Annotated in this window: 54 protein-coding genes, 1 tRNA gene, 1 other RNA gene and 1 pseudogene; 17 read left to right on the forward strand and 40 right to left on the reverse strand. The window is 70.9% G+C overall.

What is annotated here, in order from left to right:
• Together ACFHYO_RS07650 and ACFHYO_RS07655 are read left to right on the forward strand one after the other, a co-directional pair.
• Positions 1 to 244, forward strand: a pseudogene (locus ACFHYO_RS07650) (squalene/phytoene synthase family protein); the annotation flags it as partial.
• Positions 245 to 348: 104 nt separating this feature from the next.
• A complete protein-coding gene (locus tag ACFHYO_RS07655; RefSeq protein ID WP_394319512.1) occupies positions 349 to 1416 on the forward strand; it encodes a protein-glutamate methylesterase/protein-glutamine glutaminase in 1068 nt (355 codons plus the stop codon).
• Between the two features lie 73 nt (positions 1417 to 1489).
• Here ACFHYO_RS07655 and pqqE read toward each other — a convergent pair whose 3' ends face one another.
• From pqqE to ACFHYO_RS07700, 9 genes are all read right to left on the reverse strand, one after another.
• On the reverse strand, positions 1490 to 2590 hold the full coding sequence (pqqE, locus tag ACFHYO_RS07660; protein ID WP_394319592.1) for a pyrroloquinoline quinone biosynthesis protein PqqE: 1101 nt from the start codon (positions 2588 to 2590) through the stop codon (positions 1490 to 1492).
• Positions 2591 to 2631: 41 nt separating this feature from the next.
• Positions 2632 to 3000 (reverse strand): pyrroloquinoline quinone biosynthesis peptide chaperone PqqD, encoded by a 369-nt coding sequence (gene pqqD / locus ACFHYO_RS07665; protein WP_394319514.1) that lies wholly within the window; start codon positions 2998 to 3000, stop codon positions 2632 to 2634.
• A gap of 167 nt (positions 3001 to 3167) precedes the next feature.
• On the reverse strand, positions 3168 to 3917 hold the full coding sequence (gene pqqC, locus ACFHYO_RS07670) for a pyrroloquinoline-quinone synthase PqqC (protein ID WP_394319516.1): 750 nt from the start codon (positions 3915 to 3917) through the stop codon (positions 3168 to 3170).
• Positions 3914 to 4795 carry a pyrroloquinoline quinone biosynthesis protein PqqB gene (gene pqqB / locus ACFHYO_RS07675; protein ID WP_394319518.1) on the reverse strand — a complete coding sequence of 294 codons (882 nt, stop codon included), beginning with the start codon at positions 4793 to 4795 and terminating at the stop codon, positions 3914 to 3916. The genes pqqC and pqqB overlap by 4 nt, the downstream gene beginning before the upstream one ends.
• Before the next feature lie 73 nt (positions 4796 to 4868).
• Positions 4869 to 4961: a pyrroloquinoline quinone precursor peptide PqqA gene (gene pqqA, locus ACFHYO_RS07680; protein WP_043131127.1), complete on the reverse strand. Its 93-nt coding sequence runs from the start codon at positions 4959 to 4961 to the stop codon at positions 4869 to 4871.
• 218 nt (positions 4962 to 5179) lie between these two features.
• A complete protein-coding gene (gene rpmG / locus ACFHYO_RS07685; RefSeq protein ID WP_036700690.1) occupies positions 5180 to 5347 on the reverse strand; it encodes a 50S ribosomal protein L33 in 168 nt (55 codons plus the stop codon).
• A 135-nt stretch (positions 5348 to 5482) separates the two neighbouring features.
• Positions 5483 to 5914, reverse strand: coding sequence for a PAS domain-containing protein (locus ACFHYO_RS07690; protein WP_394319520.1), 432 nt, complete (start codon positions 5912 to 5914; stop codon positions 5483 to 5485).
• Positions 5915 to 6056: 142 nt separating this feature from the next.
• Positions 6057 to 6472: RNase P RNA component class A (gene rnpB, locus ACFHYO_RS07695), an RNA gene on the reverse strand.
• A gap of 109 nt (positions 6473 to 6581) precedes the next feature.
• The gene (locus ACFHYO_RS07700) at positions 6582 to 7706 is read right to left on the reverse strand and encodes a DUF1223 domain-containing protein (RefSeq protein ID WP_394319522.1); all 1125 of its coding nucleotides are present in this window, start codon (positions 7704 to 7706) and stop codon (positions 6582 to 6584) included.
• Positions 7707 to 8005: 299 nt separating this feature from the next.
• Here ACFHYO_RS07700 and acnA point away from each other — a divergent pair, with 299 nt between their 5' ends.
• On the forward strand, positions 8006 to 10792 hold the full coding sequence (gene acnA / locus ACFHYO_RS07705) for an aconitate hydratase AcnA (protein ID WP_394319524.1): 2787 nt from the start codon (positions 8006 to 8008) through the stop codon (positions 10790 to 10792).
• A 143-nt stretch (positions 10793 to 10935) separates the two neighbouring features.
• Complete coding sequence (locus ACFHYO_RS07710) at positions 10936 to 11727, forward strand: calcium-binding protein (RefSeq protein ID WP_394319526.1); 792 nt, start codon at positions 10936 to 10938, stop codon at positions 11725 to 11727.
• A gap of 49 nt (positions 11728 to 11776) precedes the next feature.
• Here ACFHYO_RS07710 and ACFHYO_RS07715 read toward each other — a convergent pair whose 3' ends face one another.
• From ACFHYO_RS07715 to ACFHYO_RS07775, 13 genes are all read right to left on the reverse strand, one after another.
• On the reverse strand, positions 11777 to 11941 hold the full coding sequence (locus tag ACFHYO_RS07715; RefSeq protein WP_168781975.1) for a hypothetical protein: 165 nt from the start codon (positions 11939 to 11941) through the stop codon (positions 11777 to 11779).
• Positions 11938 to 13086 carry a YeeE/YedE thiosulfate transporter family protein gene (locus tag ACFHYO_RS07720; protein ID WP_394319528.1) on the reverse strand — a complete coding sequence of 383 codons (1149 nt, stop codon included), beginning with the start codon at positions 13084 to 13086 and terminating at the stop codon, positions 11938 to 11940. The genes ACFHYO_RS07715 and ACFHYO_RS07720 overlap by 4 nt, the downstream gene beginning before the upstream one ends.
• A 4-nt stretch (positions 13087 to 13090) precedes the next feature.
• Positions 13091 to 14083 (reverse strand): sulfurtransferase, encoded by a 993-nt coding sequence (locus ACFHYO_RS07725; RefSeq protein ID WP_394319530.1) that lies wholly within the window; start codon positions 14081 to 14083, stop codon positions 13091 to 13093.
• A gap of 198 nt (positions 14084 to 14281) precedes the next feature.
• Complete coding sequence (locus ACFHYO_RS07730) at positions 14282 to 14827, reverse strand: DsbE family thiol:disulfide interchange protein (RefSeq protein WP_036700695.1); 546 nt, start codon at positions 14825 to 14827, stop codon at positions 14282 to 14284.
• Complete coding sequence (gene ccmD, locus ACFHYO_RS07735; RefSeq protein ID WP_394319532.1) at positions 14820 to 14993, reverse strand: heme exporter protein CcmD; 174 nt, start codon at positions 14991 to 14993, stop codon at positions 14820 to 14822. Before ccmD ends, ACFHYO_RS07730 begins: the two co-directional genes overlap by 8 nt.
• Positions 14990 to 15715: a heme ABC transporter permease gene (locus ACFHYO_RS07740; protein ID WP_036707259.1), complete on the reverse strand. Its 726-nt coding sequence runs from the start codon at positions 15713 to 15715 to the stop codon at positions 14990 to 14992. Before ACFHYO_RS07740 ends, ccmD begins: the two co-directional genes overlap by 4 nt.
• 44 nt (positions 15716 to 15759) lie before the next feature.
• A complete protein-coding gene (gene ccmB / locus ACFHYO_RS07745; RefSeq protein WP_036707261.1) occupies positions 15760 to 16416 on the reverse strand; it encodes a heme exporter protein CcmB in 657 nt (218 codons plus the stop codon).
• A gap of 91 nt (positions 16417 to 16507) precedes the next feature.
• Positions 16508 to 17149, reverse strand: coding sequence for a heme ABC exporter ATP-binding protein CcmA (gene ccmA / locus ACFHYO_RS07750; protein WP_394319535.1), 642 nt, complete (start codon positions 17147 to 17149; stop codon positions 16508 to 16510).
• Positions 17146 to 17499, reverse strand: a complete 354-nt coding sequence (locus tag ACFHYO_RS07755; protein ID WP_168781972.1) for an Mth938-like domain-containing protein — start codon at positions 17497 to 17499, stop codon at positions 17146 to 17148. The genes ccmA and ACFHYO_RS07755 overlap by 4 nt, the downstream gene beginning before the upstream one ends.
• Complete coding sequence (gene secF / locus ACFHYO_RS07760) at positions 17499 to 18494, reverse strand: protein translocase subunit SecF (protein WP_036732958.1); 996 nt, start codon at positions 18492 to 18494, stop codon at positions 17499 to 17501. Before secF ends, ACFHYO_RS07755 begins: the two co-directional genes overlap by 1 nt.
• A 12-nt stretch (positions 18495 to 18506) precedes the next feature.
• Positions 18507 to 20171: a protein translocase subunit SecD gene (gene secD, locus ACFHYO_RS07765; protein ID WP_036700705.1), complete on the reverse strand. Its 1665-nt coding sequence runs from the start codon at positions 20169 to 20171 to the stop codon at positions 18507 to 18509.
• A 12-nt stretch (positions 20172 to 20183) separates the two neighbouring features.
• A complete protein-coding gene (gene yajC, locus ACFHYO_RS07770) occupies positions 20184 to 20516 on the reverse strand; it encodes a preprotein translocase subunit YajC (RefSeq protein WP_036700706.1) in 333 nt (110 codons plus the stop codon).
• Positions 20517 to 20820: 304 nt separating this feature from the next.
• Positions 20821 to 21990, reverse strand: a complete 1170-nt coding sequence (locus tag ACFHYO_RS07775) for a M20 aminoacylase family protein (RefSeq protein ID WP_394319538.1) — start codon at positions 21988 to 21990, stop codon at positions 20821 to 20823.
• A gap of 65 nt (positions 21991 to 22055) precedes the next feature.
• Here ACFHYO_RS07775 and mazG point away from each other — a divergent pair, with 65 nt between their 5' ends.
• Positions 22056 to 22889, forward strand: a complete 834-nt coding sequence (mazG, locus tag ACFHYO_RS07780) for a nucleoside triphosphate pyrophosphohydrolase (protein WP_512700648.1) — start codon at positions 22056 to 22058, stop codon at positions 22887 to 22889.
• Here mazG and ACFHYO_RS07785 read toward each other — a convergent pair.
• Both ACFHYO_RS07785 and dusA read right to left on the reverse strand, forming a co-directional pair.
• The gene (locus ACFHYO_RS07785; protein WP_036732965.1) at positions 22886 to 23692 is read right to left on the reverse strand and encodes a sulfite exporter TauE/SafE family protein; all 807 of its coding nucleotides are present in this window, start codon (positions 23690 to 23692) and stop codon (positions 22886 to 22888) included. The genes mazG and ACFHYO_RS07785 overlap by 4 nt on opposite strands.
• Before the next feature lie 123 nt (positions 23693 to 23815).
• On the reverse strand, positions 23816 to 24841 hold the full coding sequence (gene dusA / locus ACFHYO_RS07790; protein ID WP_394319540.1) for a tRNA dihydrouridine(20/20a) synthase DusA: 1026 nt from the start codon (positions 24839 to 24841) through the stop codon (positions 23816 to 23818).
• Positions 24842 to 24968: 127 nt separating this feature from the next.
• Here dusA and ACFHYO_RS07795 point away from each other — a divergent pair, with 127 nt between their 5' ends.
• Complete coding sequence (locus ACFHYO_RS07795) at positions 24969 to 25343, forward strand: HesB/IscA family protein (protein WP_036700722.1); 375 nt, start codon at positions 24969 to 24971, stop codon at positions 25341 to 25343.
• A gap of 88 nt (positions 25344 to 25431) precedes the next feature.
• Positions 25432 to 26169, forward strand: coding sequence for a triose-phosphate isomerase (gene tpiA / locus ACFHYO_RS07800; protein WP_394319542.1), 738 nt, complete (start codon positions 25432 to 25434; stop codon positions 26167 to 26169).
• Positions 26170 to 26191: 22 nt separating this feature from the next.
• On the opposite strand, the gene ACFHYO_RS07805 is transcribed toward tpiA, so the two are convergent.
• Positions 26192 to 27358 carry an ABC transporter substrate-binding protein gene (locus ACFHYO_RS07805; RefSeq protein WP_394319544.1) on the reverse strand — a complete coding sequence of 389 codons (1167 nt, stop codon included), beginning with the start codon at positions 27356 to 27358 and terminating at the stop codon, positions 26192 to 26194.
• A 240-nt stretch (positions 27359 to 27598) separates the two neighbouring features.
• Here ACFHYO_RS07805 and ACFHYO_RS07810 point away from each other — a divergent pair, with 240 nt between their 5' ends.
• The 3 genes from ACFHYO_RS07810 (at position 27599) to ACFHYO_RS07820 (ending at position 31209) form a co-directional block, all read left to right on the forward strand.
• On the forward strand, positions 27599 to 28552 hold the full coding sequence (locus ACFHYO_RS07810) for a TAXI family TRAP transporter solute-binding subunit (protein ID WP_394319546.1): 954 nt from the start codon (positions 27599 to 27601) through the stop codon (positions 28550 to 28552).
• A 201-nt stretch (positions 28553 to 28753) separates the two neighbouring features.
• Positions 28754 to 30841: a TRAP transporter permease gene (locus ACFHYO_RS07815; protein ID WP_394319596.1), complete on the forward strand. Its 2088-nt coding sequence runs from the start codon at positions 28754 to 28756 to the stop codon at positions 30839 to 30841.
• Positions 30838 to 31209 carry a DUF1850 domain-containing protein gene (locus ACFHYO_RS07820; RefSeq protein WP_394319547.1) on the forward strand — a complete coding sequence of 124 codons (372 nt, stop codon included), beginning with the start codon at positions 30838 to 30840 and terminating at the stop codon, positions 31207 to 31209. Before ACFHYO_RS07815 ends, ACFHYO_RS07820 begins: the two co-directional genes overlap by 4 nt.
• A gap of 150 nt (positions 31210 to 31359) precedes the next feature.
• Here the strand turns inward: ACFHYO_RS07820 and ACFHYO_RS07825 are convergent, their stop codons facing one another.
• From ACFHYO_RS07825 to ACFHYO_RS07835, 3 genes are all read right to left on the reverse strand, one after another.
• Positions 31360 to 32451, reverse strand: coding sequence for an ABC transporter ATP-binding protein (locus ACFHYO_RS07825; RefSeq protein ID WP_036710115.1), 1092 nt, complete (start codon positions 32449 to 32451; stop codon positions 31360 to 31362).
• Positions 32452 to 32537: 86 nt separating this feature from the next.
• Positions 32538 to 33371 carry an ABC transporter permease gene (locus ACFHYO_RS07830; RefSeq protein WP_036710089.1) on the reverse strand — a complete coding sequence of 278 codons (834 nt, stop codon included), beginning with the start codon at positions 33369 to 33371 and terminating at the stop codon, positions 32538 to 32540.
• On the reverse strand, positions 33368 to 34237 hold the full coding sequence (locus ACFHYO_RS07835) for an ABC transporter permease (RefSeq protein WP_036700761.1): 870 nt from the start codon (positions 34235 to 34237) through the stop codon (positions 33368 to 33370). Before ACFHYO_RS07835 ends, ACFHYO_RS07830 begins: the two co-directional genes overlap by 4 nt.
• A gap of 323 nt (positions 34238 to 34560) precedes the next feature.
• Between ACFHYO_RS07835 and ACFHYO_RS07840 the strand changes: the two genes are divergently transcribed.
• Complete coding sequence (locus ACFHYO_RS07840; RefSeq protein WP_394319549.1) at positions 34561 to 35793, forward strand: TRAP transporter substrate-binding protein; 1233 nt, start codon at positions 34561 to 34563, stop codon at positions 35791 to 35793.
• 183 nt (positions 35794 to 35976) lie between these two features.
• On the opposite strand, the gene ACFHYO_RS07845 is transcribed toward ACFHYO_RS07840, so the two are convergent.
• The gene (locus ACFHYO_RS07845; protein ID WP_394319551.1) at positions 35977 to 37947 is read right to left on the reverse strand and encodes a TRAP transporter large permease; all 1971 of its coding nucleotides are present in this window, start codon (positions 37945 to 37947) and stop codon (positions 35977 to 35979) included.
• Positions 37944 to 38615, reverse strand: coding sequence for a TRAP transporter small permease subunit (locus ACFHYO_RS07850; protein WP_081969234.1), 672 nt, complete (start codon positions 38613 to 38615; stop codon positions 37944 to 37946). Before ACFHYO_RS07850 ends, ACFHYO_RS07845 begins: the two co-directional genes overlap by 4 nt.
• A gap of 280 nt (positions 38616 to 38895) precedes the next feature.
• Here ACFHYO_RS07850 and ACFHYO_RS07855 point away from each other — a divergent pair, with 280 nt between their 5' ends.
• The 4 genes from ACFHYO_RS07855 (at position 38896) to ACFHYO_RS07870 (ending at position 43069) form a co-directional block, all read left to right on the forward strand.
• Positions 38896 to 40755: an ABC transporter ATP-binding protein gene (locus tag ACFHYO_RS07855; protein WP_043133526.1), complete on the forward strand. Its 1860-nt coding sequence runs from the start codon at positions 38896 to 38898 to the stop codon at positions 40753 to 40755.
• Positions 40756 to 40952: 197 nt separating this feature from the next.
• Positions 40953 to 41696 (forward strand): phosphatidylserine decarboxylase, encoded by a 744-nt coding sequence (locus ACFHYO_RS07860; protein ID WP_394319553.1) that lies wholly within the window; start codon positions 40953 to 40955, stop codon positions 41694 to 41696.
• A 32-nt stretch (positions 41697 to 41728) separates the two neighbouring features.
• On the forward strand, positions 41729 to 42451 hold the full coding sequence (locus ACFHYO_RS07865; RefSeq protein ID WP_244961109.1) for a CDP-alcohol phosphatidyltransferase family protein: 723 nt from the start codon (positions 41729 to 41731) through the stop codon (positions 42449 to 42451).
• Positions 42452 to 43069: a class I SAM-dependent methyltransferase gene (locus ACFHYO_RS07870; RefSeq protein ID WP_394319555.1), complete on the forward strand. Its 618-nt coding sequence runs from the start codon at positions 42452 to 42454 to the stop codon at positions 43067 to 43069.
• Positions 43070 to 43247: 178 nt separating this feature from the next.
• Here ACFHYO_RS07870 and ACFHYO_RS07875 read toward each other — a convergent pair.
• The 3 genes from ACFHYO_RS07875 to ACFHYO_RS07885 all read right to left on the reverse strand — a co-directional run bounded on the left by ACFHYO_RS07875 (position 43248) and on the right by ACFHYO_RS07885 (position 45135).
• Positions 43248 to 43321, reverse strand: a tRNA-Gly gene (locus ACFHYO_RS07875).
• A 63-nt stretch (positions 43322 to 43384) separates the two neighbouring features.
• Complete coding sequence (locus ACFHYO_RS07880) at positions 43385 to 43807, reverse strand: DUF1489 family protein (protein ID WP_036703290.1); 423 nt, start codon at positions 43805 to 43807, stop codon at positions 43385 to 43387.
• A 47-nt stretch (positions 43808 to 43854) separates the two neighbouring features.
• Positions 43855 to 45135 carry a cation:proton antiporter gene (locus ACFHYO_RS07885; RefSeq protein ID WP_394319557.1) on the reverse strand — a complete coding sequence of 427 codons (1281 nt, stop codon included), beginning with the start codon at positions 45133 to 45135 and terminating at the stop codon, positions 43855 to 43857.
• A gap of 268 nt (positions 45136 to 45403) precedes the next feature.
• Between ACFHYO_RS07885 and ACFHYO_RS07890 the strand changes: the two genes are divergently transcribed.
• The gene (locus ACFHYO_RS07890; RefSeq protein ID WP_036703271.1) at positions 45404 to 46159 is read left to right on the forward strand and encodes a sulfite exporter TauE/SafE family protein; all 756 of its coding nucleotides are present in this window, start codon (positions 45404 to 45406) and stop codon (positions 46157 to 46159) included.
• A gap of 2 nt (positions 46160 to 46161) precedes the next feature.
• A complete protein-coding gene (locus ACFHYO_RS07895) occupies positions 46162 to 46509 on the forward strand; it encodes a RidA family protein (protein WP_394319559.1) in 348 nt (115 codons plus the stop codon).
• Positions 46510 to 46536: 27 nt separating this feature from the next.
• On the opposite strand, the gene lpxB is transcribed toward ACFHYO_RS07895, so the two are convergent.
• From lpxB to bamA, 7 genes are all read right to left on the reverse strand, one after another.
• Complete coding sequence (lpxB, locus tag ACFHYO_RS07900) at positions 46537 to 47694, reverse strand: lipid-A-disaccharide synthase (RefSeq protein WP_394319561.1); 1158 nt, start codon at positions 47692 to 47694, stop codon at positions 46537 to 46539.
• Positions 47695 to 47770: 76 nt separating this feature from the next.
• Entirely contained in the window at positions 47771 to 48565 is a 795-nt protein-coding gene (locus ACFHYO_RS07905; RefSeq protein WP_394319563.1) for an LpxI family protein, read from the reverse strand.
• 13 nt (positions 48566 to 48578) lie between these two features.
• Positions 48579 to 49364 (reverse strand): acyl-ACP--UDP-N-acetylglucosamine O-acyltransferase, encoded by a 786-nt coding sequence (gene lpxA / locus ACFHYO_RS07910; RefSeq protein ID WP_394319565.1) that lies wholly within the window; start codon positions 49362 to 49364, stop codon positions 48579 to 48581.
• Positions 49357 to 49848 carry a 3-hydroxyacyl-ACP dehydratase FabZ gene (gene fabZ / locus ACFHYO_RS07915; RefSeq protein ID WP_036703280.1) on the reverse strand — a complete coding sequence of 164 codons (492 nt, stop codon included), beginning with the start codon at positions 49846 to 49848 and terminating at the stop codon, positions 49357 to 49359. The genes lpxA and fabZ overlap by 8 nt, the downstream gene beginning before the upstream one ends.
• Positions 49849 to 49982: 134 nt before the next feature.
• On the reverse strand, positions 49983 to 50618 hold the full coding sequence (locus tag ACFHYO_RS07920) for a nicotinate-nucleotide adenylyltransferase (protein ID WP_052174999.1): 636 nt from the start codon (positions 50616 to 50618) through the stop codon (positions 49983 to 49985).
• Positions 50619 to 50653: 35 nt separating this feature from the next.
• A complete protein-coding gene (locus ACFHYO_RS07925) occupies positions 50654 to 51562 on the reverse strand; it encodes an OmpH/Skp family outer membrane protein (protein ID WP_394319567.1) in 909 nt (302 codons plus the stop codon).
• A gap of 193 nt (positions 51563 to 51755) precedes the next feature.
• Complete coding sequence (bamA, locus tag ACFHYO_RS07930; RefSeq protein ID WP_081962742.1) at positions 51756 to 54149, reverse strand: outer membrane protein assembly factor BamA; 2394 nt, start codon at positions 54147 to 54149, stop codon at positions 51756 to 51758.
• Between the last annotated feature and the right edge of the window lie 88 nt (positions 54150 to 54237).

Consider the following 54237-nt stretch of genomic DNA (forward strand, 5'->3'; position numbering starts at 1 on the left):
GCTGCCCGGCCCGGACCCGGCGGCGCTGCCGGCGCTGGCGCAGGCCGCGCGAGAGGCCTTCGCATCCGCGCGCGGGCAGCGCGCCAGCGTGCCCCGCGGGGCCCACGCGGTGCTCTTTCCCGGCGCCGCGGTCGGGGCGGCGCTGCGGAGTGCGGCGGCCGGCACCGATCCTGCCGGCCCCAGCGAGTTCGCCCGTCGGGCGGCGCTGGCCCGCCTCGCCCTCACCGGACGCTGGTGGATTTAACTGGTTCTTCAGCAGTTTCTGCGATGGTTCGAGAGACGCCGAATCGCAGGGACCGCCGATGCGCCACGATCTTCCCGTTCCTCTCACCCGCCCGACCTGACCCGATGCGCCCGGTCAAGGTCCTCATCGTGGACGACTCGATGACGATGCGGCGGCTGATCCGGCTGGCGCTGTCGGACGATCCGCGGATTGAGGTGGTGGGCGAGGCCCGCGACACCGCCCAGGCCACCGCGCGGATCGCCGAGCTGCGGCCCGACGTGCTGACGCTGGACGTCGAGATGCCGGGGGAGAGCGGCCTCGCCTTCCTCGAGCGGCTGATGGTCGATCGCCCGATGCCGGTGATCATGGTCTCGACGCTCACCCAATCGGGCAGCGCGGCGGCGGTGCAGGCCCTGTCGCTGGGCGCGGTCGACTGCGTGGGCAAGCCGTCGGCGCCGCAGTCGGGGGATTTCGCGGGGCTGCGCGACCTGATCGTCGCCGCCGCGGGCGCCCGCATCCGCGCCCGGCCGCGCCCGGCGCCTCCTCCGGCGTCGGCTGAGCCCCGTGACGGCGGTTTCGCCTGGAACGGGCGCGTGGTGCTGATCGGGTCCTCCACCGGCGGGGTGGATGCATTGGAGCGCATCCTGGCCGAGTTTCCTTCGAACTGCCCGCCGACCCTTATCACCCAGCACATGCCGCCGGCGTTCCTCGCCAACTTCGCCCAGCGGCTCGACGCGCGGATCGCGCCGCGGGTGCGGCTCGCCGAGACCGGACTGCCGGTGCAGCAGGGATCGATCTACATCGCGCCGGGCGGCGAGACGCATCTGCGCCTCGGACAGCCGCGCACCCCGGTCTGCGAACTGGTCGACGACGACAAGCGCAACGGCCACCGGCCCTCGGTGGACTTCCTGTTTGAGAGCGGGGCAGCGCTCGGCGAGCGGGCGATCGGGGTGATGCTGACCGGCATGGGCCGCGACGGCGCCGAGGCGATGCTCGCCCTGCGCCGGGCCGGCGCGACGTGTCTTGCTCAGGACGAGGCGACCTCGGTGGTCTGGGGGATGCCGCGCGTCGCCCATGAGCTCGGGGCGGTGGATCGGCTCGTGCCGTTGCAGGAAATGACCCAGGCGATCCTCGATCTCTCCGGGCGAAGGGTGCCGGGGGTGAACGGGTCTCTCGACAGTCCTACTTCATGATCCGGCCTACTCGACGCGCAGGTGGCAAACGCTCAAATACCTGCAGAGCGCCTGTGAGGCGTCGGCACTCCCGCTACTTCACCAGTAGCCGGCGATAGGTGACCGCGTCAGGGTCGCCCGCTGCTGCAGCCTCGGCGGCTTCGTGCACGGCGGCGTTGAGCGGAGACAAGCTGCACACCGGATCGGTGGCCGCCGGGTCTCCGGCAAGCCCGAGGGCCTGACAGCGGCAACCGCCAAAATCAACCGTCTTGCGCGCGCAGGACCGGCACGGCTCGGACATCCACGCCGTGCCGCGGAACGCATTGAACGCCGCGCCGTCGTGCCAGATCTCGTCCAGTGTCGCCTCGCGCACGTTCTGAAACCGCAGCCGCGGTATGGTCTGAGCCGCATGGCAGGGCAGCACCATGCCGTCCGGCGTCACGTTGAGCCCGGTTGAGCCCCAACCGCCCATACAGGCCTTGGGAAAGCGCGCGTGGTGATCCGCGGGAACGTAGTCGATGACCATCCGGCCTCGCAGCCGCGTTCGCGAATCCTCGACAACCTGCCGCGCCGTGACGGCTTGGGCGCGGGTCGGCATCAGCGCGCCGCGGTTGAGGTCGGCCCATCCGTGAAACTGGACCGTCGCGATTTCGATCCGTCGCGCACCCATCGCCAGCGCGAGCTCGATCATCCGCGGCACGTCGTCGATGTTCTGCCGATGGACGACGGCGTTCAATGTCAGCGGAAACCCGACGTCGCCGATCCAGCGCGCCACCTGAAGCTTGCGGGCCCAACTGCCGTTCATGCCGCTGATCCTGTCGGCCATCGTCGGGCCGACGCCCTGGAGGGAAAGCTGGAAATGCTCGACGCCGGCGCTCTCGAGTTCGCGCAGACGCGCAGGGGTGAGCCCCAGCCCCGACGTAATCAGGTTGACATAGAGACCGGCGTCCCGCGCACCTGCAACAATGTCGGCGAGGTCTCGGCGCGAGGCGGGCTCGCCGCCCGAAATATGGACCTGAAGCACGCCAAGCGCCGCCGCCTGCGCAAACACCCGGGCCCACTCTGCGGCGTCGATCTCGTCTGCGGCCCGGGTCAACTCGACCGGGTTCGAGCAATAGGGGCAGGCGAGCGGACAGCGGTGCGTGATCTCGGCCAGCATCGCGATCGGCAGGCCAGGCGTGACCGGATGGCCCATGAGGTCGCGCGGGGCCGGTCGTGGCGCGAGCGCGGGGCTGTTCACGCCGACCTCACGAAGACCATGCGGCGAGCGATCAAATCGTCCAGAAAGCTCGCCACATCGCTGAGGATGACCGCCTCGGGTGCGTCGTATCGGGCTGCGAGCTCCGCCACGATCTCGTCCAGGGTGCGCCCATCGAGCGATGTGAGGATCGCCTCTCCCACCGGATCGAGTTGCAGGGCGCGCTCGGGGGCCTGCAACACGCGCAGGCCCCGCACCGGATCATCCGCAAGGCGGACGCCACGCGGCAGATAGGGCACCGTCTTGCCGTTGAGGGGCGGATCGGGAGGCGGAGCGATGAAGTGGCCCTTCAGCCCGTCATCCAAAGAGGTCGCAGCCGGCAGGGGCGACGTTTCGGGGCCGACCACCTTCGTCTCAGGTGGCTCAGCCGGGGACCTAGGCGCGAGCACCCTGGCGGTCAGCCCAGCCCGCCTCACTACGCCGGCGTCCCGCGTGGAGGCCCCCTGCCGCGCCCCGCTTGCAGGATCACCGTCCAAAGCAGGCGTTCCGTTCGAGCCGGTCCTGTACGATGCGGTCATGGTGCCATCCCCTCCCCCGGCCGCCATGCCCCGGGCGGGATATGCCCCTCGACGTAGCCATGCCACAGCGCGTCAAGTTGTGCCCACAGAACGTCGGTCTTGAACTCGAGCGCCGCCGCGGCCGCATCTTGCCGCTCGGCGGTATCGGCATGGTCCAGCACCCAGCGCAGGCCGAAGGCGACATCCTTGGGTGCCTCTGTCAGCCGGGTGCGGAAATAACTCAGCGCCGCGTCATCGGCGAAATCGTAGTGACGGAGCAGCCCCTCGATCCGCGCGGCATGAATCGCCGGCGCGAACATCTCGGTCAGGCTCGCGGCCACCGCGTCGAGCAGCGGCATGTCCCGCACGAAGCGGACATAGGCCTCGACCGCAAAGCGCGTCGCCGGCATCGCGCCCCGGCCGCTCGCGACATAGTCGGGGTCAAGCCCCACCGCCCTGGCGAGCGCCAGCCAGCGCCGGATACCCCCGCCTTCGGCGACGCCGCCGTCGTGGTCTTCGATCCGCGAGCGCCAGATTCGGCGCAGATGCGGGTCCTCGACGCGGCTCAGGAAGGCTGCATCCTTCATCGGGATGCGCGACTGATAGATCCAGCGATTCACCACCCAGGCCCGCACCTCGTCCGGTGTGCATTCACCGCCGTGCAGCCGGCGATGGAACGGATGCTTGTCGTGATACCGCTCGTGGCCGATGTTGCGCAGCCGCGCCTCGAACGCCTCGCGCGAGAGGGCCTGATCATGATGGGTCACGGGACGACCTCCATGCCATCGCGGCCGATCTGCCAGCCAGCCGCGCGAACCTGCCGCGCCTCGTCCGAGCCGGGGTCGCAGAGCGGGTTCGAGTTGTTGATGTGGACGTAGATGCGCGAACCCACGTTGACGTCATCAAGACGCGACAGGCTCTCGCGGACCGGCAGGTGCCCCATACGCCGGCTGGTCTTGACGCCCAGCCCCGCCTCGATCATCTCATCGTCGGTCCACAGCGTGCCGTCGAACATCAGCACGTTTGCCCCCTCGATCCGCGCCGTCAGCCAATCGGGAAGTTCGGCACAGCCCGGGATGTAGCAGACCCGTCGGCCATTTGCCGACAGCTCGACCCCGACCGTGGTGTCCGCCACGAGGTCGGTCTGGACGCGCTCACCCTCGAGGTAAAGCGGCACCTTGCCCGGAACCGCAAAGAGGGTCGCAGTCAGACCAGGGACGAGCTCAAAGGGGGTATCGAGCGCCACCGTTCGGCGCATTACCAGTGCCGGCGAGAGGGCCGCGAGCATCGGGTTCATGGCCAGCGCCTCGTGAATCGCTGTGGTGGCGAACAGGTCGAATGCCTGACCTTCGCGCAGCGTCATCAGCCCGGCGACGTGATCGAGATCGCCGTTGGTCACCAGCACAGCTCGCAGCGGGCTGTCGCGCAGGCCGTTCGGGTGCAACTGGGGCGTGGCCGAGATCTGAGCGCGGATGTCAGGCGATGCATTGATAACGGCCCATGTCTCGCCGTCAGCGCTGACGGCGATCGCACTTTGCGACATCGGCGCAAGCCTGTCCGATCGAGCGGAAACGCAGTTCCGGCAACCGCAATTCCATTGCGGCAATCCTCCGCCCGCTGCGGCCCCGAGGATGATGATCCGCATCGGCGGGTCCTCTCGATAGCTTCAAGCTGGGAGCAAGTGGGGCGGCCCGATCACCTGAGGGCCGCCCGACCGGTCAGAACAGAACGGGCTCGTCCTCGGCCGGCGCGTACATGTTGATCTCCATGCCGCAGGCGATTTCCTTGAGAATGGGTTTGGTCCAGGCCATGTTCGTCGTCTCCTCCTGACAGAGCCGGAAGCCCGGCTGTCCCTCGAGGTTAACCGCCGACCGCGGTTTGGCAACGCGACCTAGGTCGCACAACATGACCGCTTGTTCCCGATCAATGGCAGGACAGATCGGACCCGGCGCCCAGACCGCTCTCCAAAACGGAAAACCGCGCCGCTGCAGGGCCGGGCGCGGTCGGGTCGTCTCGAAAGGGGGCGATCTTACTTGATCTTGCCTTCCTTGTACTCGACGTGCTTGCGGAGGACGGGGTCGTACTTGTTGACCGTCATCTTCTCGGTCATCGTGCGGGCGTTCTTCTTGGTGACGTAGAAGTGCCCGGTTCCCGCCGTCGAGTTCAGACGGATCTTGATCGTCGTCGGCTTCGCCATTGGTCCTGCTCCTGCTGCGGGGCGGGCCTCTGGGCCGCTGTCCGATTACCCCGTCCTAATCTGTGAAGCCCGCCTTTTAAGCGTGCCCACCCGGGTGTCAACCGGATTCGGCAGGAAATGCCGCCGAAAACGCCCTCAGCGCGCCCTGAGCAGGCACATGACCTTGGCGACGCCGCCACCCGCATCCTCGATCGGCACCAGCACCGCGGTCGAGGCGACCGCGCGGCGGCAATCGAGCGTGACGCGCACCGTCTCGCCGCCCGCGGCCTCGGCCAGCGCGCCGCGGAGAGCCAGCCCATCGGCATGGGGCCAGAGCTGCCACCAGAAGCGGCCGCCGGGGCCGAACCGCCCCGGCTCACCCGGCATAAGCAGCGACTGCGCGGCGGGGTTGAGCTGGGTCACGCGGCCATCGGGGTCCATCAGGATCACCGGCTGGACCATGTGGCGCATGAGCGCGAGCGCCAGCCGCGTGCCGCGGTCGGCGCCGGGGGTGGAGGACAGCGCGAGGCCGGCGGCCAGCTCGACCGGGATGGCATCGCGCAGGACGGATTCGGGGTGCGGCAGCATGGAATCCCTCGCGAAACTGAAAATGGGTACGACAATCCCTGCAACTTTAGCATGAGTTGCCGAACCGACAGACACAATTTTCATCAGTCGGTCTGCCGCCGCGACACGGGACGTCGCGTGCGGGGCAGCGCAGGAGTTGGAAACGCGCGGATGGCCTGTAAGCCGGGTTCTGTCCAAGGGGCTTGCGCCCCTCTGGATGACCATTCCTCTCGGCCCGCCATTGCTGACGGGCTCAAGCTGCCAACCCGGATCTGCTGGGGCGCAGGCGGCCCTGCGGGGTTGCCCCCGCGCGCGATCCCTATTCGGCATTGCTCCCGGTGGGGCTTGCCGTGCCGGTCCGGTTGCCCGTCCCGCGGTGGGCTTTTACCCCACCGTTTCACCCTTGCCTGCGGTTGGTCCCCGAGGGGGCGTGGCCGCTGGCGGTCTCTTCTCTGTGGCGCTTTCCCTGGGGTTGCCCCCGCCGGGCGTTACCCGGCACCGTGCCTGCATGGAGCCCGGACTTTCCTCGCGCGGCCCCGCCCCGAAGGTCGGCCCGCCCGCGGTCATCCAGCCATCCGCAGGCGCCGAGATAGGGGGGGCGGCGGCCCCGGTCAAGCGCGGCCTCACCGCCCGGGCGGTCGAAAGATCCATCAGCACGGACGGCGGGGGCGAGCGGCCCCCTGCCCTGTCAGTCGAGCCGCAGCGCCGCGAGGATCGGCCCCGGACGCCCGCCCCGCAGCGGCTGCTGGACGAGGATCGCGTGGCGGGTGTCGGCGGGGTAGCCGCGGCTTGCCATGGTGCCCGGCCGCACGGTCAGGCGCAGCGGGGTGCGGGCCGGCCAGGCGCTGAGCTTTTCGACCCCCACCACGATGTTGCGGTAGAGGATCGAGTGGCCGCGGTTCTCGCCGCCGTCGATCCGCACCTTGCGCTCGGGCAGGTAGCGGACCAGCAGCACGTCGACGCCGCCGGGGATCGCCGCCCGGGGGGTCAGGTCGATCACCGGGTTGCCGCCGTCCTCGGCCGCGGTGACCATGACGGCGGGCGGGCGGCTCGAATGTTCGTCGATGAGGGCGAGCAGTCCCATCCGGCCCACGCCGATCAGCGTGTCCTGCCCGTCCACGATGATCTGCGGCGTATAGACCCCGCGCTCGCCGGCGGCGGCGGCGTAGCCCTCTTGCCGGGTGGTGTGGCGGGGGTCGGCGAAATTGTCGGTCCAGCCGAGATAGTCCCAGTAGTCCACGTGCCAGCTGAGCGGCAGCACGCCCGGCAGGTCGGCGAGCCCGGCCAGCAGCGCATCGGCCGCCGGGCAGGTCGAGCAGCCCTGCGCGGTGAAGAGCTCGACCACCACCGGCGCCGCGATGCTGCGCGCCATCGCCGCGCGGGGCGCCGGGGCGGCCTGCCCGCGCATCGGGTCGGCGCGCTCGGGGACGAGGGCGAAGCCCTCTCCGCCCATCGGCATGTCCTCGACGAACCCCTCGCCCGGGACGGTGTAGCCGTTGTCGTCGGGGGCCTCGATCACCGCGATGTCGCTGGGATCGGCGGCGTCACCCATGTCGCCCGGGTCGAAGCCGGGATCGAAGTCGCCGGTGTCGGGCGCGTCGCCCACCTGCTCCTGCCCCGGCGCGCCATCGAAGGGGTCGGCGGAGAGCGCGTGCGGCGCGGCGGTCAGCGAGACGAGCAGCACGGACAGCGCGAGTGCCAGCGCCTTGAGCGGCGTCCGGCCCGGCCCGGAGGAGGGACCCGATGACAGGGCGCAGGCCAGCCGCGAAGTCGGGACGGGGTGGCGGAATGGGGTCGGCGCGGCGCAGGACATGGCCTGTCTTTAGGGCCAATTCGCCGGAGCGGCCAAATCAACGCTTCGTTAGACCCGCGCGCTGTGGCGTGACCGCCGCACCCGGCCCGGCGCGGCGTTCCGCCCGCGCCCCGCGGCCACGGTTCGCCCCACCGCAATGCCCCGCTTGCAGCGCCCGCGCTAAATGTATACTATGGCATACAAAGACGCGCCCCGGGGGCCGCCGACCCGCCATGCAGCGCTTGCGCTGCGCGGCGGATCGGGGCAATCGGGGCGCAGACCCGCCCTCCCGCCAGCTCTCCACCGTTGAAAGGACAGCCATGCCGATCGTCACCGGAACCGACACCGCCAAGACCCGCCGCGAGCTTTCCGCGGGCGGCGCGACCTACGCCTATTACTCGATCCCGGCCGCGACCGAGGCGGGGCTTGGCGATTTCTCGCGCCTGCCCGCGGCGCTCAAAGTCGTGCTCGAGAACATGCTGCGCTTCGAGGATGACGGCTTCACCGTCAGCGTGGACGACATCAAGGCCTTCGCCCAGTGGGCGCAGGACGGCGGCAAGTCGGACCGCGAGATCGCCTATCGCCCGGCCCGCGTGCTGATGCAGGACTTCACCGGCGTTCCGGCGGTCGTGGACCTCGCCGCGATGCGCGACGGGATCAAGGCGCTTGGCGGCGACGCGCAGAAGATCAACCCGCTGAACCCGGTCGATCTGGTCATCGACCACTCGGTGATGGTGGACGAGTTCGGCACCCCGCGCGCCTTCCAGCGCAACGTCGATCTGGAATACGACCGAAACATGGAACGCTATCAGTTCCTGAAATGGGGCCAGGGCGCGTTCAACAACTTCCGCGTGGTGCCGCCCGGGACCGGCATCTGCCACCAGGTGAACCTCGAGTATCTGGCCCAGACCGTCTGGACCGACACCGACCAGGACGGCAAGACCGTGGCCTATCCCGACACGCTGGTCGGCACCGACAGCCACACGACGATGGTCAACGGCCTCGCCGTGCTCGGCTGGGGCGTCGGCGGGATCGAGGCCGAGGCGGCGATGCTGGGCCAGCCCGTGTCGATGCTGATCCCCGAGGTCGTGGGCTTCAAGATCACCGGCGCGCTCAAGGAAGGCGTGACCGCGACCGACCTCGTGCTCAAGGTCGTCAAGATGCTGCGCGACCACAAGGTGGTCGGCAAGTTCGTCGAGTTCTACGGCGCCGGCCTCGACAACATGCCGCTCGCCGACCGCGCGACCATCGCCAACATGGCCCCCGAATACGGCGCCACCTGCGGCTTCTTCCCCGTCGATGACGAGACGCTGCGCTACCTGCGCCAGACCGGCCGCGACGAGGACCGCATCGCGCTGGTCGAAGCCTATGCCAAGGCCAACGGCCTGTGGCGCGACGCGGCCTATGAGCCGGTCTACACCTCGACCCTCTCGCTCGACCTGGGCGACGTGGTGCCTGCCATCTCGGGCCCCAAGCGGCCGCAGGACCACGTCGCGCTTGACGCCGCGGCGCAGACCTTCAAGGCCTATATCGAGGGGCTGAAGCCCGCCCCGTCGGTCCCGAAAGAGCAGAAGTTCGAGATGACCGAGGAAGGCGGCGCGCCGTCGCCCTCGTCGGACCAGATCCCGGGCGGCAACCGCGGCGGGGCCGAGCTGTTCGGCGCCCCCGTCGAGGGCCGCGACTTCACCCTCAACGACGGCTCGGTGGTGATCGCGGCGATCACGTCGTGCACCAACACCTCGAACCCCTATGTGCTGATGGCCGCGGGGCTCGTCGCGCGCAAGGCGCGGGCGCTGGGGCTGACCCGCAAGCCGTGGGTCAAGACCTCGCTCGCCCCCGGGTCGCAGGTGGTGGCGGAATATCTCGACGCCGCCGGGCTGCAGGACGATCTGGACGCGCTGGGGTTCAACCTCGTGGGCTTCGGCTGCACGACCTGCATCGGCAACTCGGGCCCGCTCGAGCCCGAGATCAGCAAGGCGATCGCCGAGAACGACCTCGTCGCCGTGTCGGTGCTGTCGGGCAACCGCAACTTCGAGGGGCGGATCTCGCCGGACGTGCGCGCCAACTACCTCGCCAGCCCGCCGCTGGTCGTGGCCTATGCCATCGCGGGCGACATGAACATCGACATCACCCGTGAGCCGATCGGCCAGGACAAGGACGGCCGCGACGTGTTCCTCAAGGACATCTGGCCGACCTCGGCCGAGGTCTCGGACCTCGTCCACAAGGTCGTCACCCGCGAGATGTTCCAGTCGAAATATGCCGACGTGTTCAAGGGCGACGAGCGCTGGCAGGCGGTCGAGACCACCGACAGCGAGACCTATGACTGGCCGGCGACCTCGACCTACATCCAGAACCCGCCCTACTTCCAGGGCATGAACCGCGAGCCGGGCGTCATCACCGACATCGAGGGCGCGCGGGTGCTGGCGGTGCTGGGCGACATGATCACCACCGACCACATCTCGCCCGCGGGCTCGTTCAAGCCGACCACCCCGGCGGGGAAATACCTGACCGAGCGCCAGGTGGCGCCCGCCGACTTCAACAGCTACGGCTCGCGCCGCGGCAACCACGAGATCATGATGCGGGGCACCTTCGCCAACATCCGCATCAAGAACGAGATGCTCGAGGGGGTCGAGGGCGGCTACACCAAGGGGCCGGACGGCGACGAGACCTCGATCTACGACGCGGCGATGGCCTATCAGCAGGCCGGCACCCCGCTGGTCGTGGTGGGCGGCGTCGAATACGGAGCAGGCTCCAGCCGCGACTGGGCGGCCAAGGGCACCAACCTTCTGGGCGTCAAGGCGGTCATCGCCGAGAGCTTCGAGCGCATCCACCGCTCGAACCTCGTCGGCATGGGGGTCATCCCGTTCGAGTTCACCGGCGGCGACACCCGCAAGACCCTGGGGCTGACCGGCGCCGAGGTGATCTCGATCCACGGGCTCGCGGACGGGTTCAAGCCGCTCAAGATCGTGCCGGCGACGATCCGCTATGCCGACGGGACCGAGAAGATCGTGGACCTCAAGGCCCGTGTCGATACCGAGGTCGAGATCGAGTATCTGAAGAACGGCGGCGTGCTGCACTACGTGCTGCGGAACCTCGCCAAGAGCTGAGCCCGCGCCGGGCTGAGGATCGAGGGGGCCCCCAAGCGGGGCCCTTTTCACATTCGGTTGGGCAAATGTTGAATTGCGCGGCCCGCGCGCCCCGTGCCAGCGTGACGGTTCTTCCGATGTTCATGCAGCAAGGGATCTGACCGATGGCGACCATCAACGGCACCAACGAGAACAACACCCTCTACGGCACCGCCTGGGCGGACCTGATCCGCGGGTTCGACGGGGACGACCGAATCTACGGCCGGGCCGGCAACGACACGATTTATGGCGGCGACGACCACGACAGCATCTGGGGCGAGAACGGCGACGACATCATCGTGGCCGGCAAGGGCGAGGACCGGGTGTGGGGCGGGGCCGGCAATGACCGGATCACCGACGAAAGCGGCAACGACATGCTGGACGGCGGCGACGGCAACAACCTGATCAACGCCGGGGAAGGCAACGACACCCTCCGCTCGGGGACCGGGTCCGACACCATCAACGCGGGCGAAGGCAACGACATCGTCAGCTCGGGCGCCGGCGGCGACCGAATCTTCGGGCTCGAGGGCGACGACCGCATCGACGCGGGCGCCGGCCACGACATCCTGATCGGCGGCGAGGGCAACGACACGCTGATCGGCGGGCTCGGCAACGACGACCTCGCCGCGGGCGAGGGCAGCGACTACCTGAACGGCGGGGCGGGCAACGACATGCTGCGCGGCGGCGAGGGCGACGACCGCTTCGTCTTCACCGCCGGTCTCGACACGGTGCGCAACTTCGACAGCGACGACGACGTGATCGACCTGCGCAGCTTCGCGGGCCTCGACAGCTATGCGGACGTGCGCGCGCATCTCGTGCAGGCCGGCAACCATGTCGAGTTCCGGCATGGCGCGGACGTGCTGCGGATCGAGTGGACCCGGCTCGGCGAACTCGGCTCCGACGACTTCAACTGGTAAGTCGGCTCGACCAAGCGGCGCGCACCTGCAAGCGGGCGCGCGCCGTTCCTCAGCGCGGCAGCGCGCCGCAGAACCCGCCGCTCGCCACCGCGCCCGAGCCAAGCGCCAGCATCGCCGGCGCGCGGTAGGGGTTGGGGGGCGCGGCCGCGAGGTCCGCGCCGATCAGCGCGGCAAGCCCGGCGAGGCACAGGGCCGCCATCACGCGACGGGTCATTGCCGCCCCTCCATCCCGAGCCAGGGGCGCAGCCGGACACCGACCGCCGACCCGGCGAAGCCCATCACCAGCCATGCCCAGCCGTGCAGGCTGCCGGTCGAGATGCCCGAGAACAGCGCCCCCACGTTGCAGCCGAAGGCGAGCCGCGAGGAATAGCCGAGCAGCAGCCCCGAGACGACGGTGGCGACCCACGCCCGCGCCGGCAGGTCCGGCAGCCGCTGCGCCAGCCCGCCCCGCCAGAAGGCCACGAGCATCGCCCCGAGGATGGTCCCGAAGGCGGTCAGCGAGGTGATGTCGGTCAGCACGCTCTGCGTCACCCGCGCGGCGTTCCCCGGCGCCGACCAGAAGGCCGAGGCGCTCAGGTCCACGCCCAGGCTCGCGGCCGCCTTGGCGCCCCAGAGACCGAGGCCGTAAACCACGCCCCACGGCTGGCCCGAGACGATCAAGTTTGCCAGCGCCAGCGCGGCCAGCAGCCCCGCCGCCGCCACCCAGCGGCCGGGGATGCGCCGATGCCCGGGCGCGGCCACGGCCAGCACCACCGCCGCGACCACCGCCAGAAGCGCCAGCGTCATCCCGAGGCCGCTCGCGCCGCCCAGCACCACCACCGGCAGCGACCCGAGGTTCGTCCACCACACGAGCGAGAACGACCCGAGGAAGCTGCCGAGGGCGAAGAACGGCAGCGCCACGACCGCGACCGGGTTGCCGCTGCCCGCGTTGACGAGGGTGCCCGAGCCGCAGCCCAGCACCACCTGCATCGCCGCACCGAAGACGAAGGCCCCGCCGAGCATCGCCCAGCCGATCGGCGCCGCGGCCCCGGAGAGCTCACCCGGGTTCCCGGCGATCAGCGGCATGGCGACCAGCGCGGTCAGCGCGATGGCAAGGATCTGCGCGAGCACGCCGCCCGCCTCGCGGCGCAGGATCAGCGCCCGCCACGGGCCGGCAAAGCCGAAGCGCAGCCCCTCGAGCGTGATGCCGAACCCCAGGCCGATGGCCAGCAGCAGCGCGAAGCGCGCGCCGACGAACAGCGCCACGGCGGCCAGCACCGCGAGCGCCAGCGCCACCGCCGCGCTGCGGCTGGCGACGCCGGGGACGAGCGGGGTGGCGGGCGCCTCGCGCGCGCCCATCTGGCTGGTGACGGCGACCATGCGCTTACCCCCTGATCTGCCGCAGCAGGTTCTCGACCAGCCCCGGCCGGTTGGCGATCTCGTGGTCGCCCCGGGTATAGCCGACCATCGATTCGGGATACATCTTCACGTCCGGCAACCCGGCGAGTTCCGAGAGCGCGAACCACTCGGTCGCGGCCCAGTGACCGGTGTTGCAGAAGGTGACGATCTCGCGCTCGGGGTTGAGCCCCAGCGCGCGGGCGACGTCCGCGGCCGTGGCGGCCGGGGCGATGGCGGGCGTGCTGCCGGCGAACCACTCGGTATGCGGCACGTTCTCGGCCCCCGGCACGGTGCCCGGCACCGAGGCCGCGGCATGGGCCTGGCGCCCCTCGTAGAAGCCCGGCGGCCGGGCGTCGAGCAGCACCGCATCGCCCTTGCCCGCGGCGATGGCCGCGACCTCGGCCTCGGTCGCGGTCCAGCGGTCGTCCCAGGTGATCTCGATCAACGACGGCTCGGGCGTGACCGGCGTCGTCTCGGTCGGCTGGCCGGCGGCGGCCCAGCCGTTCATGCCGCCGTTCAGGATGGCGATGTCCTGCACCCCGGCGGATTTGAGCGTCCAGTAGACCCGCGCGGCCGCGCCGAAGTCGTCCTGGTCGCTGCCCTGATGGACGACCACCACCGGGCGCTCGAGCTCGACCCCCAGCTGCGAGAGCGTGGCCTGCAGCTGCTCGGGGGCGACGGGGCGGCCGGGGTTGTCGGTCGGCCCGCGGAACAGCTTGTAGGGCGCATCGACCGCGCCGGGGATGTGCCCCTTGGCGTAGTCCGCGCCGCGGATGTCGAGGATCAGCGGCGCGCGGTCGGTCGCGGCCAGTTCGGCGGGGGTGACGAGCGGCCCGAGGTGCTGGGCGCGGGGCGCCTCAGTGGCAGGGGTGGCGGACACGGGCGCGGCGGGCGCGGTGGGGGCCGGCGCGGTCTGGGCCAGCGCCGGGACCGCCAGCGCCACGGCTGCGGCAGTCAGGAACGGGGCGATGATGCGCATGGGACACTCACTGGGTCAGCGGGGTTGAGCGTCGAGATACGCAGCCCCGCCCGCCCCGCCAACCCGCGCCGGGTCGGACGGGGGACAGGCACGCCGACAGATCGTCGCCTCAGGACGGTTTTCCCGGATATGCTTCGCCGATGAGCGGGTTGGGGCGAAAAACGTCTCGCAGATCCGGCCCCGCCGCGAACGCTGTCCTTATTTCTGCGCCGCGAGCGCCTTGTCCAGCTCGGGCCGGAAGCGGTTGGTGTAGTCCTCGCGGATCAGCGGCCCGGCGTGGCGGTAGAGCACCCTGCCCTCGGCGTCGAGGATGAAGGTCTCGGGCGGGGCGGTCACGCCCCAGTCGATCGCCGCGCGCCCCTGGGGGTCGGTGGCGAGCCGGGCGAAGGGGTTGCCGTGCTCGGCCAGGAACCGCTGCGCGGCCGGCTCGGGGTCCTTGAGGTCGATGCCCATGACCGGGATGCCCTCGGCCGCGAGCGCGGTCAGCGTCGGATGCTCGGCCCGGCAGGGCGGGCACCAGCTGGCCCAGAAATTGACCAGCGTCACCTTGCCGCTGCGCAGGTCGGCATCGGTCAGCGGCGTGGCGCCCGGCAGGGTTGTCGCGGGCACCGCCGGCGCCTCTTGCCCGATCAGGGTCGAGGGGATCGCGGTCGGGTCGTCCCGGCCCATCCCCCAATAGAACATCGCGGCGAGGCCGGCGAACAGCACCGGCGGCAGGGCGACGAGGGGTGAGATCCTAGCCACGGCGCGACTCCTGCTGGGGTTTGCGGGGCGGCTCGACCCGCTCGAGATCGCGTCGCGCGCGGGCGCTGGCGGCGAGCGTCTGGACCACCAGCGCCACGATCAGCGCCAGCGAGATGGCCCAGGCCGACAGCACCGGAACGGCGTATTTGCCGAGTTCGACGATCATCCCCGCACCTCGCGCGCCAGCAGCGCCGCGGTCCGGCGGCGGCGGATCTCGGTCCTTGTGCGGACCAGCAGCAGGGCGAGGAACAACAGGAAGAACCCGGCCATGCAGGTATAAAGCGGGTAGCTGTAGACCGAGCTGATCCGGTCCCCCGGCGCGACGCTGATCGTCGCCCCCTGGTGCAGCCCCTGGTTCCAGAAATTGACCGCATAGCGCGAGAGCAGCGCAAAGACCGAGCCGACGAGGCACAGCACGCCCGTCAGGTCTGCCGCGCTGTCGGGGTTCTCGATCGCGGCCCAGAGCGCCATGTAGCCGAGGTAGAAGAGAAACAGGATCAGGAACGAGGTCAGGCGCGGGTCCCACTCCCACCAGGTCCCCCACATCGGCTGGCCCCAGACGGCCCCGGTGACGAGCGCGATCACCGTCATCACCGCGCCCACCGGGGCGGCGGCGCGGGCGGCGAGCGCGCTGACGTGGTGGCGCCGGATCAGCCAGATCAGCGAGGTGACGAGCATCATCACCCAGATGTTGATCGCCATCATCGCCGCAGGCACGTGCAGGAACATGATCTTGACGGTCGCGCCTTGCTTGTAGTCCTCGGGCACCGAAAAGCCCCAGATCAGGCCGCCGACCAGCGTCACGGCGGCGGCGGCAGAGACCCACGGCAGCACCGCGCCCGAAAGGCGCATGAACTTCACCGGGTTGGCGTATTCCCAAAGCGACATGCGGGTTGTCTAGCCGTCCGCGCGGGGGGGTGAAAGCCCCCTCCTCACCGCAGGTTGACCCTGAGGGCGGCGGCAGCGGCAAAGGGGATGGCCGCCAGCACCGCCAGGCTGATGCCGGCAAGCAGCACCAGCGGGGTCATCCCGTCCGCCCCCGCGGCACCACGTCGCACCGCCTCGGCCCCAAAGATCAGCGTGGGGACGTAAAGCGGCAGCACCAGCAGCGACATGAGCAGCCCGCCCCGCCGCAGCCCCACCGTGAGCGCCGCGCCGAACGCGCCCAGCATCGAGAGCGCGGGCGTACCCAACAGCAGCGCCGCCACCAGCCACGGCAGCGCCGCCCCTGACAGGTGCAGCAGGATGCCGAAGAGCGGCGCGGCCGCGACCAGCGGCAGCCCGGTAGTGATCCAGTGGGCGAGCGCCTTGATCCCCACCGCCCCCTCGAGCGGCAACGGCGAGGTGGCGAGCAAGTCGAGGCTCCCGTCCTCCCAATCCAGCGCGAACAGGCGGTCGAGCGACAGCAGGCAGGCGAGCAGCGCGCCAACCCAGAGAATGCCGGGGGCGATGCGGGCGAGCGTGCCGCCCTCGGGGCCGACACCGAAGGGGACGAGGGTGCAGAGGATCAGGAAGAACGCGAGGCCAAGCCCGAAGCCGCCGCCCGCGCGGGTGGCGAGCGCGAGGTCGCGCAGAAGCAGCGCCTTCATGGCCCCGCCTCGCCGGGGCGGCGGTTGAGGTGCTCGGGCCAGACAGAAGGGTCAGGCCGGCGCGCGGGTCGTGCACGGGTGCGGGCGGCGGTCATGCGAAGGCCTCGTCGAAGCTCGCCGGGGCGCGGTCCGCCGGGCGGTCGGGATCGGCGCGGTAGCGGGCGAGGTCGAGGATGCGGGCCTCGGGCAGGCCGAGGTCGATATGGGTCGCCATCAGCGCCGCCCCGCCGGCGGCGAGGTGGCCGCGCACCACCCGGGCGAAGAGCGCCACCGAGTCGGCGTCGAGCGAGACGGTCGGCTCGTCCAGCACCCAGACGGCGCGGCCGGTGACCATCAGCCGCGCCAGCCCCGTGCGGCGCTTCTGCCCGGCCGAGAGCATCGCCGCGGGACGCTCGGCCAGCGCGGCGAGGTTCATGGCTTCGAGCGCCGCGCCGATCGGCGGGCCGCCGAAGACCGCGCGCCAGAAGTCGAGGTTCTCGGCCACGGTCAGCGCGCCCTTCAGTCCGTCGGCGTGGGCGGCATAGGCGATGGCGTCGGGGTCGGCCTCGATGCGGCCCGCGGCGGGGGGCTGAAGCCCGGCCACGGTGCGCAGCAGCGTCGTCTTGCCGATCCCGTTCGGGCCGCGGAGGATCAGCGCCTCGCCCGGCGCGAGGGTGAAGGCGACCCGTTCGACCGCCCGCCGCCCGCCGCGCGACACGGCGAGGTCATGGGCGGTGACCAGCGGCGCCGTCACACCGGCAGAAGCGCGCAGGCGACGCGCCGCCCCTCGGACAGGGTGACGTTGTAGCTGCGCGCAGCGGTGGGCGTGGCGGTCGGCTCGACCGCGAGGCCCGCCGCGGCGAGCGCTTGGGACAGCGCCGCGGGCGGCCGCGCGGGGTCGGCGCCCATGCCGAGGAACAGCACGTCCACCGTGCCCCCGAGCGCCTCGAGCGCCGCGAGGTCGTCGAGCCCGCCCCAGGGCCGCGGCCCCGCGGCGGTCACGATCACCGGACCGTGGTGCAGCCGGCCGCCGACGCGAAAGAAACCGGGGCCGTAGCCGTCCACGGGGACCGCGCCGGCGAAGTCGGTTTCCTTCATCGCCATCAGGGGCGGTCCTGGAACGGCGTTCCGGCCAGGTCGCTGACCTCGCCCGCCGGGGTCTTTTCGGGCTTCGACCAGTCCCGCTTCACCCCCAGCCACAGCACGATGTTCTTGGCGACGTAGATCGTCGAGTAGCAGCCGACGAACACGCCCCAGAGCATCGCGAAGACGAAGCCCCGGATCACGTCGCCCCCCAGCGCGAGCAGCGCGGCGAGCGCGAGCGCGGTCGCCACCGCCGTCATGATGGTGCGCGACAGCGTTTCGTTCACCGTCAGGTTCATCACGTCGATCAGCGGCATCGTCTTGAACTTGATCAGGTTTTCGCGCAGCCGGTCGAACACCACGACGGTGTCGTTGATCGAATAGCCGAGGATGGTCAGCAGCGCCGCGATGGTCGAGAGGTCGAACTTGATCTGGAACAGCGAGAAGATGCCGGCCGTCAGCAGGATGTCGTGAACGAGCGCGAACACGCCGCCCACCGCAAACTGCCACTCGAACCGCAGCCAGACGTAGAACAGGATCCCCAGCGTCGCCGCGCCTACGGCGTAGAGCGCGGTCTTGATCAACTCGCCCGACACCTTGGGACCGACCGACTCGACCGCGGCGAAGCGGACCTGCGGATCGACGGTCTTCAGCGCCGCCTCGACCTGGTTCAGCTCTTCGGGGGTGACCGAGCCGGTCTCGCCCGAGGTGCCGATGCGGATCATGGCGACGTGCCGGTCGGCGCCGAAGGACGGATCGAAGACCTCGGTGATCGACACATCCCCGAGGTTCAACCCGCCGAGCGCCTGCCGGTAGTCCGAGACCTCGAAGGCCGTCGGGCTTTCGGCGCGGATGGTCGTGCCGCCCTTGAAGTCGATGCCGAAGTTGAAGCCGTTCAGGAAGATGATGATCACCGAGGCGATCATCGCCACCGCCGAGATGCCGAAGGTCAGCTTCTGCCAACGGAAGAAGTCGTAGTGGGTGACGTCGGGAACGAGTTTCAGACGAAAGGCCATCTCACGCCCCCCTTACAGAACGAGTGTCTTGGGCTTGCGCCAGTCGAGCCACAGCACGATCATCAACCGGGTGAGGAAGATCGCGGTGAAGACCGAGGTCACGAGGCCGATGGTCAGCGTCACGGCGAAGCCCTTGACCGGGCCCGAGCCCAGGAAGAACATCACCAGTGCCGCGATGAAGGTCGTCACGTTGGCGTCGATGATCGCGCTCATCGCCTCGTTGAAGCCGTTGTTGATGGCGGTGGCGACGCGCTTGCCGGCGCGCAGCTCCTCGCGGATGCGCTCGTAGATGATCACGTTGGCGTCGACCGCGGTGCCCACGGTCAGCACGATCCCGGCGATGCCGGGCAGCGTCAGCGTCGCCCCCATCGCCGACATGATGGCGAGGATCATCACCACGTTCACGATCACCGCGATCGAGGCAAAGACGCCGAAGAGCCCGTAGCTGGCGACGATATAGGCCACGACGAGGATGGTGCCGACGACCGCCGCGATCTTGCCCGCGTCGATCGAATCCTGCCCCAGTTCCGGGCCGATGGTCCGTTCCTCGAGGAAGGTCATCTCGGCCGGCAGCGCGCCCGCGCGCAGCAGCACGGCGAGGCGGTTCGATTCGTCCACGCCCATCGACCCCGAAATCTGCCCCGAGCCGGTGGTGATCGCGTCGCGGATCACCGGCGCCGAGATCACCTGGTTGTCGAGCACGATGGCGAAGGGCTGGCCGACGTTGGCCGAGGTATAGGCGCCGAAGCGGCGCGCGCCCTGCGGGTTGAAGCGGAAATCGACCGAGGGCTGGCCGTTCTGGTCGAACGAGGGCCGCGCGTCGGTTAGCTCTTCGCCTGTGACCACGGGGGCCTCGGCGATGGTGTAGTAGACGCCCTGCTCGTCGAGCGAGGGGACCACGATGTTGCCGACGCCGGCCGGCGCGTTCGGGTCGGTGCCGCGGCCGACGACCGGGTTGAAGGTCAGCTTGGCGGTGGTGCCGATCAGCTTCTTCAGCTCTTCGGCCGAGCCGATGCCGGGCACCTGGATGAGGATGCGGTCCTTGCCCTGGCGCTGGATGGTCGGTTCGCGCGTGCCGACCTCGTCCACTCGGCGGCGCACGATCTCGAGCGACTGCTGGATGGTGCGGTCGTCGGTGGCGGCCTTCTCGGCGTCCGACAGCTTGATCATCATCGTCGGCCCGTTGGCCGTGATGTCGAGGCTCGACGACCCCGCGCCGGTCAGCGACACGACCGGCGCGGCGAGGGTCCGGGCGATCTCGACCGCGCGGGCCATCTGGTCGGGGTTGCCGATCTCGACCCGCAGCTCGTCCTCGGGGCCCGGCACGCGGCGCACGGCGCCCAGCGTGTCGCGCTCGGCCGCGAGCGCGTCGCGCAGCTCGGGCCAGAGGGCGGTCATGCGGGACTTGTAGACGTCGGCCGTGTGGACCTCGCCCAAAAGATGCGCCCCGCCGCGCAGGTCGAGCCCGAGGTTGACGAGGCTCGACGGCAGCCACGACGGCCAGAGGCCGCGCGCGGCGGCCTGCTCGGGCGTCTCGAACCCGGCGCGCTCGGCCGCGACAAGGGCGTCGTTATGGGCCTCGACGCGGGAATAGAACAGGTTGGGCATCGCATAGACGAAGGCCAGCGCCACGACGGCGAGGATCGCAATGCGTTTCCACAGCGGGATCTGCAGCATGATGGGGGCGGCTCAGCTGTTGGCGGCGACGGGCGCGGTACGGTTCACGACCTGCGCGATGCTCGACCGGACGACGCGGACGCGCACGCCCTGCGCCAGCTCGACGTCCAGTTCGTCGTCGCGCACGCCCACGACCTTGCCGATCAGCCCGCCCTGGGTGATCACCTGGTCGCCCTTCTTCAGCGCCGCGACCATCGCCCGGTGCTGGGACATCTTCTTCTGCTGCGGGCGCAGGATCAGGAAATACATGATCACGAAGACCAGCAGCAGCGGGACGAACTGCGCGAAGGCGGCGGCGCCGCCGGGCGCGCCGGCAGCCTGGGCATAGGCAGGAGAGACGAACATGGGCGATCCTCAGCTGGGGCCGGTCATGAGGCCGGTCAGGGCATGATCCGCGGGCACGCGGCGGCAGGGCCGCGGCCGGGGCGCAAAGCGCGAATTGGCGCGGGTTCTAGTCGGGCAGGCGGCGCTTGTCCAGAAACGCCGTGGCCCCGCCGCCTCACCCCTTCGTGGGCGCGGCGCAGCCGTAGTGGGCGCCGCGTCGGGGGCTCTTTCCGGAGCAAAGGCCCCGAGAGGCGCGCCGGACCGGCGCGGAGGGCAGCGCCCCCCGGCGTCGGATGCCGTCGGCCAGCCTGCGACTCGCGGCCGCTCAGCCCACCGCGGCGGGCTGGGCACGCTCGACGAGGCGGGCGAAGAAACTCGCCCCGATCGGCGCGATCTCGTCGTTGAAGTCATAGGCGGGGTGATGCAGCCCTGCCCCCGGCCCCTGGCCGATGAAGACATAGGCCCCAGGACGCGCCTCGAGCATGTAGCTGAAATCCTCGGCCCCCATCTCGCGCGGGCAGTCGCCGTCGACCATGTCGAGCCCCGCGACCTCGGCCGCAACCCCGGCGGCAAAGCTCGCGCAGGCCGGGTCGTTGACCGTCGCCGGGTCGCCGGTCTGGTAGTCGAGCACCGCCTCGACCCCATAGCTCGCAGCCTGTCCGGCGACGATTTCCTGCATCCGGCGCATCACCATGGCCTGCACGGCGGGGTCGAAGGTCCGCACCGTGCCGTTGATCCAGGCGTCGTCGGGGATGACGTTGTGGGCCGAGCCGGTGTGGATCTGCGTGACCGAGACCACGAGGTCGTCGATGGCCTTGTGGTTGCGGCTGACGATGGACTGCAGCGCCTGCACGATGCCGACCGCGGCGATCACCGGGTCGGCGGTCTCGTGCGGCATCGCCCCGTGCCCGCCGCGGCCCTTGATGCGGATGTCGAAGGCATCGACCGCCGCCATCAGCGCCCCGCCGTTGGTCTGGAACGACCCCAGCGCCACATTGGGCGAGTTGTGCAAAGCGAACACCTGACCGATGTCGAAGCGCTCCATGATGCCTTCGTCCACCATGACCTTGGCGCCGCGTCCGCCCTCTTCCGCGGGCTGGAAGATCAGCGCCACGCGGCCCGAGAAGTTGCGCGTCTCGGCCAGATACTTCGCCGCGCCGAGCAGCATCGTGGTGTGCCCGTCATGGCCGCAGGCGTGCATCTTGCCCGGCACGGTCGAGGCATACGCCGCCCCCGTCGCCTCGACGATCGGCAGCGCGTCCATGTCGGCCCTGAGCCCGATGGTCGGGCCCTCGCCACGCCCGTTGATGATCGCCACCATGCCCGTCTGCGCGATCCCCTCGTGCAGTTCGTCCACCCCGAACTCGCGCAGGCGGGCGGCGACGAAGGCGGCGGTCTCGCTTAGGTCGAACTGCAGCTCGGGGTGCTGGTGCAGATGCCGCCGCCAGGCGGTCATCTCGTCGGCGTATCCGGCGATGCGGTTCAGGACGGGCATGGTGGACTCTTTCCGGGTGCTTGTGTCTCTTGGCCGCACTCGAACCGAACGGGGCGCGAAAGTCCATGACCGACCGATCCGCAGACACCGCCGACGCCACGGCCGCCACCCTGTCAGCCACCGACGAGACCGCGCGGCTGATCGGGATCATGGCCGCGCTGCGCGACCCTGAGACGGGCTGCCCCTGGGACATCGAGCAAGATTTCGCCTCGATCGCCCCCTACACCATCGAGGAAGCCCACGAGGTCGCAGACGCCATAGCGCGCGAGGCTTGGGACGAGCTGCCGGGCGAGCTGGGCGACCTGCTGCTGCAGGTCGTCTTCCACGCCCAGATGGCCGACGAGGCGGGGATGTTCGGCTTTGCCGACGTGGCCCGCGCCATCTCGGACAAGCTGGTGGCGCGGCACCCGCACGTCTTCGGCACCGAATCGCGCGACAAGTCCGCCGCCCAGCAGGTGAAGGACTGGGAGGCGATCAAGGCCACCGAGCGCGCCGCCAAGGCCGAGAAGGGCGTGCTCGACGGCGTGGCGCTTGGCCTGCCGGCGCTGACGCGGGCGATCAAGCTGCAGAACCGGGCGGCGCGGGTGGGGTTCGATTGGCCCTCGGCCGACGAGGTGCTCGACAAGCTCGCCGAGGAGACCGCCGAGCTTCGCGCCGCCACCGACCCCGCCCACCGGGCCGAGGAGTTCGGCGACTTGCTTTTCGTGATGGCCAATCTCGCCCGCCACCTCGACATCGACCCCGAGGCCGCGCTGCGTGACGCGAACGCCAAGTTCACCCGCCGCTTTGCCGCCATCGAGGCGGCACTGGCCGCGGACGGGCGGCGCCCCGAGGATTCGACGCTGGCCGAGATGGACGCGCTCTGGGATGCCGCCAAGGCGGCGGAGCGCGCGGGCTAGAGCAGCGCTTTCCTGAGCATGTTCAGGCCCACGGCGAGCAGGAACACCGCAAAGATCCGCCGCAACCGCCGCGCGTCGGTGCCATGCGCGAGGTTCGCCCCGATGGGCGCGGTCAGCAGCGTCATGGCGATGGTCAGCGCGAAGATCGGCAGGTTGACCGAGCCCACCGTGCCGGGCGGCGCCCCCGCGGCGGGGACGAAGAGGAACGCCAGCACCGAGGGCAGCGCGATCACCGCGCCGAACCCGGCCGAGGTCGCCACCGCGCGGTGCATCGGCCGCCCGTGCAGCGTCAGCATCGGCACCCCGAGCGAGCCGCCGCCGATCCCCAGGAGCACGCCCACCAGCCCCACGGTGCCACCGAGGGCGGCGCGGCGGGCGCCCTCTGGCGGGGTGTCGGCCAGCCGCCAGTCGGCGCGGCTGATCAGCATGAAGCTCGCCACGCAGAGCACCAGCACCCCGAAGATTGCCTTGAGCTGCTGGGTCGAGAGCCGCGAGACGAGCCACACGCCGACGATCGCCCCGAGCATGATCCACGGCGCCCAGGCCCGCAGGATGTCCCAGTCCACCGCCCCCTTGCGGTTGTGGGCCAGCACCGAGCGGATCGAGGTGACGAAGATCGTCGACAGCGAGGTGGCAAGGCAAACCTGCATCAGGTCGCCCGCCCCATAGCCCGCCGCCGTCAGGATCGCCGCGAAGGCGGGGACGAGGACGATGCCGCCGCCGACGCCCAGAAGCCCGGCGAGGATGCCGGCAAAGGCGCCCGCCGCCAGAAGGGCTGCGACATAAGGCAGAAGCTCGGTCATGACGGTCGTCCGTTGTTGCGTCGCGCCCGCTTAGCGCCGCCGCGCGGGCGGCGCCAGCGGGCGCGGCGGGCGTTGCCGCAGGGTCCGGTGGCGGGATGGCGCGTCGCGCCCCGCCGCCGGCGCTCAGGCTGCGTCCACGCTCACCGCCGCGAGCGCCGCGTCATAGTCGGCGAGCGTGCCCTGCGACGCGCGCTCGGACAGGATGCGCTTCCACTGCCGCGCGCCGGGGCGGCCGTGGAACAGGCCGAGCATGTGCCGGGTGATCTGATGCATCCGCCCCCCCGCGGCGAGGTGGCGGGCCAGCACCTCGCGCATCGCCTCGGCCGCGGCGACGGGCGAGGCGAGCGGCGGCGTCTCGCCCCACAGCCGGTCCGCCGCGCCGAGGATGGCCCAGGGCTCGTGATAGGCGGCGCGGCCGATCATCGCCCCGTCCATCACCGCCAGCTGCGCCTCGGCCTCGGCCAGCGAGGCGATGCCGCCGTTGATCGACAGGTGCAGGCCGGGGAAGGCCGCCTTCATCGCATGGACCAGCGGATAGTCGAGCGGCGGGATCTCGCGGTTCTCGCGCGGGCTCAGCCCCTCGAGCCAGGCCTTGCGGGCGTGGACGATGACCCGGCGGACGCCGGCCGCCTCAAGCGTGGCGAGGAAGGCGGGCAGGACCTCGGCGGGCTCCTGTTCGTCCACGCCGATGCGGCATTTCACCGTGACCTCGACCGGCGAGGCCGCCTGCATCGCCGCGACGCAGGCCGCGACGAGGTCGGGCGACTTCATCAGCACCGCGCCGAAGCATCCGGACTGCACCCGGTCGCTCGGGCAGCCGACGTTGAGGTTGACCTCGTCGTAGCCGTAATCCGCGCCGATGCGCGCGGCTTCGGCCAGCTTCGCCGGGTCCGAGCCGCCGATCTGCAGCGCCACCGGCCCGTCGCCGTCATGGCCGAGCAGCCGGTCGCGGTCGCCATGCAGGATCGCCGGGGCGGTGATCATCTCGGTATAGAGCAGCGCCCGGCGCGAAAGCAGCCGGTGGAAGCCGCGGCATTGACGGTCGGTCCAGTCGATCATCGGCGCCACGCTCAGGCGGGCGGCCTGCCGCGCGGGGCTGGCGTCGAAGCGCCCCGGCGCAGCGGGGTGAATAGCGAGGGGACGGGTCATGGCGCGGTCCAGACGGGATCAGGCGGCGGTCCCTAGCACGGCGGGGGCCCGCAAGGCCAGCGCGCGCCGCGGGTTGAGCCGGGCAGCCCTCGCCCCTATCTTCTGGGGCAAGCGCGAAAGGCATCCCATGTTCTCGATCCCCGGCAAGCCCCCCGTCACCATCACCCCCGCCGCTGAGGCGCGGATCGCCCGGCTGATGGCTGGCAAGGACGGGGCGGGCCTGCGCATCGGCCTGAAGAAGGGAGGCTGCGCGGGGATGGAATACACGATGGAACTGGCCGACGCCGCCAACCCCGGCGACGAGGTGGTCGAACAGGGCGCGGCGCGGGTCCTGATCGCGCCCACCGCGCAGATGTTCCTCTTCGGCACCCAGATCGACTATCAGGACGGGCTGCTCGACAGCGGGTTCCGCTTCATCAATCCCAATGTCACCGACAGCTGCGGCTGCGGCGAGTCGGTGCGGTTCGAGCCGCTGGAGGGGTCGGCCGCGCGACAGGGCTGACCGCGGGCGGACGCCCGCCCTCCGGCCTCTCTTGCACGGGCGCCCGCCGCCGGGCTAGGCGGGGGCGACCCTGATCGAGGAGGATGAGATGGCCCCCCGCAAGCTTGCCGCCGGCAACTGGAAGATGAACGGCACCCGCGCCGCGCTGGCCGAGATCGCCGCGCTCGCCCCGCAGGCCGGAGGCGTCGATGTCCTGATCTGCCCGCCCGCCACGCTGGTCGCGCCGATGGCCGAAGCCGCGCCCAAGGGGATCGCGGTCGGCGGGCAGGACTGCCACGCCGAGGCCTCGGGCGCCCACACCGGCGACATCGCCGCCGAGCAGTTGCGCGACGCGGGCGCGAGCCACGTCATCGTCGGCCACTCGGAGCGCCGCACCGACCACGCCGAGACCGACGCGCAGGTTGCCGCCAAGGCGACGGCCGCGCATCGCGCGGGCCTCGTCGCGGTCATCTGCGTGGGCGAAACCGAGGCGCAGCGCGACGCGGACGAGACGCTTGCCGTGATCGCCGCGCAGCTCGCAGGCTCGGTCCCCGAGGGGGCGACGGCTGCCAACACGGTCATCGCTTATGAGCCGGTCTGGGCCATCGGCACCGGCCGCACCCCCACGGTCGAGCAGATCGCCGAGGTCCACGCCGCCATGCGCCAGGCCCTCACCGACCGCCTCGCGGACGGGGCCGAGATGACGCTGCTCTACGGCGGCAGCGTCAAGCCGGGCAACGCGGCCGAGATCTTCGCCATCGCCAACGTGGATGGCGCGCTGGTCGGCGGGGCGAGCCTCAAGGCCGCCGACTTCGGCCCCATCGTCGCGGCGCTCGCGGCGGCCTGAGCCGCCGCGCCGCCCTCACCCACTACGCCTTGGCGGGGTCGCGCACCGCCGGATAGCTGTGGAACGGCACGTTCCACAGCTGCCCGTCCACCGCCTCGACCCGCATCATGTAGATCGTCTGGACGATGTCGCGGGTGGCGGCGTCGATCTCGATCGGGCCGCGCGGCGACTCGAGGCGCGCACCCTTCATCGCCTCGACCAGCGCCGCGCCGGTGGCGTCGCCCCCGGTGCGCCCCAGCGCCTCGGCCAGCAGGCGGGCGCCGTCATAGGCGGACACGGCCATGAAGTTGGGGCGGGTGCGGTTCCGCTCCATGAAACTGGCGACGAAGGCGCGGTTCGCCTCGGTCGGCAGGGCGGCGCTGTAGTGCAGCCCCGTGACCAGCCCCAGCGCGGCATCCCCCATCTGCGGCAGCACGATGTCGTCGGTCACCGAGCCATCCGCGACCAGCCTTATGCCCGACCGGTCGAGCCCGCGCTCGACCCATTGCTTGAGGAACGGCGCGCCGATCCCCGAGGGCAGGAACACGAACAGCGCCTGGGGCTTCGCGTCCGCCACACGCTGCAGGAAGGCGGCGAAGTCCGGGTCGCGCAGCGGCACCCGCAGGCTGCCTGCGACGGTGCCGCCGGCCTCGGCGAAGACCTTGGCGAAACTCGCCTCGGCGTCGTGGCCGGGGCCGTAGTCGGCCACCAGCGTCATCGCCTGGCCGATCCCGTCGCCGGCCATCCAGCGGGCGATGACGCTCGTCACTTGCGGGGTGGTGTAGCTGGTGCGCACGATCATCGGCGAGGCCTCGGTCACGGCCGAGGTCGCCGCCACCATCACGATCTGCGCCACGCCCGCGCGGGCCGAGACCGGCGCCGCGGCCAGCGCGAGCGGGGTCAGGCCGAAGCCGCCCAGCACCTCGATCCCGCCCGAGGTCACCATCTCCTGCGCGATGCGGCGGGTGGTGTCGGCGATGCCGCCGTCATCGGCGATCACCGGCTCGATCCGCCGGCCCGCCGCGGTGGCGCCCTGGGTGTCGAGATACTGCTGGAACCCGGCCTGCATCTGCTGGCCGTAGGCCGCGAACGGGCCGGTGAGCGGCAGGATCAGCCCGACCTTGAGCGCGCGGTCCTGCGCCAGGGCGGGGGCGGCAAGCCCGCCGGCGAGGGCCGCGGCGGCGCCGGTCAGAAGGGTGCGTCGGTGCATCGAAAAGCCTCGTTCAGCTGGCGGACGGCGGCGACTAGGCCATGACGGCGCGGCGCCGCGCAAGCGGTCTCTCGCGGCCCCTCGGCCCCGGACGCGGGGGCCGCCGCGCGCCCGGCCGGCCGGAGACCGCGCCATGCCGCCGTTCGAACGGGTTGATCGATCCCCCCGCGTGCCGCATGGTGCGCGCGTCACGACGCGGCGTCACGACCGCGACCGTCCAACACCCGGAGGAGACTACCCATGCGCATCACCCGCCTTGCCGCCGCTGCGGCCACCGCGGCGGCCCTCGTCGGCGCCCCGCTCACCGCCTCGGCGGCCGAGTTCATCAACGTCCTGACCGGCGGCACCTCGGGGGTCTATTACCCGATGGGCGTCGCCATGTCCGAGATCTGGGCCAAGGGCATCCCCGACGCGCGGACCCAGGTGCAGGCCACGAAGGCCTCGGTCGAGAACCTCAACCTGCTGCAGCAGGGCAAGGGCGAGGCGGGCTTCGCGCTTGGCGACAGCGTCCAGATGGCGTGGGAGGGCGACGAGGAGGCCGGCTTCAAGGGCAAGCTCGACAAGCTGCGCGCGATCGGCGCGATCTATCCGAACTACATCCAGATCGTCGCCTCGAAGGATTCGGGCATCACCTCGCTGGCCGATCTCAAGGGCAAGAGCCTGTCGGTCGGCGCCGCCAAGTCGGGGACCGAGCTCAATGCCCGCGCCATCCTCGAGGCGGCGGGGATGAGCTATGCCGATCTGGGCAAGGTCGAGTACCTGCCCTTCGCCGAATCGGTCGAGCTGATGAAGAACCGCCAGCTCGACGCCACGCTGCAGTCGGCGGGTCTGGGCGTCGCGTCGCTCAAGGACCTGGCGACCTCGACCCCGATCACCGTGATCCCGGTGCCCGCCGACCTCGTGGCCAAGCTCGGCGGCGCCTATCACGCCGCGACGATCCCGGCCGACACCTATGACGGGCAGGCCGCCGACGTGCCGACCGCCTCGGTCACGAACATCCTCGTGACCCACGACGGGGTGCCCGAGGAAACCGTCTACCAGATGACCAAGCAGCTGTTCGAGAACCTCGACACCGTCAAGGCGGCGCACGCGGCGGGCAAGGCCATCGACGTGGCGAAGGCGGCCGAGAACCTGCCGATCCCGCTGCACCCGGGCGCCGAGCGCTACTACCGCGAAGCCGGCGTCCTGAAGTAAGGCGCCCCGCGCAGATCGGCTCGCGGTCCCGGTGCAGCGCTGCGCCGGGGCCGTTCTCGTCCCGCGACCACCCTGCCGCGCCACGTCGCGCGGACGGCCGTCGCCCTCCCTTCTCCCTGACAATCCAGGTGCATGATGCAGCCCCCCTCCCCCTCCCGCGCGCCGCACGCCCCCCCGGCCACGCCGGACCACCCGCACCAGATGCCGCCCGGCGCGCAGGAGCTGGCGATCCACGACCCCCTTGCCGACAGCTTCCCGCCGGGCCTTCAAGGCCGGCTGCTCTGGGGCATCGCCGTCGCCTTTTCGGTGTTCCAGATCGCCACCGCGGCGCATTTCATCGACCTGCCGAGCCAGGTCGTGCGGGCGATGCACGTGGGCTTCCTGATGCTGCTGGTATTCCCGCTGATCGCGCTGGCCCGCGGCAGGGGCCCGGCGGTGCAGGCCGCGGCCTGGGCGCTGGCCCTGACCGGCGGCGCGGTCGCGATCTACCAGTGGGTCGAGTACGAGCCGCTGCTGCTCCGCGCCGGTGACCCGAGCCAGATGGACCTCGTGATCGGGGTGCTGGCGCTGATCACCGTGTTCCTCGCCGCCTGGGCCGAGATGGGGATCGCGCTGCCGATCATCGCCGGGGTGTTCCTGCTCTACTGCTTCTTCGGGCAGTATGCGCCGGGGCTCTTGCAGACCCGCGGCTATGACGCGGCGCAGGTGATCGAGCACATGGCCTATGGGACAGAAGGGATCTACGGCATCCCGACCTACGTCAGCTCGTCCTACATCTTCCTCTTCATCCTGTTCGGGGCGTTCCTCGAAAAGGCGGGGATGATCAAGCTCTTCACTGACGTGTCGCTGGGGCTGGTCGGGCATCTGCTCGGCGGGCCGGCCAAGGTGGCGGTGTTCTCGTCGGCGCTGATGGGCACGATCTCGGGCTCGGGCGTCGCCAACGTCGTGACCACGGGGCAGTTCACCATCCCGCTGATGAAGCGCTTCGGCTATCGCCCGGCCTTCGCCGGCGGGGTCGAGGCGACCGCCTCGATGGGTGGGCAGATCATGCCGCCGGTGATGGGCGCCGTCGCCTTCATCATGGCCGAGACGCTGGGCGTGCACTACGTCGAGATCGTCAAGGCGGCGCTGATCCCGGCGATCCTCTATTTCGGCGCGGCGTTCTGGATGGTCCACCTCGAGGCCGGACGGCGCGGGCTGGTGGGGATGCCCAAGTCGCAGCTTCCCTCGCCGATGGCGGCGCTGAAGGAGGGCTGGTACCTGATCCTGCCGCTCGCCGTGCTGGTGTGGCTGCTCTTTTCCGGCACCACGCCGCTTTACGCGGGCACCATCGGCCTTGCGCTGACGATCGTGCTGATCCTCGGCGGCTCGGTGGCGCTGGGGCTGCCCTCGGTGGTGCTGCGCGCCATCGTCTGGGTGGGGCTCGGGCTCATCTGCGCGTGGATCTTTTCGCAGGACCTGCGGCTGTCGATGCCGCTGGTCGGGGCGCTCGTCTCGGCGCTGATCCTGCTCAACGTGCTGACCCGCGGCGGGCGGGCGACGGTCGCCATGGTCGTCGACAGCCTCGCCGACGGGGCCAAGACGGCGCTGCCGGTGGGCGTGGCCTGTGCGCTGGTCGGCATCGTGATCGGCACGATGACCCTGACCGGGGCGGCCACCACCTTCGGCGGCTTCATCGTCTCGGTGGGCGAGAGCAACCTGTTCCTCTCGCTGGTCCTGACGATGGTGACCTGCCTCATCCTCGGGATGGGGATTCCGACGATCCCGAACTACATCATCACCTCGACCATCGCTGGGGGCGCCCTTCTGCAACTCGGCGTGCCGCTGATCGTCAGCCACATGTTCGTGTTCTACTTCGGCATCTTGGCCGACCTGACCCCGCCGGTGGCGCTGGCCTGCTTTGCCGCCGCCCCCATCGCGCGCGAGTCGGGCCTCAAGATCAGCATGGAGGCGATCAAGATCGCCGCCGCGGGCTTCGTGATCCCGTTCATGGCGGTCTACACCCCCGCACTGATGCTGCAGGACGGCGGGCCGCTTGCCACCGCCATCGGCTACGCGCCGGCGGTGGTCTATATCGTCGTCAAGACGGTGCTGGCGATCGGCCTGTGGGGGATCGCGGCGATCGGGTGGATGGGCCGCAAGCTGAACCTGGCCGAGCGTGCCTTTGCCATGATCTCGGCCTTCATGCTGGTCTATGCCGCAACGTGGAGCGATGCGGTGGGCTTTGCCCTGTCGCTCGCCTGCATCGGCTGGATCTGGATGAGCCAGCGCCGTGCGGTTGCCGCATGAGCGCCTGTCTCATGGCCGGGGCCGTGGCCCTGGCCGTGAGCGGCGGCTTCTCTCTCGGCTGGACCCACTCGGTCGAGCGGGTCCGGTGGGAGGAGCGCTGGCGCGTCGAGGGCGACCGGCTGGTGCTGATCGAGGCGCGGGTACGCGGCTCGGGTGCGGGGATGGAGCCGGGCGAAGGCGCGGTCGAGCGCGACGGCTGGTGGGTCTGGCAGCCGTCGCGGTCCTTTCCCGAGCTGACGCTCGCCGCGTCGGGGGCGACGGGGGGCGGCTGGACGCTTTGCACGGACGGCGGCTGCCGCGAGCTGGGCGCGGTCGCGGGCGCGGCGGTGACGCTGCGGCCCTGCCCCGAGGGCACCGTGGGGGGCTGAGGCCGGACCGGGGGGCTGTCTGCCCCCCGGACCCCCCGAGGATATTCGGATCCAGCCCGAGGGGGGCGTGGCTCAGTTCGCGTGAGGGGGAGCGAGACTATTCGCGTCTGCCGTCGAGGCTTCGCGGGCGCCAAGAATAGTCGCGGGGTGTCAGCGGAACAGGATTAGCGAGCCGGGCGACCAGCCGACGCGGACCCGCGTGCCGAGGTCGGGCAACTCGCGCCCGAAGACGTTGCGCATCGAGATCCGCACTTCATGCTCGCCGTCGAACCCCTCGCCCGCGAGCATCACGTCGTAATAGCTCATGTCGCCGTAATAGACGACCTCGTCGATGATCCCCTCGGTCACGCGGTCGCTGGCCGGGGCGTTCGCGGCGAGCAGCGTCACCGCCTCGGGGCGGAAGCCGATCGAGGGGCTGGCGTCGCCCGCGTCGGCGTGGCTGACGTTGGCGGCGGGAATGTCCACCCGGCCGAAGCCCGGCGCCTCGACCGTCACCGCGTCTCGGCTTTCGCCGAGGATGCGGGCCGGCAGGAAGTTCATCACCCCGATGAAATCCGCGACCCGGCGGCTCGCCGGGCGGGTGTAGAGCGCCTCGGCCGAGTCGAGCTGGGCGATCTGGCCCTCGAACATCACGGCGATCCGGTCGGACATGACCAGCGCCTCCTCCTGGTCGTGGGTCACGAGGACGAAGGTAATGCCGACCTGCCGTTGAAGCTTGATCAGCTCGAGCTGCATCTGCTCGCGCATCTTGCGGTCCAGCGCCGAGAGCGGCTCGTCCAGCAGCAGCACCTTGGGCTTGAGGATCAGCGCCCGCGCCAGCGCCACCCGCTGCCGCTGCCCGCCCGAGAGCGCGTGCGCGGCCCGCGCGCCGTAGCCGCGCAAGCCCACCATCGCCAGCGCCTCGTCCACCGCCGCCGCCTTGTCGGCGCGAGAGCGCGGGTCGCGGCGCAGGCCGAAGGCCACGTTCTCGGCCACCGTCAGATGCGGGAAGATGGCGTAGGACTGGAACACCATGTTCGTCGGACGGACGTTGGCCGGCACGTCGGCCATGTCCTTGCCGTCGATCAGCACCACGCCGGAGGAGATGTCCTCAAACCCGGCGATGGTTCTGAGCAGCGTGGTCTTGCCGCAGCCCGACGGCCCGAGCAGCGAGAAGAACTCGGCCTCGCGGATGGTCAGGTCGATGCCCCTGAGCGCGTGGTAGTCGCCGTAGTACTTGTGCACCTCGCGGCACTCGATCATCGGCTTGCGCTCGGCGATGGGCGTCGGGCGCCCCGCGGCGTCGCGGGCCGGGGCGTAGCTCTGGGCGGGTTGCGCGTGTGGGGCGGTCACAGGAAGCCTCCGCTGTCCTTCTGGCCGGTGCGGGCAACGCCGCGGCGGCGGAAATATTCGGCGATCGTCAGCAGCAGGATCGACAGGCCCACCAGCACCGTCCCGAGCGCCATGATCATCGGGATCGACTTGGGAAACCTGAGCTGGCTGAAGATGTAGGTGGGCAGGGTCGGCTCGTTGCCGGCGAGGAAGAAGGCGATGATGAACTCGTCAAGGCTGATGGTGAAGCTCATCAGCAGCGCCGAGATGATGCCGGGCATCACCAGCGGCAGGATCACCAGCCGGAACGCGCTCCACTTCGTTTCGCCCAGATCCTGCGCGGCCTCTTCGAGCGAGCGGTCGAGCGACGAGAAGGCGGTCGAGAGGATCGCCACCGTGTAGGGCATGCAGATCAGCGTGTGCCCGAGGATCACCGTCAGCACCGAGAGCTGCACCCCGAGCCCCAGCAGCACCACCAGCAGCGAGACGCTGATGATGATCTCGGGCAGCACCAGCGGCAGCATGATCAGGCCCATGATCGGGGCCTTGAAGGGGAACGAGAACCGGGTCGAGGCGCGGGCGGCGAAGAGCCCGAGGCAGGTGGCGAGGATCGACGAGCTGACCGCGATGGTCAGCGAGTTCATCAGCGCCCGGCGCAGCGTCGCGTTGCCCCACATCTGGGCGAACCACTCGGTCGTGAAGCCCTTGAGCGGAAAGGCGATGATCGTGCCGTTGTTGAAGGCGAAGACCGGCAGCAGCAGGATCGGCGCGTAGAGGAACAGCAGATAGGCGATGGCATATGCCTTGAGGCCCCCGCCGGGGCCCCGGCCGCTGGCGCGCGCCCCGCTCATGCCCGCACCTTGAGGAAGCGGCGGTTGAGGAACAGGAACACCAGCGCGAGCAGCGTCACGATCAGCATCGCGGTGATGGCGATGGCCGAGCCGAGGGGCTTGTTGTCGATGTCGAGCATCTGCGCCTGGATGAGGTTCGCCACCATCGGGATCTTGCCGCCGCCGATGATCGTGGGCGTGACGTAGTCGCCGATGGTGGGGATGAAGACGATCAGCACCGCCGCCAGCACCCCCGGCATGGCCAGCGGCAGCGTGACCCGCCAGAAGGTCATGGCACGGCTTTCGCCGAGGTCGCGCCCGGCCTCGAGCAGCGAGCGGTCGATCTTCTCCAGCGCGACGTAAATCGGCAGGATCGCGAAAGGCGCATAGGCGTGCGCCAGCGTCACCACGATCGAGCCGGTGTTGTAGAGCAGGAACGAGAGCGGCTGCTCGATGATCCCAAGGCTCTTCAGCCCCGAGTTGATGACCCCGTTGTAGCCGAGGATCACCTTCCACAGGAACACCCGGATCAGGTAGCTGGTCCAGAACGGGATGGTGATCAGGAACAGCCACAGCGACTTGCGCTCGGGCCGGACCACGAAGGACAGGAAATAGGCGACCGGGAACGCCAGCAGCACCGTCACCACCGTCACCAGCCCGGCCACGAAGAGCGAGCGCAGCATGAGCGTGCGGAAGATCGGGTCGGCCCAGACGGCGCGATAGTTCTCGAGCGTGAACTCGCGGATGATGGTCTGGTAGCCGTCCTTGAAGAAGGAATAGGCGAGGATGGTCAGCAGCGGCACCGCCAGCATCGCCAGCGCGTACAGCAGTGGCGGGGTGATGATCCGCAGCCCCTGGGCCGATTCCGATCCGCTGGCCGATGCCATGTCGCTCTGCGCTCCCCCATAGATCCCGGCGGCGTCCGTCTGCCTCGCATCAGAACCATATGGGTTGGCGAAGGAAAAGCGGATTCGCGCCGGCTGCAGCGTGGCCGCGGCGGTGCCCCCGGCTCTGCCTGCGGCGCGGGCAGCGCGAGGCGGTGTCGGGGGCGGTGGCGGGGGTGGTGCCGGGGGGCGGTGGCGGCCGGCGCGAAAAGCGCCCGGTTGCCGATATGGATGTCTCGACAGGTGACGGCGGGCGGTGCAATCTGCCGGCGCATCAAGGGCGGCGCGCGGGTCTGACACCGCGTCCGCGACAGTGGAGGAAGACTATGACTGAGAAGACCCAATTCGACCGCCGGGGGTTCCTGACCCGCGCCGGGATCGGCGGCGCCGCCGCCGCCGCGGGGGCCACGCTGGCCGCCCCCGCCATCGCGCAGGAGGCGCCGACGATCAACTGGCGCGTCGCCTCGTCGTTCCCCAAGTCGCTCGACACGATCTACGGCAGCGCCGAGGACGTGGCGACCCGCCTGAAAGAGGCGACCGACGGCAAGTTCAACCTGCAGGTCTTCGCCGCGGGCGAGATCGTCCCCGGCCTGCAGGCCATCGACGCCACCTCGGACGGCACGGTCGAAGTGTCGAACTCGGTCGGCTACTACAACTGGGGCAAGGACCCGGCCTTCGCGCCCGGCGCCGACCTGCCCTTCACCTTCAACGCCCGCTCCAAGGCCGCCTATAACTATCAGGGCGGCGGCATCGACAAGTACAACGAGTTTCTGGCCACCCAGAATCTGATCTGCTTCCCGGTCGGCAACACCGGCGCGCAGATGGGCGGCTGGTACCGGAAAGAGATCAAGTCGCTCGAGGACATGAAGGGCCTCAAGATGCGGATCTCGGGCCTCGCCGGGAAGGTGATGGAGAAGCTGGGCGTGGTGCCCCAGCAGATCGCCGGCGGCGACATCTACCCGTCGCTCGAAAAGGGCACCATCGACGCGGCCGAGTGGGTCGGCCCCTATGACGACGAGAAGCTCGGCTTCCAGAAGGTCGCGCCCTACTACTACTACCCGGGCTTCTGGGAAGGCGGGCCGACGGTGGGGATGTTCATCAACCTCGCCAAGTGGAACGAGCTGCCCGACAGCTACAAGTCGCTGCTGCGCACGGCCTGCCAAGCGGTCGACCAGAACACGCTGTCGAAGTACGACTACAAGAACCCGACCGCGCTGAAGAACCTGGTCGCCGCGGGCGCCCAGCTGCGGCCGTTCCCCGAGGACGTGATGGTTGCGGCGTTCGACGCCTCGCGCGCGCTCTATGAGGAGCTGGCGGGCCAGAACCCGGCGTTCAAGGCCCAGTGGGACGCGCAGAAGGCCTATCTGAACGACTGGTACCTGTACCAGCAGACGACGGATTACACCTTCGACACGATGATGATGATCCAGCAGCGCAACAACAAGCTGGCCGCCGCCGATGCGGCGCCTGCCGCGGCTCCGGCCGATGCGGCGCCGGCTGCCCCGGCCGATGCGGCGCCCGCCGCGCCGGCCGTGCCGGCCGCGCCTGCGAGCAACTGATCCGCACCGCCGCGCGCCCCGCATGCGGCTCGAGCCTTGACCGCCGCCCCGAACCGGGGCGGCGGTTTTCGTTTGTGCGGGGCGGCGGATGGACTAGAGCGCTTCGGAGCGGTCGCTCGACCCGCGTTCGGAAATGCAGAAGGGCGGCCCGAGGGCCGCCCTTTCGTCGTTGGGGTGCACGCGTCAGTTCGACGGCGGGGCGAGGCCCGGCGGAGGACCGGAGAGCCCCCCCGCCGCCGGTGCCGGCGCAGCGGGTGCCGGAGCGGCAGACGCAGGCGCCGCAGGGGTGGTCGGTGCAGGGGCCGCCGGGCTGCCGAAGTTCGGCGCGCCCAGTCCCCCAAGCCCGCCGGAGGCGGGCGCCGCGGGTGCCGGGGCCGGCGCGGGGGTGCCGAAGTTCGGCGTCCCGAGGCCGCCCAGCCCACCCGGGGCCGGCGCCGCAGGGGCACCCGGCGCCGCAGGGGCAGCCGGGGCGCCGAACGGGCTGCCCAGTCCGCCGAGCCCGCCGCCCAGGCCGCCACCGAGGCCGCCCAGGCCGCCGCTGCCGCCCCCCATGGGAACCTCGATGCGGACCTGCGACATGTCCACGGGCTTGCCCTTGTAGTGCATGACCATCTGCGGGAAGGCCATCACAAGCCCCACCATCACCAGCTGGATCACCACGAAGGGCACCGCCCCCCAATAGATCTGGCTGGTCTTCACCGGCTCCATCATCCGGCCCGTGACCTTGTCCTTGTAGGGGATCTTCGGCGCCACGGATCGCAGGAAGAACAGCGCGAAGCCGAAGGGCGGGTGCATGAACGAGGTCTGCATGTTGACCCCGAGCAGCACCCCGAACCAGATCAGGTCGATCCCCAGCTTCTCGGCCGCCGGCGCCAGCAACGGCACGATGATGAACGCCAGCTCGAAGAAGTCGAGGAAGAACGCCAGCAGGAAGACGAGGATCGAGACGACGATCAGGAAGCCGTATTCACCGCCCGGCAGGCTGGTCAGCAGCTCTTCGACCCACAGGTGCCCGTTCACGCCGTAGAAGGTGAGCGAGAACACCCGCGCGCCGACGAGGATGAACATCACGAAGGACGACAGCCGCGTGGTCGAGGCGAGCGCCTGCGGGATCACCCCGCCGCCCAGCCGGCCCTTGAGGCCGGCGAGGATCAGCGCCCCGACCGCCCCCATCGCGCCGCCCTCGGTGGGGGTGGCGATGCCGAGGAAGATCGTGCCCAGCACCAGGAAGATCAGCGCCAGCGGCGGGATCAGCACGATGATGACCTGCTGCGCGAGCCGGCTCATCACGTTGGCGCCCATCGACTTGTCGAGCAGCGCCGCGACATAGATCACCGCGATGGCCGCCGCCGCCGCGAGGATGTCGGCGTTGGCGCCCTGGGTCGGGTGCAGCCAGTGCCAGAAGCCGTAGAAGACCCCCGCGCCGATCAGCAGCGCCACGATCAGCGAGGTGACGCCCGAGCCGAGCGTCCGCGCCTCTTTCGGCAGCGCCGGCATCGACTCGGGCCGCATGATCGACATCACGAAGACATAGGCCATGTAGAGCCCGGTCAGCACGAGGCCCGGGATCATCGCGCCCTTGTACATGTCGCCCACCGAGCGGCCGAGCTGGTCGGCCAGCACGATCAGCACGAGGCTGGGCGGGATGATCTGCGCCAGCGTCCCCGACGCCGCGATGACGCCCGAGGCGATGCGCCGGTCATAGCCGTAGCGCAACATGATCGGCAGCGAGATGAGGCCCATGGCGATCACGCTCGCCGCCACCACGCCGGTGGTCGCCGCGAGCAGTGCACCGACGATGATGACCGCGTAGGCCAGACCGCCGCGCACCGGGCCGAAGAGCTGGCCGATGGTGTCGAGCAGATCCTCGGCCATGCCCGATTTCTCGAGCACGATCCCCATGAAGGTGAAGAAGGGGATGGCCAGCAATGTCTCGTTGCTCAAGAGGCCCCAGAGCCGCTCGGGCATGGCGTAGAGCAGGTTCCAGCTCAGGTTGATCTCGCCGCCCGAGAGGGGGGCCAGCTCGACGCCGATGATGAAGAACAGCAGCCCGTTCGCGGCCAGCGCAAAGGCGACCGGATAGCCCAGCAGCAGGAATGCCACGAGGCTCGCGAACATGATGGGCGCCATGTTGTGGGCGATGATCTCCATCATTTGCGGACGTCCCGGTCGGTGTAGTTGCGGTTATGATCGCGCGGGTGGTCGATCATCTGGTCGGTCACCGGATGATCGGGGCTGGCAAACCCCGCCTCGGCCAGCATCCGGTCGTCGATCTCGACCGCCGGGGTGTGGGACGACACATGCGCCTGGGTGTCGGGCAGATCGCCGCGCATCACCGCGATCTTCTTGATGATCTCGGAAATCCCCTGGAAGAACAGCAGGATGAAGCCTGCGAGCAGCAGCGCCTTGGCGGGCCACAGGATCAGGCCGCCGGCGTTCATCGACCGCTCGCCCGACGCGATCGAGCGCTGCAGCCACGGCACCATCAGCCAGATCATCAGGATGACGAACGGCATCAGGAATAGCAGGTGGCCGATCAGGTCGATCCAGTGCTGCGTCCGCCGGCTGCGCCCGCCATAGATGATGTCGATGCGGATATGTTCATTCTCGAGCAGCGTGTAGGCCGCGGCGAGCAGGAAGGCCGCGCCGTAGAGATACCACTGCAGTTCGAGCCAGGCGTTCGACGAGATCGACCAGACCTTGCGGCTGATCGCGTTCCCCGCGCTCACCAGAATGGCCACGAGGATCAGCCAGCTCACCCCGCGGCCGATCACCGTGTTGACGCGGTCGATGCCGCGAGACATGGCCAGAAGGCCGCCCATCGTCTGTTCCCCCCTTGCGCGCCGCGATCTTTGCGCGGCGGCGTCACGCGTGACGTTGCGCCATTTGCGGCTTTTGCAGGCCTGCGGTATGGCCGAGCCAGACCCGCCCGGTCAAGCGTTTCCGCGTCGCGCCGGGCCAGGCCGGCGCGACCGCCTCGCGGCCCGCACGCGCGGCGCTTCGGCCCGCCGCTGCGGCACCCGGACGCCGCCCCAGACCCACGCCGTCGCGGACGCCCGGCCGCGGCGGCCCCACCCGATCCAGCCGCACGAGGCCGCGCCCATGCCCCCCTTCGAGGCCCGCCAGGCCCCCCGCAGCTTCCGCGACCGCTGGGCGGCGATGCGCAACGTGCCCCCGTTCCTGCGGCTCGTCTGGCGCGCGGGCCCGGGCCTTGCGCTGGCCACCATCGTGCTGCGGCTGACGCGGGCGCTGATCCCGGTCGCCACGCTCTACGTCGGCAAGCTGATCGTGGACGAGGTGGTGCGGCTGGCCGCCCTGCCCGACGCGCCCGACACGATCGGGGCGTGGTGGGACGCAGGCCTTGCCGCGGGCCTCGGCTGGATGCTCGCGGCCGAGCTGGGGCTCGCGATCCTGCAGGACGTGCTCACGCGGCTGATCGGGCTGGTGGACAGCCTGCTCAGCGAGCGGCTGACCAACGACCTCTCGACCCGGCTGATGGACCACGCGGCGACCCTCGACCTCGAGGATTTCGAGGACGCGGTGTTTCAGGACAAGCTCGACCGCGCGCGGCGGCAGACGGCCTTCCGGATGTCGCTGATGGGCCAGCTCTTCGGGCAGATCGAGAGCCTGATCACGGTGCTGAGCTTCGCGGGCGGGCTTCTCGCCTATAACCCGTGGCTGGTGGCCCTGCTGCTGCTCACGCTGATCCCGGCGTTCCTGGGCGAGGCGCATTTCAACGCCCGCAGCTATTCGCTCGACTACGGCCGCACGCCCGAGCGGCGCGAGATGGACTATGTCCGCCAGATCGCCGCCAGCGCCGACACGGCCAAGGAGATCAAGATCTTCGGCCTCGACCGATTCCTGCGCGACCGTTACCTCACGCTGGCGCGGCGTTTCTACGCCCAGAACCGCGCCGTGGCGCAGGCCCGCGCCGCCTGGGGGGCGTTGTTCGCGGGGCTGGGCACGCTCGGCTATTACGCGGCCTATGTCTGGATCGTGGCGCAGACGGTCACCGGGCACCTGAGCCTCGGCGACCTGACCTTCCTCGCCGGGTCGTTCCAGCGCCTCAGGACGCTGATGGAGAACCTGCTCACCGGCTTCGGCCAGGTCGCAGCGCAGGCGCTCTATCTCGACGACCTGTTCGAGTTCTTCCGGGTGGCACCCGAGATCGCCTCGCCCCCGAACCCCCTGCCCGTCCCGAACCCGATCCGCGAGGGGTTCCGCTTCGAGAACGTGGGTTTTCACTATCCCGGCAGCACCCGCTGGGCGGTGCGCGGGCTCGACTTCACGCTGCACGCCGGCGAGACGCTGGCGCTGGTGGGCGAGAACGGGGCCGGCAAGACCACGCTCGTCAAGCTGCTCGCCCGGCTCTACGACCCCGACGAGGGGCGCATCCTCTTGGACGGGCGTGACCTCAGGGACTACGACCTTGACGCGCTCAGGGGCGCGATGGGGGTGATCTTCCAGGATTTCGTGCGCTTCAACCTGACTGCGGGCGACAACATCGCGGTCGGCCGGATTGCGGCGCGCGACGATGCCGCGCGGGTGAAGGCGGCGGCGGAACGGGCGCTCGCCGACCGGGTGATCGCGCGGTTGCCGGCGGGCTACGACCAGATGATCGGCAAGCGCTTCGCCAACGGCGTCGAACTGTCGGGCGGCGAGTGGCAGAAGATCGCCATCGCGCGGGCCTATATGCGCGACGCGCAGGTGCTGATCCTGGATGAGCCGACAGCAGCGCTCGACGCGCGCTCGGAATACGAGGTGTTCCAGCGCTTCAAGGAGCTGTCCGAGGCCAAGACCGCGGTGCTGATCTCGCACCGCTTCTCGTCGGTGCGGATGGCCGACCGTATCCTGGTGCTTGAGGGCGGCCGGGTCGAGGCGCAGGGCACCCACGAAGAGCTGCTGGCGCAGGACGGGCGGTATCGGGAGCTCTTCGAGTTGCAGGCCGAGGGGTATCGGTGAGGCGGGTCCGGGAGCGGTCTCATCGGACAGATCGCCCGCCATCCGGGCCACCTCGCCTGTCGCGCCGAAGCCAGAAATTCCGCCCGCCCCCGGCGACAGACAAAAGCGGCCGCATCATCTTGCCGGCCCGTTAGGCAAAGGTGGGAAAAGGACCCGCGCGCGCCCCCTCGGTTTGACCCCCGAGTCCCGCGCTGTTATTGACGCCCGGACCGGGATCGGAAGGCACGAGGGAAGGGGAACGCCGACGCATGACCATGTGGGGCACCTTTCTCAAGCCGATGCATCCCGAGGGCTATCGGTTTGTCGGCATCTTCGCCGCCGTTACGCTGGTGCTGTTCCTCGTCTGGGCGCCGCTCGGCTGGCTCGGGCTCGGCCTCACGATCTGGTGCTATTACTTCTTCCGCGATCCGCCGCGCGCCGTGCCCCAGGGCGAGGGGCTGGTCGTCAGCCCGGCCGATGGCGTCGTCTCGCTGATCGGGCCGGCGGTGCCGCCGGCGGAGCTGGGGATGGCGCCGGTGGCGCTGACGCGCGTCAGCGTCTTCATGTCCGTCTTCAACTGCCATGTGAACCGCGCCCCCGTCGCGGGGCGGGTGGCGGCGGTCGCCTATCGGCCGGGGAAGTTCTTCAACGCCTCGCTCGACAAGGCCAGCGACCAGAACGAGCGCAACGCGCTCTGCCTCGAACTGGCGGACGGGCGGCAACTCGCCGTGGTCCAGATCGCGGGGCTGGTGGCGCGGCGGATCCTGTGCTGGTCGCGCGAGGGCGACAGCCTGAGGACGGGCGAGCGCTTCGGGTTGATCCGCTTCGGCTCGCGGCTCGATGTCTACCTGCCGCCCGGGGTCGCGCCCCTGGTCGCGGTGGGACAGACCATGGTGGCGGGTGAGACCGTGATCGCCGAGCTGGGCCGGCAAGGGGCAGCGCGTGCTGCCGTGATCGACTGACCATGCTCAGGCACAGGGAACGACCCACGCGATTGTCCCTGACGCAGCTTCTGCCCAATGCGCTGACGCTTGCGGGGCTGTGTGCCGGAATGACGGCGATCCGCTTTGCCGTGCTGGGGCAATTCGACCGCGCGGTGCTGCTGATCCTGCTCGCCGCGGTTCTGGACGGGGTGGACGGGCGCCTCGCCCGGACGCTGCGCAGCGAAAGCGCCATGGGGGCCGAGCTCGATTCGCTGTGCGATTTCGTGAACTTCGGGGTGACGCCGGCGCTGGTCTTGCATCTGTGGGCGCAGGGCGGGGCCGGAGGCTTCGCGTGGATCGCCGCGCTGCTCTATGCCTCGGCCTGCGCGTTGCGGCTGGCCCGGTTCAACATCAGCAGCCGCGAGGCTGCGGCCGCACCGAAGCCCAAGAAGAGCTTCACCGGGGTGCCCTCGCCGGCGGGGGCGATGCTGGTGCTGCTGCCGATCTTCGTGGCCCTGCTGATCCCCGGCGCGGGGCTGCACGCGGCCGTGTGCGGGTTGTGGATGATCGCGGTCGCCGCGCTGATGGTCAGCCGGCTGCCGACCCCCGCGATCCCCTCGGTGCGGGTGCGGCCGGATCAGGCGCGGCTGATCCTGCTCGGCGGGCTCGCTCTCGGCGCGGCGCTGCTGACCTATACCTGGCTGACGCTGGTCCTGCTGGACACCGCCTATCTGCTGCTCTTGGCGTGGACGTGGAACCGTCATCGCCAATCGTCCCCTGCAAAGGAGCGCTGAATGGACCTTCACGCCGTCGAGAAGTCCTATGCCCGCTGGGCGCCGATCTACGACCGGACCTTCGGCGCCCTCACCGGCGTCGGCCGCCGCCGGGCCACGGCGCTGCTGAGCAAGCTCGGCGGGTCGGTCCTCGAGGTCGGGGTGGGCACCGGGCTGGCGCTGCCGCTCTACGGCCCGAACGTCAGCGTGACCGGCGTCGATTACAGCGCCGAGATGCTCGAGAAGGCCCGCGCCAAGGTCGAGGCCGAAGGGCTGGACCGCGTCACCGCGCTGCGCCGCATGGATGCCCGCGCGCTGGAGTTTCCCGACGCGAGTTTCGACCACGTCGCGGCCATGCACGTGATTTCGGTCGTGCCCGAGCCGGAGAAGGTGATGTCCGAGATCGCCCGGGTGCTGCGCCCCGGCGGCAGCGTGGTCATCGTCAACCATTTCGCCCGTGACACGGGCCTGCTGGCCCGGGCCGAGCGGTTGGCCGCGCCGCTCGCGAACCTGCTCGGCTGGCACTCGGACTTCGACCGGGCCCGCGTGCTGGGCGAGCCGAGCCTGACGCTGGTCGAGGAATGCACCCTGCCGCCGGCGGGGATGATGACCCTGCTGCGGCTGGTGAAGGCGGCGTAAGGGCGGGTCGCCGGCGCGATCCGCCGGCGACCGAGGACGGGAGCGGGCAGATCCGCCGCGGGTGAAGGCCCGTGGTCCGTCCGTCGGAACGAACAGCCGATCAACGCCCCGATGCGGCGCGCCCGACAGTCATCACAGTGATCTCGAGAGGGTCTGACGACACCCGGCCTGCGGTGTCTGGAGCGGGTGAAGGGAATCGAACCCTCGTCGTAAGCTTGGGAAGCTTCTGCTCTACCATTGAGCTACACCCGCGTGCGGCCTGCGATAGCGCGGGGCGACGGCCGGGTCAAGCGGCGACGCGCGGCGGGCGCGGCGTCATAGCAGACCCATCGCCGCCAGCTCGCGCGCCAGCCGGGGCGGCAGCGCGGTTTCCTCAGCGCGGCTCGCGGGCAGGTCGGGGGGCGCGTCGGCGGCCTCGAGGTAGCGCCAGCCCTGAAAGGCGCGGCGGGGCACCGCGGCCACCCGGACCAGCGCCGGGTCGAGGATCAGCGCGCAGCGCGCGATGCCGTCGGCGCCGGTGCGCGGCTCGATCCCGATCAGCCGCTGCCGGGCCAGCATCGTCCCCTTGAACACCCAGTAGAGCGAGCCGCCCGCCAGCAGCTCGTCGGCGCGCTTGGGCTGCATCCGGGTGACGTGCTCGGCGGCGCCCCCGCCGAAGCGGTCGCGCTGCCAGCGCTCGAGCGCCTCGGGGTTCGCGGCGCCGACGCACAGCTTCATCATGTGGAGGGGGGCTGTCATGCCTGCCATATAGGCCCCGCCCGCGGCGGTGAACAGGGTCGGGCCCGTCAGTTCACCCGCTCGGTCGGGTCCTTCAGCCGCGACATCATATGCGGCGCGGCAAAGCCGTGGAAGACGATCGACACGAGAATGATCAGCGTCATCACCGCCCAGAGCAGGCGCCCCGTCTCGATCGAGAAGGGCGCGTGGCCGAGGCCGTAGGCCATGTAGTAGATCGACCCCACCCCACGGATGCCGAGCAGGCTGACCGCGGCGCGCGAGGCGGGCGAGAGACCCGCCCCGGTCAGCGCCACCCAGCCCGCGACCGGGCGGACGACCAGCAGGAACAGCGCCGCGACGACTCCGCCGGCCCAGCCGAGGGGCGCAAGCAGCCCCTGCCCCACGGCCATGCCGAGCACGAACATCACCACGATCAGCCCCATGATCTCGGTCTGCTCGACGAAATGATGCAGGTCGCTGTGGATCTCGTGCCGCGCCTCGACCCGGCGGAACGCCAGCGCGGCGACGAAGACCGACAGAAAGCCGTAGCCCTCGACCGTCTCGGCCAGCCCGTAGGACACGAGCATCAGCCCGAGCGCGAGGAATGCATCCGCGACGCTGCCCGCGGGCGCGACGCGGAACGCGAGCCAGCCGGTCAGCCGCCCGATGACCACCCCCACCGCCAGCCCGGCGGCCAGCCGCCACAGCACGTCGTGCAGCACCCAGTCGCGCAGCACCTCGGCGGTGAAGCGGCCGTTGTCGCCGGTCACCTGCCCCTCGACCGCCATCGCCGCCGCGGCCGCCAGCGCCAGATGCACGAAGGGGAACGCGAGCCCGTCGTTCAGCCCCGCCTCGGAGGTCAGCGCAAAGCGCGCCTCGTCGCCGTCGCCCTCGCCCGGCGGGCCGACCTGGACCGAAGCCGCCAGCACCGGATCGGTCGGCGCCAGCGCCGCCCCCAGCAGCAGCGCCGCGGCGAGCGGCTGGCCCATGAGCCCCCAGCCGAGCAGCGTCATCGCGCCGATGCAGAGGATCATGGTGATCCCGAGCAGCCGCCACGTCGTCCCCCAGCTCGTCAGCCCCAGCGGCCGGTCGATCTTGAGACCGCAGCCGGTCAGCGACAGCAGCACGACGAGTTCGGTGACGTGGGTGATGATCGAGCCGCCGTCGAGCACGTCGATGGTCGGCAGGTCGAGGAAGAAGCCGGTGGCGATCCCGCCGAGGACGCAGGCGATGGGCAGCGTCACCACCCGCGGCAGCCGGTAGTGGGCGACGATCGGCGGCACCAGCGCGGCCGTGAGGATGCCGGCCCCGAACAGGGTCAGGAACAGCGGATAGGTCAGGTCGATCATGCGCCGTGCCTTGCGTCGGGTACCGCCGATCAGTGCGGGGGGCGCGGGGGGCTGTCAACAGCCTCGCGCAGCCGTGCGCGGGCCGGGGCCGGTGCCGTCGGGTCAGGGCGCGCGCGGCCGTCGCGCCGCCCCCGGCGCCGGCCGCTTCCGGCTGCCGGAAACCCGCGGTGGGCGGCTTGCCTCAGGCGACGGCCCCGCGCATGGTCGGCGCCGCGGCCCCGGCAGACTGCCGACCGACCCCGTTCCTGACCCGAGGCCCCCGCCCATCATGTCCACGTTCCTGTTGCTGCTCGTCGCCGGCTTCTTCGGCGGGATGCTGAACGCCGTCGCGGGCGGGGGGACGTTCATCACCTTTCCGGCGCTCGTCTTCACCGGAGTACCGGTCGTCGCCGCCAACGCCACCACGACGGTCGCGGCCCTGCCCGGCTACCTCGCCGCGGCGCTCGGCTTTCGCCGCGACATCGCCCGCATCGACCGGGCGCTCGTCACGCGGCTGACGCTCTGGACCATGCTCGGGGGGGCGGTGGGGTCGGGGCTGCTGCTCGTCTCGTCCAACACGGCCTTCGCCGCCATCGTGCCGTTCCTGCTGCTCGCCGCCACGCTGGTGTTCCTCGGCGGCCCCCGCATCCGCGAGATCGCCAGCCAGTATCGCGGCGGCGTCACCGCCTTCGGCGCCGGGACCATGCTGCCGGTGGCAATCTACGGGGGCTACTTCAACGGCGGGCTGGGGATCGTGCTGCTGGCGCTCTTCTCGCTCTGGGGGATGACCGACCTGCACGCGATGAACGGGCTGAAGAGCTGGCTGTCCTTCGCGCTCGCCATCATCAGCTTCGCGATCTTCGCCGCTGGCGGGCAGATCGTCTGGTGGGAATGTCTCGCCATGTCGGTGGGCACCATCCTCGGCGGCTTTCTCGGAGCCCCCGTGGCCCGCCGCATCCCCGTCCGGGTGCTGCGCGGGTTGATCGCGGTCGTCGGGTTCGGCATGACGGCGGTATTCTTCTGGCGCCTCATCAACGGAGCATGACCATGGCGGACATCAAGCGCATCGAGACCGGCAACCGCATGAGCATGGCGGTCGTCCACAACGGCACGGTCTATCTGGCCGGGCAGGTCGGCAAGCCGGGCGAGAGCGTGACCGACCAGACCCGCGAGGTGCTGGCGCAGGTGGACCGCCTGCTGGCCGAGGCGGGGACCGACAAGACCCGCATCCTCTCGGCGCAGATCTGGCTGGCCGACATGGCCGACTTTGCCGAGATGAACGCCGTCTGGGACGCATGGGTGCCGCAGGGCCACACCCCGGCCCGCGCCACCGGCGAGGCGAAGCTCGCCACCCCCGCTTACAAGGTCGAGGTGATCGTCGTCGCGGCGCTTTAAGCGCCCCGACCGACCATCCCGTAAGGCTCAGGCGGCGCGCGGTTCCAGCGCGCCGATCACGGATCGAGCCGCCCGCAGGCCGGGCGGCTCTCCGCCCCGGCCCAGCCGCTCCATCGTCAGCTCCATCGCGGCCAGCTGTTCGCCGCGCATCGCCTCGTCGTCGAGCAGCCCGACCAGCGCCGCGGCCATCGGCCCCGGCTGGCAGCGCCGGCCGAGGAACTCGGGGACCGCGCGGGTCTCGCTCACCAGGTTCACCAGCGTCACCGTGTCGGTCCTGAGCAGCCAGCCGACCAGCATCCGGCTGAGCGGCGCCATGTCGTAGCCGATCACCATCGGGACCGCGTTGGCGGCGAGCTCGAGGCTGACGGTGCCCGACGCCGCCAGCGCCAGGTCGGCGGCGGCAAAGGCCGCGCGCTTCTCCGCCGCATCCTCGACCACCACCGGGGCCGAGGGCCAGCGCTTGGCCATCGTGCCGACCATGTCGGCCACCCCCGGCACGGTCGGCAGCACCACCCGGATCTCGGGCACCCGGTCGCGCAGCCGCATCAGCGCCTCGTCGAAGCGCCCGCCGAGCCGCGCCACCTCGCCCCGGCGCGAGCCGGGCAGGCACAGCACCAGCGGCGCATCCGGGGCGATGTCGTGGCCGGCGCGGAACGCCGCGGCCTCGTCGGGAGTCGCGCGGCGTTGGGACACCACCGGGTGGCCGACGAAATCGCAGCTCATCCCCGCCTCGTGCATCAGCGGCGGCTCGAAGGGCAGGATGGCGAGCACATGGTCGATGACCTCGGCCATGCGCTCGGCGCGGCCCGGCCGCCACGCCCAGACCGAGGGGGCCACGTAATGCACCGTGCGGATGCCGGGCGCCGCCTCGCGCACCCGCCGCGCCACGCGCAGGCAAAAATCCGGGCTGTCGATGGTGATGAGCACGTCGGGCCGGAACGCCAGCGCCGCCTCGGCCGTCTCGGCGATGCGGCGCTTGAGGGCGCGGTATTTCGGCAGCACCTCGACGAGTCCCATGACGCTCAGTTCGGACATCGGGAACAGGCTCGTGAGCCCCTCGGCCGCCATCAGCGGCCCGCCGACCCCGGCGATGGAGAGGTCCGGGTCGAGCTGGCGCAGCCCGTTGAGGAGCGCGGCCCCGAGCGCATCGCCCGAGGGCTCGCCCGCGATCAGGAACGCGCGCATTGCGGACCCCCAACGTTGCAGGGGTATTCGGGCCAGTCAGACGTCCTCCGGCGCCGCGAACAGGCGTCTTTTCGGCTCAAATCCCCGATTCCGTCCGTGCCCACAGGATTAGCCCCGCCTCGTTCGCCGCCGCCTCGGTTTCGGCGCGGTCCAGCAGCAGAACGCCGCCCGCGGCCCAGACGATCCCCGACAATCGCGCGGCGGCGGCCTGGGCCACCGTCTCGGGGCCGATCGCGGGCAGGTCGACGCGGCGGTCCTGTCCCGGCTTCGGCGCCTTGTACAGCACCCCGCCGCGCGGCGTCTCTCGCGTGGCGGCCACGAACTCCAGCATCGCCGCGGTGCCGGGCAGCGTCTCGAGCGCGAGGCAGAGGCCGCCCGCCACCACGCATCCCTGCCCGATGTCGAGCGGCCCCGTCGCGGCGAGGATCGCCGCCGCACGGCCCGCATCCGCGCGGTCGCCCGCCGTGGGGGCGCCGGCCAGCACCCCCTCGCTTGGCAGCAGATCGGCGCGCAGCGTCTCGGCGCCGACCACGGACAGGCCCCAGTCCTCGAAGATGGCAATGAGTTCGCGCAGCGCCGCGTCGTCGCCCTGCCCCATCGCGGCGGCGATGCGGGGGACGAGGGTGGCGGTGCGGGGATCGAACGCCTCGGGGTCGAGCCGCGGGCGGCGCACGGCCCCGGCAAAGGCCACCTGCGTCACGCCCTCGTCGAGCAGCCGGTCCATCAGCGGGACCAGTCGCTCGAGCCGGAACGGCTCGGCCGCAAGGGACGGGGTGACGCCCTCGAGGGCGAAGACCAGCGGCGCCTCGACCGCCTCGGCCAGAAGCACCGGCAGCCGCCCGGCCCCAGCGATGATCGCGGTGCGGGTCATCCGCCGTGCCCTGTCATCCGTGCGGGGTGAGGAAGCTGCGGTCCGACGGCCCGAGGATGAAGTCGAGCATCTCGCGCTCCATCGCCGTGGTGGCCTCGCCCACCCGCGCCCGCGCCGTCTCGCGGAAGGCGCCGGCGCCGAGATCGGCCAGCAGCCCGCGCAGCGCGGAAATCTCGGCCCGGCTGGCGCCACGGCGCTTGAGGCCGACGAGGTTCAGCCCGTCGAGATGCCCACGCGGCCCCGAGACCAGCGCGAAGGGCAGCACGTCGGCGGTCACCATGGTCAGCGCGCCGATCATCGCGCCCCGGCCGATGCGGACGAACTGGTGCACGCCCGAAAGCCCGCCGACGATCACCTCGTCGCCCAAGCTGCAATGCCCGGCAATGGCGACATTGTTGACGAGGATCACGCCGTTGCCGACGCGGCAGTCATGGGCGACGTGGCTGCCGGCCATGAAGAGCCCGTCGTCGCCCACCTGCGTCAGCCCGCCGCCGCCGGCGGTGCCGGGGTTCATGGTGACGTATTCGCGGATGCGGTTGCGGGCGCCGATCACCAGCCGCGTGTCCTCGCCCGCGTATTTGAGGTCCTGCGGCGCCTCGCCGATGCAGGCGAAGGGATAGAGGGTCGAGCCGGCGCCGATCTCGGTGTCGCCCATGACGACGACATGGGACTTGAGCACCACCCCGTCGCCCAGCCGCACGCGGGGGCCGACGTGGCAGAAGGGGCCGATGCGGACGCCCTCGCCCAAGGCTGCCCCCGGCTCGACGATGGCCGAGGGGTGGATGAGCGTCTCAGCCATCCGCCCCGCCCGAGCCGCCCGACTTGAGGTCCATCATCGCCGTGAACGCCGCCTCGGCGACGAGCTGGCCGTCGACGCGGGCCTCGCCGGTGAACTTCCAGATCTTGCCGCCGGGGCGCTTGACGGTGACGTGCAGCTCGAGCACGTCGCCGGGCTGGACCATGCGGCGGAACTTGGCGGCGTCGATGCCCATGAAGTAGGTCAGCAGCGGCTCGTCGATGATGTTCATCGAGATGCCGACCATGACCGCCGCGGTCTGGGCCATCGCCTCGACGATCAGCACGCCGGGCATGATCGGCTGGGCGGGGAAATGGCCGGGGAAATGCGGCTCGTTCGAGGTCACGCACTTGATCCCCACCGCGCCCTCGTAGGGGACGATGTCGCGGACCTTGTCGATCATCAGGAACGGGTAGCGGTGCGGGATGATCCGCTTGATGAGGGCCAGGTCGGCGGCGGTGTGCGGGGCGGGGTTGCGCTCGGCCATCATGTTCTCCGTCGGGTTGGGCTTGCCTAGCAAGAAGGGCTTCCGATTGGCAAGGTTCGGCGCGGCCGACCGGCGCCGGACCGGGGCGCTGCCCCGGACCCCGGGATATTTAAGCAAGGAAGAATTGGGGGGCGTCAGGTCAGCCCGGCCAGCGGCGCGCCGGCGTCGGGGCGCAGCGTCGCGGCGCGGCGGGCGGCGCGGATGGCGCTTGAGGACAGCGCCGTCATCGGCACGTTGATCAGCACCCAGGCGGGCGGGGTCGCGTCGGCGAGCAGCGCGGCGCGGGACTCGGGCAGGCGGTGGCGGGCGAGGATCGTCGCCGCGCGGCTGGTGCGCGCCGCGGTGCGCGAGCCCGGGCGCGCGATCACCCCGATCGGCACCCGCGCGGCGATCCCCTGCCAGCGGTCCCAGCGGGCGAACTGCACGAGGTTGTCCGACCCCATCAGCCAGACGAAGCGCACCCCGGGCCAGAGCGCCTGCATCGCCGCGAGCGTGTCGGCCGTGCGCCGCGTGCCGAGCCGGGCCTCGAGCCCGGTCACGACGATCCGCGGGTCGTCGGCGAGCGCGCGGGCCGCCGCGATCCGCTCGGCCAGCGGGGCGGGGCCGTGGGCCTTCAGCGGGTTGCCCGGCGAGACCAGCCACCACACCCGGTCGAGGCGGAAGCGGCGCAGCGCCATCTCGGTGATGTGCAGGTGCCCGGCATGGGGCGGGTCGAACGAGCCGCCAAGCAGGCCGATGCGCTGCCCGGCGATGGCGCGGGGCAGCGGGATGGCGTCGGCCGGGGCCGCGGGGGTCGGCGCCCGGGTCAGGGCGCGCGGTCCGGGGCGGGGGTGGGCGTGGCGTTGGTTGGCGCGGGGGGCGCGGAAACGGACGTGTCGGTGCCGGTCGCTGCGGCGGGCGCAGCGGTGTCAGCGTCGGCCGCGGGGGCCGGGCGGGTGGCGGCAGCTTCCTCGTCGGCGATGGCGGCGGCGACGATTTCGCTGCCGTCGCCCAGCGCGGCGTCGAGGGCGGCGATGGTGGCCGCCGTCACGTCGATCGTCTCGGCCGAGATGAGCACCGTGCGCTGGTCGAGCACCAAGAGCGCGCCGCGCTGCTCCATCACCGAGGTCAGGACTGGGCCGGCGGCCTGGAAGAACAGCGCCCGGTCGCGGTCCGCCTGCCGGGCCAGCGCCAGCCGGGCGTCGTCGCGCTCCTGCCGGACGGCGGTCACGCGCTCGTCGAAGGCGGTCGCCCGGCGGCGGAACTCGGCCGGGTCGAGGGTGGCGCGGGCGCGGGTCAGCGCGTCCTCGTCGGCCACCAGCGCGGCAAAGGCGGTGTCGTTGTCGGCGGCGACCTTGCGCGACTGTTCGGCAATCTCGGCCTCGGCGCGCTGCCCCCAGCGCGAGCGGCGGTAGATCGCCTCCTGGTCCACGGTCAGGATGGCCTGTGCCAGCGCGGTGCGCGCCGAGGGGCCGAGCGCGGGCGCCACGGCCGCGGGCACCGGCAGGCCGGTGGGGCGCGCGGGTTGAGGCTGGGCACCGCCCGGCTCGGCAGGCGTCTCGGGGCCGAGCGGGCGGTCGGGGCCGAGCGGGCGGTCGGGGCCGAGCGGGCGGTCGGGGCCGAGCGGGCGGTCGGGGCCGAGCGGGCGGTCGGGGCCGAGCGGGCGGTCGGGGCCGAGCGGGCGGTCGGGGCCGAGCAGGGCGAGGGCATCGCCCGGCGAGGCCGATGGGGCCACGGGCGCAGCAACGGGCGCCGGCTCGGCCGGGCGCAGCGTCGGCCGGGGCCGGGGCGGGGTCGTGCCCTGCGCCAACCGGTGCGGGGCACCGGCCGCCGGCACGTCCGGGGCCGTGGTCTGCGCCGCCGCCGGCCACGTCCCGGCGGCGAGCGCCAGCAGCGACGCCGCTGCGGCCGAAGCGACGGACCTGCGCCTAGAACTTCGTCGAGATCGACAGGTCGAAGGGCTGGTCCTTGTCATAGTCTTCCTTCTTGACCGCCTTCGAGAAGTTGAAGCGCAGCGGGCCGACCGGCGTGGTCCAGAACAGCGACACGCCCACCGCCGCCCGCACCTTCATCCCGTCGTCCACGGTGCCGTTGGCGAACTCGGTGAAGTTGCCGTTGCCGTTGCGGTCGTTGGCGTCGCGGTCATAGCCCGCGAGGTTGTCGAGCCCCCAGACCGAGCCGGCGTCGGCAAACAGACCGCCGGTGATGCCGTATTCCTCGGGCAGGCCCAGCGGGAACTGAGCTTCGGCGCGCGCGGCCCAGTAGTAGTTGCCGCCCAGCGCATCCTCGTTCGGGGCGTTCAGGTCGCGCGGCCCGTAGCCGTTCGGCTCGAACCCGCGGATGCGGCCCGAGCCGCGGAAGCGCTCGGTGATCCGCGTCGGCTCGTCGTCGAGCCGGTGGATGGCGCCGGCCTCGACCTCGGCGCGCAGCGTCACCTCTTCGCGCCAGGCGCGGCTTTCGACCCCGGCCGAGATCACGCTGGTCACGCCCTGCACGTCACCGCCGACGCCCGCGAAGTCCTGGCTGAAGCGCAGCTTGTAGGCGGTCAGCGGGTTCAGCCCGCCGATCCGGCTGTCGTAGGTGTAGCTGTAGCCCAGGGCCGAGCTCACCCGCTCGCCCTGCTCGGCCACGAGGATCGGCGACGAGCCGCCCCATTCGCCGCTTTCGGGATCCAGCTCGATCGGCTTCACGTCGAACAGCTTGTCCTTGCTCAGCCGGTAGCGCAGCTCGACCCGGCCGTTCTCGCTGACCGGGAACTCGAGCCCGGTCGAGAACCCGGCGCTTCGGGTGTTGAACTTGGCGTTGTCATAGTCCGAGGTGCGGTACCAGGCCGAGAACCGCGCCCTGAGGTCGCGGCTCATGAAGAACGGCTCGACGAATGTGAAGTCGAAGCTCTGGGTGCCGCTCGCGGTCGAGAAGGACAGGTCCACGGTCTGCCCGCGGCCGAGGAAGTTCGTCTCGGACAGCGAGGCGTTGAAGCCCACGCCGGCCGAAGCGCCATAGCTCGCGCCGAAGCCGAGGCTGCCGGTCGGCTGTTCTTCGACGTTCACGTCCACGATGACCTGCTGCGGGCTCGACCCCTCGCGGGTCTCGACCTGGGCATCGGCGAAATAGCCCAGCGCGCGGATGCGTTCGGCCGAGTTGCGCAGCTCGCGCGGGTTGAAGGGGTCGCCTTCGACGGTGTTGAACTGCCGCCGGATGACCTCGTCCAGCGTCGTGGTGTTGCCCTCGATGTCGATCCGCTCGACGAAGACGCGCGGGCCGCGGACCAGCGCGAAGGTCAGGTCGAGCGTCTGGTTGCGCATGTTGCGGGTGATGCGCGGCTCGAAGCTCAGGAAGTCGCGGCCCTGCTGGATGGCGATCGCCTCCATCCGCTGGATGGTCTGCTCAATGGCCTGGGGGCTGTAGACCTGGCCCGGGCGGACGCGGTTCTGGGCGATGTAGGGGGCGGCATCGACGCCGGGCACCTCGCTCACCACGTCGACGCGGCCGAAGCTGTACCGCGGGCCTTCCGAGATGTTGTAGGTGACGTAGAAGGCGTCACGCTCGCGCGTCACCTCGGGGGCGACGCCCTGGACTCGGAAATCGGCGTATCCGCGCGAGCGATAGAAGTCGGTCAGCAGCCGCTCGTCGAGCTGCATCCGGTCGGGCGCGAACACGTCGCGGCGAATGAAGGTCCGCAGGATGCCGGCCTGCTTGCTCGACAGCACGTTGCGCAGCCGCCGGTCGGTGAAGGCGCGGTTGCCGGTGAAGCCGATGCGCTCGGTCTCGGTCAGGTCGCCCTCGCGCACCTCGAACACCAGGTCCACGCGGTTGTTCGGGCGGCGGATGACGCGCGGATCAACGCGGGCGGCATAGCGCCCCTCGGCGGCATAGGCGGCGGCGATGGCCTGGGCGTCCTGCTCGGCCTGGCTGGGCGAGAACACCCGGCGCGAGCGCGACTGGACCAGCTCGGCCAGCTTCTCGTCCTTGATCCGGCGGTTGCCCTCGAAGCTGATGACGTTGATCGTCGGGTATTCGCTGACCCGGATCACCAGCGTCGAGCCCTGCGGGACGATCTCGACCGTCTCGAACAGCCCCGACGCCTGCAGCCGCTGCTGCGCGTCGTTCAGGTCGCCGGCCGACAGATCGGCGCCGCGACGGATGTTGGCCAGCGAGAGCGCCGTCTCGGCGTCCACCCCCTGCGCCCCTTCGAGCCTGACCTGGGTATAGACGGCGGCCGCGGCGGGCGTCGCCACCCCTGCCGCTGCGCTCAGGGCCGCGGCCAGCGCCAGCCCTGCGACCTGCGCCCGCGGGCGGATCCCCTCGTTTCTGTCGCTCATCGCCCGCCCCTCGCGTCTGCGTGCCTGCGCCGGGTTTGCCCGTGCGCGTTTGGGGGCAGGATTAACCCTCTCGGGTGGCAGCTGTCAA

Source organism: Paracoccus panacisoli (genome assembly GCF_042435015.1).
GTDB classification, from domain to species: domain Bacteria; phylum Pseudomonadota; class Alphaproteobacteria; order Rhodobacterales; family Rhodobacteraceae; genus Paracoccus; species Paracoccus panacisoli.

Excerpts from the sequence above, each read along its gene's own strand:
- rpmG (WP_036700690.1), bottom strand. The coding sequence starts at position 5,347 with ATGGCGAAGCCGACGACGATCAAGATCCGTCTGAACTCGACGGCGGGA.
- ACFHYO_RS07720 (WP_394319528.1), bottom strand. The coding sequence starts at position 13,086 with ATGGTCGCCGTCACCAGCCAGATGGGCGCGCGCGAGGCGCCCGCCACC.
- lpxB (WP_394319561.1), bottom strand. The coding sequence starts at position 47,694 with ATGCGCGCGTTCCTGATCGCGGGCGAGCCCTCGGGCGATGCGCTCGGG.
- ACFHYO_RS07725 (WP_394319530.1), bottom strand. The coding sequence starts at position 14,083 with ATGCGCATCATCGCCCCGTTCCTGACTGCCGCAGCCGTGGCGCTGGCG.
- ACFHYO_RS07755 (WP_168781972.1), bottom strand. The coding sequence starts at position 17,499 with ATGGCGATGAAGGAAACCGACTTCGCCGGCGCGGTCCCCGTGGACGGC.
- mazG (WP_512700648.1), top strand. The coding sequence starts at position 22,056 with ATGACCGACCGATCCGCAGACACCGCCGACGCCACGGCCGCCACCCTG.
- ACFHYO_RS07845 (WP_394319551.1), bottom strand. The coding sequence starts at position 37,947 with ATGATGGAGATCATCGCCCACAACATGGCGCCCATCATGTTCGCGAGC.
- ACFHYO_RS07850 (WP_081969234.1), bottom strand. The coding sequence starts at position 38,615 with ATGGGCGGCCTTCTGGCCATGTCTCGCGGCATCGACCGCGTCAACACG.
- ccmD (WP_394319532.1), bottom strand. The coding sequence starts at position 14,993 with ATGATCGTCGAACTCGGCAAATACGCCGTTCCGGTGCTGTCGGCCTGG.
- ACFHYO_RS07815 (WP_394319596.1), top strand. The coding sequence starts at position 28,754 with ATGCCGCCCGGCGCGCAGGAGCTGGCGATCCACGACCCCCTTGCCGAC.
- fabZ (WP_036703280.1), bottom strand. The coding sequence starts at position 49,848 with ATGGCCGAGCGCAACCCCGCCCCGCACACCGCCGCCGACCTGGCCCTC.
- ACFHYO_RS07885 (WP_394319557.1), bottom strand. The coding sequence starts at position 45,135 with ATGATCGACCTGACCTATCCGCTGTTCCTGACCCTGTTCGGGGCCGGC.
- ACFHYO_RS07810 (WP_394319546.1), top strand. The coding sequence starts at position 27,599 with ATGCGCATCACCCGCCTTGCCGCCGCTGCGGCCACCGCGGCGGCCCTC.
- bamA (WP_081962742.1), bottom strand. The coding sequence starts at position 54,149 with ATGAGCGACAGAAACGAGGGGATCCGCCCGCGGGCGCAGGTCGCAGGG.
- ACFHYO_RS07870 (WP_394319555.1), top strand. The coding sequence starts at position 42,452 with ATGGACCTTCACGCCGTCGAGAAGTCCTATGCCCGCTGGGCGCCGATC.
- tpiA (WP_394319542.1), top strand. The coding sequence starts at position 25,432 with ATGGCCCCCCGCAAGCTTGCCGCCGGCAACTGGAAGATGAACGGCACC.
- yajC (WP_036700706.1), bottom strand. The coding sequence starts at position 20,516 with ATGTTCGTCTCTCCTGCCTATGCCCAGGCTGCCGGCGCGCCCGGCGGC.
- ccmB (WP_036707261.1), bottom strand. The coding sequence starts at position 16,416 with ATGAAGGCGCTGCTTCTGCGCGACCTCGCGCTCGCCACCCGCGCGGGC.
- ACFHYO_RS07825 (WP_036710115.1), bottom strand. The coding sequence starts at position 32,451 with ATGATCGAGTGCCGCGAGGTGCACAAGTACTACGGCGACTACCACGCG.
- ACFHYO_RS07890 (WP_036703271.1), top strand. The coding sequence starts at position 45,404 with ATGTCCACGTTCCTGTTGCTGCTCGTCGCCGGCTTCTTCGGCGGGATG.
- ACFHYO_RS07775 (WP_394319538.1), bottom strand. The coding sequence starts at position 21,990 with ATGCCCGTCCTGAACCGCATCGCCGGATACGCCGACGAGATGACCGCC.
- ACFHYO_RS07690 (WP_394319520.1), bottom strand. The coding sequence starts at position 5,914 with ATGCTGCCGCACCCCGAATCCGTCCTGCGCGATGCCATCCCGGTCGAG.
- ACFHYO_RS07655 (WP_394319512.1), top strand. The coding sequence starts at position 349 with ATGCGCCCGGTCAAGGTCCTCATCGTGGACGACTCGATGACGATGCGG.
- ACFHYO_RS07700 (WP_394319522.1), bottom strand. The coding sequence starts at position 7,706 with ATGTCCTGCGCCGCGCCGACCCCATTCCGCCACCCCGTCCCGACTTCG.
- ACFHYO_RS07710 (WP_394319526.1), top strand. The coding sequence starts at position 10,936 with ATGGCGACCATCAACGGCACCAACGAGAACAACACCCTCTACGGCACC.
- ACFHYO_RS07855 (WP_043133526.1), top strand. The coding sequence starts at position 38,896 with ATGCCCCCCTTCGAGGCCCGCCAGGCCCCCCGCAGCTTCCGCGACCGC.
- ACFHYO_RS07880 (WP_036703290.1), bottom strand. The coding sequence starts at position 43,807 with ATGACAGCCCCCCTCCACATGATGAAGCTGTGCGTCGGCGCCGCGAAC.
- ACFHYO_RS07715 (WP_168781975.1), bottom strand. The coding sequence starts at position 11,941 with ATGACCCGTCGCGTGATGGCGGCCCTGTGCCTCGCCGGGCTTGCCGCG.
- pqqE (WP_394319592.1), bottom strand. The coding sequence starts at position 2,590 with ATGGGCCATCCGGTCACGCCTGGCCTGCCGATCGCGATGCTGGCCGAG.
- ACFHYO_RS07820 (WP_394319547.1), top strand. The coding sequence starts at position 30,838 with ATGAGCGCCTGTCTCATGGCCGGGGCCGTGGCCCTGGCCGTGAGCGGC.
- ACFHYO_RS07895 (WP_394319559.1), top strand. The coding sequence starts at position 46,162 with ATGGCGGACATCAAGCGCATCGAGACCGGCAACCGCATGAGCATGGCG.
- ACFHYO_RS07795 (WP_036700722.1), top strand. The coding sequence starts at position 24,969 with ATGTTCTCGATCCCCGGCAAGCCCCCCGTCACCATCACCCCCGCCGCT.
- pqqA (WP_043131127.1), bottom strand. The coding sequence starts at position 4,961 with ATGGCCTGGACCAAACCCATTCTCAAGGAAATCGCCTGCGGCATGGAG.
- ACFHYO_RS07840 (WP_394319549.1), top strand. The coding sequence starts at position 34,561 with ATGACTGAGAAGACCCAATTCGACCGCCGGGGGTTCCTGACCCGCGCC.
- ACFHYO_RS07785 (WP_036732965.1), bottom strand. The coding sequence starts at position 23,692 with ATGACCGAGCTTCTGCCTTATGTCGCAGCCCTTCTGGCGGCGGGCGCC.
- ACFHYO_RS07805 (WP_394319544.1), bottom strand. The coding sequence starts at position 27,358 with ATGCACCGACGCACCCTTCTGACCGGCGCCGCCGCGGCCCTCGCCGGC.
- ACFHYO_RS07835 (WP_036700761.1), bottom strand. The coding sequence starts at position 34,237 with ATGGCATCGGCCAGCGGATCGGAATCGGCCCAGGGGCTGCGGATCATC.
- acnA (WP_394319524.1), top strand. The coding sequence starts at position 8,006 with ATGCCGATCGTCACCGGAACCGACACCGCCAAGACCCGCCGCGAGCTT.
- dusA (WP_394319540.1), bottom strand. The coding sequence starts at position 24,841 with ATGACCCGTCCCCTCGCTATTCACCCCGCTGCGCCGGGGCGCTTCGAC.
- ACFHYO_RS07905 (WP_394319563.1), bottom strand. The coding sequence starts at position 48,565 with ATGACCCGCACCGCGATCATCGCTGGGGCCGGGCGGCTGCCGGTGCTT.
- secF (WP_036732958.1), bottom strand. The coding sequence starts at position 18,494 with ATGGCCTTTCGTCTGAAACTCGTTCCCGACGTCACCCACTACGACTTC.
- pqqB (WP_394319518.1), bottom strand. The coding sequence starts at position 4,795 with ATGCGGATCATCATCCTCGGGGCCGCAGCGGGCGGAGGATTGCCGCAA.
- ACFHYO_RS07740 (WP_036707259.1), bottom strand. The coding sequence starts at position 15,715 with ATGTCGCTTTGGGAATACGCCAACCCGGTGAAGTTCATGCGCCTTTCG.
- lpxA (WP_394319565.1), bottom strand. The coding sequence starts at position 49,364 with ATGGCTGAGACGCTCATCCACCCCTCGGCCATCGTCGAGCCGGGGGCA.
- secD (WP_036700705.1), bottom strand. The coding sequence starts at position 20,171 with ATGCTGCAGATCCCGCTGTGGAAACGCATTGCGATCCTCGCCGTCGTG.
- ACFHYO_RS07830 (WP_036710089.1), bottom strand. The coding sequence starts at position 33,371 with ATGAGCGGGGCGCGCGCCAGCGGCCGGGGCCCCGGCGGGGGCCTCAAG.